This is a genomic window from Gordonia sp. NB41Y, assembly GCF_030718915.1.
Lineage (GTDB): Bacteria > Actinomycetota > Actinomycetes > Mycobacteriales > Mycobacteriaceae > Gordonia > Gordonia desulfuricans.
Genome location: NZ_CP132196.1, coordinates 4,781,220 through 4,838,344, shown reverse-complemented (window position 1 = coordinate 4,838,344; position 57,125 = coordinate 4,781,220). Strand labels below are relative to the sequence as shown.

General features: G+C 66.6%; 56 protein-coding genes, 1 tRNA gene and 1 pseudogene (2 of these 58 cut by a window edge). 29 read left to right on the top strand and 29 right to left on the bottom strand.

The window, feature by feature from the left end:
- From Q9K23_RS20945 to Q9K23_RS20920, 6 genes and pseudogenes are all read right to left on the bottom strand, one after another.
- Positions 1 to 379, bottom strand: a pseudogene (locus Q9K23_RS20945) (IS256 family transposase); its annotated part reaches 770 nt to the left of the window's first position; the annotation flags it as partial.
- Positions 380 to 903: 524 nt separating this feature from the next.
- On the bottom strand, positions 904 to 1,455 hold the full coding sequence (locus Q9K23_RS20940) for a putative immunity protein (RefSeq protein WP_053778733.1): 552 nt from the start codon (positions 1,453 to 1,455) through the stop codon (positions 904 to 906).
- A gap of 47 nt (positions 1,456 to 1,502) precedes the next feature.
- Positions 1,503 to 1,757: a HigA family addiction module antitoxin gene (locus tag Q9K23_RS20935; protein ID WP_053778734.1), complete on the bottom strand. Its 255-nt coding sequence runs from the start codon at positions 1,755 to 1,757 to the stop codon at positions 1,503 to 1,505.
- A gap of 191 nt (positions 1,758 to 1,948) precedes the next feature.
- Positions 1,949 to 3,028: a redox-regulated ATPase YchF gene (ychF, locus tag Q9K23_RS20930; protein WP_053778706.1), complete on the bottom strand. Its 1,080-nt coding sequence runs from the start codon at positions 3,026 to 3,028 to the stop codon at positions 1,949 to 1,951.
- A gap of 22 nt (positions 3,029 to 3,050) precedes the next feature.
- The gene (locus tag Q9K23_RS20925) at positions 3,051 to 4,295 is read right to left on the bottom strand and encodes an AI-2E family transporter (RefSeq protein WP_082366124.1); all 1,245 of its coding nucleotides are present in this window, start codon (positions 4,293 to 4,295) and stop codon (positions 3,051 to 3,053) included.
- 102 nt (positions 4,296 to 4,397) lie between these two features.
- Positions 4,398 to 4,652 carry a hypothetical protein gene (locus Q9K23_RS20920; protein ID WP_053778707.1) on the bottom strand — a complete coding sequence of 85 codons (255 nt, stop codon included), beginning with the start codon at positions 4,650 to 4,652 and terminating at the stop codon, positions 4,398 to 4,400.
- 167 nt (positions 4,653 to 4,819) lie between these two features.
- Between Q9K23_RS20920 and Q9K23_RS20915 the strand changes: the two genes are divergently transcribed.
- From Q9K23_RS20915 to Q9K23_RS20900, 4 genes are all read left to right on the top strand, one after another.
- On the top strand, positions 4,820 to 6,331 hold the full coding sequence (locus Q9K23_RS20915) for an Ada metal-binding domain-containing protein (RefSeq protein WP_053778708.1): 1,512 nt from the start codon (positions 4,820 to 4,822) through the stop codon (positions 6,329 to 6,331).
- Entirely contained in the window at positions 6,328 to 6,864 is a 537-nt protein-coding gene (locus tag Q9K23_RS20910) for a methylated-DNA--[protein]-cysteine S-methyltransferase (protein WP_059037035.1), read from the top strand. The genes Q9K23_RS20915 and Q9K23_RS20910 overlap by 4 nt, the downstream gene beginning before the upstream one ends.
- An 845-nt stretch (positions 6,865 to 7,709) precedes the next feature.
- The gene (locus tag Q9K23_RS20905; RefSeq protein ID WP_053778735.1) at positions 7,710 to 8,858 is read left to right on the top strand and encodes a DNA recombination protein RmuC; all 1,149 of its coding nucleotides are present in this window, start codon (positions 7,710 to 7,712) and stop codon (positions 8,856 to 8,858) included.
- 106 nt (positions 8,859 to 8,964) lie between these two features.
- The gene (locus Q9K23_RS20900; RefSeq protein WP_053778710.1) at positions 8,965 to 9,984 is read left to right on the top strand and encodes a DUF6542 domain-containing protein; all 1,020 of its coding nucleotides are present in this window, start codon (positions 8,965 to 8,967) and stop codon (positions 9,982 to 9,984) included.
- 76 nt (positions 9,985 to 10,060) lie between these two features.
- Here the strand turns inward: Q9K23_RS20900 and Q9K23_RS20895 are convergent, their stop codons facing one another.
- From Q9K23_RS20895 to Q9K23_RS20865, 7 genes are all read right to left on the bottom strand, one after another.
- Positions 10,061 to 10,648, bottom strand: coding sequence for a nucleosidase (locus Q9K23_RS20895; RefSeq protein ID WP_261978116.1), 588 nt, complete (start codon positions 10,646 to 10,648; stop codon positions 10,061 to 10,063).
- A 24-nt stretch (positions 10,649 to 10,672) separates the two neighbouring features.
- Positions 10,673 to 11,452, bottom strand: a complete 780-nt coding sequence (locus Q9K23_RS20890) for a fructosamine kinase family protein (protein WP_053778711.1) — start codon at positions 11,450 to 11,452, stop codon at positions 10,673 to 10,675.
- The gene (locus Q9K23_RS20885; protein ID WP_053778712.1) at positions 11,449 to 12,384 is read right to left on the bottom strand and encodes an SDR family oxidoreductase; all 936 of its coding nucleotides are present in this window, start codon (positions 12,382 to 12,384) and stop codon (positions 11,449 to 11,451) included. The genes Q9K23_RS20890 and Q9K23_RS20885 overlap by 4 nt, the downstream gene beginning before the upstream one ends.
- Before the next feature lie 88 nt (positions 12,385 to 12,472).
- Positions 12,473 to 13,504, bottom strand: coding sequence for an N-acetylmuramoyl-L-alanine amidase (locus tag Q9K23_RS20880; RefSeq protein WP_261978117.1), 1,032 nt, complete (start codon positions 13,502 to 13,504; stop codon positions 12,473 to 12,475).
- 213 nt (positions 13,505 to 13,717) lie between these two features.
- Entirely contained in the window at positions 13,718 to 14,806 is a 1,089-nt protein-coding gene (locus tag Q9K23_RS20875; protein ID WP_053778737.1) for a GTP-binding protein, read from the bottom strand.
- A complete protein-coding gene (locus tag Q9K23_RS20870; RefSeq protein ID WP_053778714.1) occupies positions 14,803 to 15,660 on the bottom strand; it encodes a rhodanese-related sulfurtransferase in 858 nt (285 codons plus the stop codon). Before Q9K23_RS20870 ends, Q9K23_RS20875 begins: the two co-directional genes overlap by 4 nt.
- A 348-nt stretch (positions 15,661 to 16,008) precedes the next feature.
- Positions 16,009 to 16,137, bottom strand: a complete 129-nt coding sequence (locus tag Q9K23_RS20865) for a hypothetical protein (protein ID WP_261978118.1) — start codon at positions 16,135 to 16,137, stop codon at positions 16,009 to 16,011.
- A gap of 16 nt (positions 16,138 to 16,153) precedes the next feature.
- Here Q9K23_RS20865 and Q9K23_RS20860 point away from each other — a divergent pair, with 16 nt between their 5' ends.
- The 3 genes from Q9K23_RS20860 (at position 16,154) to Q9K23_RS20850 (ending at position 19,758) form a co-directional block, all read left to right on the top strand.
- Positions 16,154 to 16,474, top strand: coding sequence for a hypothetical protein (locus Q9K23_RS20860; protein WP_187343597.1), 321 nt, complete (start codon positions 16,154 to 16,156; stop codon positions 16,472 to 16,474).
- Positions 16,475 to 16,602: 128 nt separating this feature from the next.
- A complete protein-coding gene (locus Q9K23_RS20855) occupies positions 16,603 to 16,944 on the top strand; it encodes an Lsr2 family protein (RefSeq protein WP_020793321.1) in 342 nt (113 codons plus the stop codon).
- Between the two features lie 255 nt (positions 16,945 to 17,199).
- The gene (locus Q9K23_RS20850) at positions 17,200 to 19,758 is read left to right on the top strand and encodes a patatin-like protein (protein WP_053778716.1); all 2,559 of its coding nucleotides are present in this window, start codon (positions 17,200 to 17,202) and stop codon (positions 19,756 to 19,758) included.
- Between the two features lie 52 nt (positions 19,759 to 19,810).
- Here Q9K23_RS20850 and Q9K23_RS20845 read toward each other — a convergent pair whose 3' ends face one another.
- Positions 19,811 to 21,526 (bottom strand): NAD(P)-binding domain-containing protein, encoded by a 1,716-nt coding sequence (locus tag Q9K23_RS20845; RefSeq protein ID WP_053778717.1) that lies wholly within the window; start codon positions 21,524 to 21,526, stop codon positions 19,811 to 19,813.
- A gap of 555 nt (positions 21,527 to 22,081) precedes the next feature.
- Here Q9K23_RS20845 and Q9K23_RS20840 point away from each other — a divergent pair.
- Both Q9K23_RS20840 and Q9K23_RS20835 read left to right on the top strand, forming a co-directional pair.
- The gene (locus Q9K23_RS20840; protein ID WP_020789471.1) at positions 22,082 to 22,753 is read left to right on the top strand and encodes a thioredoxin domain-containing protein; all 672 of its coding nucleotides are present in this window, start codon (positions 22,082 to 22,084) and stop codon (positions 22,751 to 22,753) included.
- 124 nt (positions 22,754 to 22,877) lie between these two features.
- Positions 22,878 to 22,950 (top strand) — tRNA-Ala (locus Q9K23_RS20835).
- A gap of 112 nt (positions 22,951 to 23,062) precedes the next feature.
- On the opposite strand, the gene Q9K23_RS20830 is transcribed toward Q9K23_RS20835, so the two are convergent.
- Genes Q9K23_RS20830 through Q9K23_RS20810 form a run of 5 tightly spaced genes read right to left on the bottom strand, consistent with a single transcriptional unit; the run spans position 23,063 to position 27,074 of the window.
- Complete coding sequence (locus Q9K23_RS20830) at positions 23,063 to 23,677, bottom strand: hypothetical protein (protein ID WP_152972926.1); 615 nt, start codon at positions 23,675 to 23,677, stop codon at positions 23,063 to 23,065.
- A gap of 29 nt (positions 23,678 to 23,706) precedes the next feature.
- Entirely contained in the window at positions 23,707 to 24,441 is a 735-nt protein-coding gene (locus tag Q9K23_RS20825) for a hypothetical protein (protein WP_020789473.1), read from the bottom strand.
- Positions 24,438 to 24,977: a hypothetical protein gene (locus Q9K23_RS20820; protein WP_152972927.1), complete on the bottom strand. Its 540-nt coding sequence runs from the start codon at positions 24,975 to 24,977 to the stop codon at positions 24,438 to 24,440. Before Q9K23_RS20820 ends, Q9K23_RS20825 begins: the two co-directional genes overlap by 4 nt.
- A 7-nt stretch (positions 24,978 to 24,984) precedes the next feature.
- Entirely contained in the window at positions 24,985 to 25,779 is a 795-nt protein-coding gene (locus Q9K23_RS20815; protein WP_082366126.1) for a hypothetical protein, read from the bottom strand.
- 20 nt (positions 25,780 to 25,799) lie between these two features.
- Positions 25,800 to 27,074 (bottom strand): tyrosine-type recombinase/integrase, encoded by a 1,275-nt coding sequence (locus Q9K23_RS20810; RefSeq protein WP_020789475.1) that lies wholly within the window; start codon positions 27,072 to 27,074, stop codon positions 25,800 to 25,802.
- A 614-nt stretch (positions 27,075 to 27,688) separates the two neighbouring features.
- Between Q9K23_RS20810 and Q9K23_RS20805 the strand changes: the two genes are divergently transcribed.
- The 6 genes from Q9K23_RS20805 (at position 27,689) to Q9K23_RS20780 (ending at position 31,728) form a co-directional block, all read left to right on the top strand.
- Positions 27,689 to 27,967, top strand: a complete 279-nt coding sequence (locus Q9K23_RS20805; RefSeq protein WP_082366127.1) for a helix-turn-helix domain-containing protein — start codon at positions 27,689 to 27,691, stop codon at positions 27,965 to 27,967.
- A complete protein-coding gene (locus tag Q9K23_RS20800) occupies positions 27,964 to 28,293 on the top strand; it encodes a helix-turn-helix domain-containing protein (protein ID WP_152972928.1) in 330 nt (109 codons plus the stop codon). Before Q9K23_RS20805 ends, Q9K23_RS20800 begins: the two co-directional genes overlap by 4 nt.
- Before the next feature lie 34 nt (positions 28,294 to 28,327).
- Positions 28,328 to 28,891 carry an NUMOD4 motif-containing HNH endonuclease gene (locus Q9K23_RS20795; protein ID WP_160319640.1) on the top strand — a complete coding sequence of 188 codons (564 nt, stop codon included), beginning with the start codon at positions 28,328 to 28,330 and terminating at the stop codon, positions 28,889 to 28,891.
- Positions 28,888 to 30,429 carry a hypothetical protein gene (locus Q9K23_RS20790; protein WP_020789933.1) on the top strand — a complete coding sequence of 514 codons (1,542 nt, stop codon included), beginning with the start codon at positions 28,888 to 28,890 and terminating at the stop codon, positions 30,427 to 30,429. Before Q9K23_RS20795 ends, Q9K23_RS20790 begins: the two co-directional genes overlap by 4 nt.
- A 480-nt stretch (positions 30,430 to 30,909) precedes the next feature.
- Complete coding sequence (locus tag Q9K23_RS20785; RefSeq protein ID WP_020789932.1) at positions 30,910 to 31,260, top strand: hypothetical protein; 351 nt, start codon at positions 30,910 to 30,912, stop codon at positions 31,258 to 31,260.
- Between the two features lie 33 nt (positions 31,261 to 31,293).
- Positions 31,294 to 31,728 (top strand): hypothetical protein, encoded by a 435-nt coding sequence (locus tag Q9K23_RS20780; protein ID WP_020789929.1) that lies wholly within the window; start codon positions 31,294 to 31,296, stop codon positions 31,726 to 31,728.
- A 786-nt stretch (positions 31,729 to 32,514) separates the two neighbouring features.
- Here Q9K23_RS20780 and Q9K23_RS20775 read toward each other — a convergent pair.
- The 4 genes from Q9K23_RS20775 to Q9K23_RS20760 all read right to left on the bottom strand — a co-directional run bounded on the left by Q9K23_RS20775 (position 32,515) and on the right by Q9K23_RS20760 (position 37,078).
- A complete protein-coding gene (locus tag Q9K23_RS20775) occupies positions 32,515 to 33,246 on the bottom strand; it encodes a hypothetical protein (protein WP_020793493.1) in 732 nt (243 codons plus the stop codon).
- 646 nt (positions 33,247 to 33,892) lie between these two features.
- Positions 33,893 to 35,056: a phosphotransferase family protein gene (locus Q9K23_RS20770; protein ID WP_020789601.1), complete on the bottom strand. Its 1,164-nt coding sequence runs from the start codon at positions 35,054 to 35,056 to the stop codon at positions 33,893 to 33,895.
- Positions 35,053 to 36,309, bottom strand: coding sequence for an acyl-CoA dehydrogenase family protein (locus Q9K23_RS20765; protein ID WP_053778722.1), 1,257 nt, complete (start codon positions 36,307 to 36,309; stop codon positions 35,053 to 35,055). Before Q9K23_RS20765 ends, Q9K23_RS20770 begins: the two co-directional genes overlap by 4 nt.
- A 13-nt stretch (positions 36,310 to 36,322) precedes the next feature.
- Positions 36,323 to 37,078 carry an SDR family oxidoreductase gene (locus tag Q9K23_RS20760; RefSeq protein WP_053778723.1) on the bottom strand — a complete coding sequence of 252 codons (756 nt, stop codon included), beginning with the start codon at positions 37,076 to 37,078 and terminating at the stop codon, positions 36,323 to 36,325.
- Between the two features lie 82 nt (positions 37,079 to 37,160).
- On the opposite strand from Q9K23_RS20760, the gene Q9K23_RS20755 reads away from it, so the two are divergent.
- Positions 37,161 to 37,775: a TetR/AcrR family transcriptional regulator gene (locus Q9K23_RS20755; RefSeq protein ID WP_020789606.1), complete on the top strand. Its 615-nt coding sequence runs from the start codon at positions 37,161 to 37,163 to the stop codon at positions 37,773 to 37,775.
- Positions 37,776 to 38,275: 500 nt separating this feature from the next.
- Here Q9K23_RS20755 and Q9K23_RS20750 read toward each other — a convergent pair whose 3' ends face one another.
- Entirely contained in the window at positions 38,276 to 38,974 is a 699-nt protein-coding gene (locus Q9K23_RS20750; RefSeq protein WP_020789599.1) for a TetR/AcrR family transcriptional regulator, read from the bottom strand.
- A 130-nt stretch (positions 38,975 to 39,104) separates the two neighbouring features.
- Between Q9K23_RS20750 and Q9K23_RS20745 the strand changes: the two genes are divergently transcribed.
- The 10 genes from Q9K23_RS20745 to Q9K23_RS20695 all read left to right on the top strand — a co-directional run bounded on the left by Q9K23_RS20745 (position 39,105) and on the right by Q9K23_RS20695 (position 49,666).
- On the top strand, positions 39,105 to 40,736 hold the full coding sequence (locus Q9K23_RS20745) for an NAD(P)/FAD-dependent oxidoreductase (protein WP_020789608.1): 1,632 nt from the start codon (positions 39,105 to 39,107) through the stop codon (positions 40,734 to 40,736).
- Positions 40,733 to 41,674 (top strand): carbon-nitrogen hydrolase family protein, encoded by a 942-nt coding sequence (locus tag Q9K23_RS20740; protein WP_020789612.1) that lies wholly within the window; start codon positions 40,733 to 40,735, stop codon positions 41,672 to 41,674. The genes Q9K23_RS20745 and Q9K23_RS20740 overlap by 4 nt, the downstream gene beginning before the upstream one ends.
- A 20-nt stretch (positions 41,675 to 41,694) precedes the next feature.
- Positions 41,695 to 41,883: a ferredoxin gene (locus tag Q9K23_RS20735; protein ID WP_053778724.1), complete on the top strand. Its 189-nt coding sequence runs from the start codon at positions 41,695 to 41,697 to the stop codon at positions 41,881 to 41,883.
- Entirely contained in the window at positions 41,883 to 43,199 is a 1,317-nt protein-coding gene (locus Q9K23_RS20730; protein WP_082366130.1) for an FAD-dependent oxidoreductase, read from the top strand. The genes Q9K23_RS20735 and Q9K23_RS20730 overlap by 1 nt, the downstream gene beginning before the upstream one ends.
- Positions 43,196 to 44,365 carry a DJ-1/PfpI family protein gene (locus Q9K23_RS25205; protein WP_348533949.1) on the top strand — a complete coding sequence of 390 codons (1,170 nt, stop codon included), beginning with the start codon at positions 43,196 to 43,198 and terminating at the stop codon, positions 44,363 to 44,365. Before Q9K23_RS20730 ends, Q9K23_RS25205 begins: the two co-directional genes overlap by 4 nt.
- 343 nt (positions 44,366 to 44,708) lie before the next feature.
- Complete coding sequence (locus Q9K23_RS20715) at positions 44,709 to 45,125, top strand: DUF6764 family protein (RefSeq protein WP_020789605.1); 417 nt, start codon at positions 44,709 to 44,711, stop codon at positions 45,123 to 45,125.
- A gap of 125 nt (positions 45,126 to 45,250) precedes the next feature.
- Positions 45,251 to 46,624 carry an MFS transporter gene (locus Q9K23_RS20710; protein ID WP_020789611.1) on the top strand — a complete coding sequence of 458 codons (1,374 nt, stop codon included), beginning with the start codon at positions 45,251 to 45,253 and terminating at the stop codon, positions 46,622 to 46,624.
- Between the two features lie 19 nt (positions 46,625 to 46,643).
- Positions 46,644 to 47,300: a response regulator transcription factor gene (locus Q9K23_RS20705; protein WP_020789604.1), complete on the top strand. Its 657-nt coding sequence runs from the start codon at positions 46,644 to 46,646 to the stop codon at positions 47,298 to 47,300.
- A complete protein-coding gene (locus Q9K23_RS20700; protein ID WP_053778726.1) occupies positions 47,301 to 48,731 on the top strand; it encodes a HAMP domain-containing sensor histidine kinase in 1,431 nt (476 codons plus the stop codon). It begins immediately after the preceding gene.
- Positions 48,728 to 49,666, top strand: a complete 939-nt coding sequence (locus Q9K23_RS20695; protein ID WP_053778727.1) for a TAXI family TRAP transporter solute-binding subunit — start codon at positions 48,728 to 48,730, stop codon at positions 49,664 to 49,666. Before Q9K23_RS20700 ends, Q9K23_RS20695 begins: the two co-directional genes overlap by 4 nt.
- A gap of 85 nt (positions 49,667 to 49,751) precedes the next feature.
- Here Q9K23_RS20695 and Q9K23_RS20690 read toward each other — a convergent pair whose 3' ends face one another.
- Positions 49,752 to 50,465: a TetR/AcrR family transcriptional regulator C-terminal domain-containing protein gene (locus Q9K23_RS20690; RefSeq protein WP_053778740.1), complete on the bottom strand. Its 714-nt coding sequence runs from the start codon at positions 50,463 to 50,465 to the stop codon at positions 49,752 to 49,754.
- Between the two features lie 98 nt (positions 50,466 to 50,563).
- Between Q9K23_RS20690 and Q9K23_RS20685 the strand changes: the two genes are divergently transcribed.
- Both Q9K23_RS20685 and Q9K23_RS20680 read left to right on the top strand, forming a co-directional pair.
- On the top strand, positions 50,564 to 52,018 hold the full coding sequence (locus Q9K23_RS20685) for an MFS transporter (protein ID WP_053778728.1): 1,455 nt from the start codon (positions 50,564 to 50,566) through the stop codon (positions 52,016 to 52,018).
- Between the two features lie 119 nt (positions 52,019 to 52,137).
- Complete coding sequence (locus tag Q9K23_RS20680; RefSeq protein ID WP_152972929.1) at positions 52,138 to 52,641, top strand: hypothetical protein; 504 nt, start codon at positions 52,138 to 52,140, stop codon at positions 52,639 to 52,641.
- On the opposite strand, the gene Q9K23_RS20675 is transcribed toward Q9K23_RS20680, so the two are convergent.
- The gene (locus tag Q9K23_RS20675) at positions 52,638 to 53,813 is read right to left on the bottom strand and encodes an MFS transporter (protein ID WP_020793119.1); all 1,176 of its coding nucleotides are present in this window, start codon (positions 53,811 to 53,813) and stop codon (positions 52,638 to 52,640) included. The two genes, Q9K23_RS20680 and Q9K23_RS20675, sit on opposite strands and share 4 nt — an antisense overlap.
- A gap of 55 nt (positions 53,814 to 53,868) precedes the next feature.
- Here Q9K23_RS20675 and Q9K23_RS20670 point away from each other — a divergent pair, with 55 nt between their 5' ends.
- The gene (locus Q9K23_RS20670; RefSeq protein ID WP_053778731.1) at positions 53,869 to 54,639 is read left to right on the top strand and encodes a helix-turn-helix transcriptional regulator; all 771 of its coding nucleotides are present in this window, start codon (positions 53,869 to 53,871) and stop codon (positions 54,637 to 54,639) included.
- Positions 54,640 to 54,665: 26 nt separating this feature from the next.
- On the opposite strand, the gene Q9K23_RS20665 is transcribed toward Q9K23_RS20670, so the two are convergent.
- The 3 genes from Q9K23_RS20665 to sigJ form a co-directional block, all read right to left on the bottom strand.
- Positions 54,666 to 55,037, bottom strand: a complete 372-nt coding sequence (locus Q9K23_RS20665; protein ID WP_053778732.1) for a VOC family protein — start codon at positions 55,035 to 55,037, stop codon at positions 54,666 to 54,668.
- A 408-nt stretch (positions 55,038 to 55,445) separates the two neighbouring features.
- On the bottom strand, positions 55,446 to 56,753 hold the full coding sequence (locus Q9K23_RS20660; RefSeq protein ID WP_020790570.1) for a DUF1254 domain-containing protein: 1,308 nt from the start codon (positions 56,751 to 56,753) through the stop codon (positions 55,446 to 55,448).
- A gap of 182 nt (positions 56,754 to 56,935) precedes the next feature.
- A protein-coding gene (sigJ, locus tag Q9K23_RS20655) for an RNA polymerase sigma factor SigJ (RefSeq protein ID WP_053777776.1) crosses the window boundary here: on the bottom strand, positions 56,936 to 57,125 show its 3' portion. It continues 692 nt past the right edge of the window; 190 of the gene's 882 nt are visible here — the last part of the coding sequence; its start codon lies beyond the right edge, outside the window; its stop codon occupies positions 56,936 to 56,938.

Here is a 57,125-nt window from a genome sequence, read left to right as displayed (position 1 = left end):
AGTACGGGAACGACGCATGTGAGAGCGTGCGTTCGCGGAACTCTTTGACGTGCTCATCGAGCCCGTGGCAGATCCGGGAGACCTCTGATATGGAGATCCCTGAATCGCCACCGAGCGCTTTGACCAGACCATCGACGTTGCGGGTCGACGCACCATGGACGTAGGCCTCCATGATCACCGCATGCAACGCCTGATCGAACCGCCGGCGGCGTTCGAGGAGCTACGGGAAGAACGAGTCCTCCCACAGCTTGGGGATCTTCACCTGCACGTCTCCGGCAGTGGTGGTGATCGTCTTGTCCCGGTGCCCATTACGGTGGGTTGTACGGCCTTGTGAACGCTCGTAACGGCTGGCGCCGATCACCGCCGAGAGTTCGTCAATTCGGCCAGCAACGAAGAATCGTCCTGGGTCATCGCGTACGTGTCCTTCTCTTGAGTCACTTTGGTCGGTAACTCATAGAGCACTACGCGATGCCCACCCCGGTCACCGGAGCGACACGCACCCTTGCTCCCGGAGCTCAGACCCAGCCCCGAAACCCCACCACCCCAAGGGACCTACCCACCCGGTCCACAAGAGTCACCAAGCCAGCGCTGACGGACCGGGTCACGGACCGCGGTGAAACACCAGAGGCTCAAACGCGCGCCGGCGCCTCACAGATCTAGAACGATCGCGAAACGCGGGCGCTTGCCTCAGATACCGATGATCGCGAAACGCGGGTGTTTGTCTTGTCGGGTTGACGGGGCGCGCTGAGACGGCGAGTCGTCCGCCCAGTGTGCTCACGCATGCCCCGGAAACTGCCAGATCTAGAGCAAGAACCGGAACTCCACCGAGTTCCGGCACGGAGAACCATCTGCCAGACGAAGACTCACCGGGCCCGGTGAGCATGAACAGCGTGTGCGCGAGGTTCAGCGTGCTCTCGAGTGGGCCGCGCGAAGCGAAGCATCCAGTGCGGCTTGGAGCTGGGAGACTCGGGTCTTGGTGGCCGGCGCAACCGGGTACCGGCTGAGGACATCGATCAGGGTCGGCGTAGCGCGTCGACAGGCCTCCTCGATTGCTCGAGTTCCGCATGCAGGGTCGCCGTCCGCCTGGAGTTCTGCAATGCGCGCGGCGCTCGCGGCGGCACGCAGGATGTGCCCGACCTGGCTGGCTTGCGCGATCGGGTGCAGGTACGCGGCGGCAGCTGCATCACCGGCAGAACGAGCGGCGAGGCGAGCGATCTCGGTGGACGATTCCTTGGCCGCGCGGCGTGCGTCGAGCGAAGCCATGCGCTGGAGCTTGGTGCGGGGTGCGCCGTTCACAAACGTCCATGCGGAGTCCACGGCAACACGTGGTCGCGGATCATCTGGATGCATTTCTTCAAACGCCGGAAGGATGCGCTGAGCAGTCTCAGCGACGAAGCGCGCAACCACACGCAGCTCATCCATGGTCAGTTCGAAGTCACCCGACACGGTCGTCACGAACTCAACTCCCTGCACGTACGACGGCCCCTGCGACTCCGGCACTGTCAGGCGGTCCCGAGCGGCTCGATACCGTCAACCCGGTCGCCCAGGGCACGCCGCTCGATCCGCAGTTCATAGTGGGACTGCAGGTTCATCCAGAACTCTTCGGAGGTTCCGAAGTACCGCGCCAGCCGAATCGCCGTGTCTGCGGCAATCCTTCGCTTGCCGTGCACGATCTCGTCGATTCGGCGCGGCGGCACACCGATCGAAACGGCCAGCTTGTTCTGCGTGATCCCGAAGCCCTCGATGAAGTCCTCCAGCCGGTTCCCGGCGGGACCCGGAGGTCTTCGACATCCTTCGCCGCATGGATCAGCTCGAGCTTCCGCAGGGTCGTCCGCTGTACCGTCCGATCGACGCGCCTGACCTACTGCTGGTGCCAGATGCGCTCGGTGTCCTTGCTGCCGAACGACCTGATCACGCGGACAACCCATAACGCAGGGCGTCAACAACGCTAGACGTTAAACCGGAATTCCACCACGTCACCGTCCTGCATGACGTAGTCCTTGCCTTCCATCCGCACCTTGCCCGCAGCCTTGGCTGCGGCCATGGAGCCGGCGGCGTCGAGGTCGTCGAAGGACACGATCTCGGCCTTGATGAAGCCCTTCTCGAAGTCGGTGTGGATGACGCCGGCAGCCTGCGGGGCGGTGTCGCCCTTGTGGATGGTCCAGGCGCGCGACTCCTTGGGACCGGCGGTCAGGTAGGTCTGCAGGCCGAGGGTGTGGAAGCCGGCGCGGGCCAGCGACCGCAGGCCGGGCTCGTCCTGGCCGATCGAGTCGAGCAGTTCCTGGGCGTCGGCCTCGTCGAGCTCGAGCAGTTCGCTCTCCACCTTGGCGTCGAGGAACACCGCGTCGGCGGGTGCGATCGAGGCCTTGAGCTCGGCCTTGCGCGCGTCGTCGGTGAGCACCGACTCGTCGGCGTTGAACACGTAGAGGAACGGCTTGGCCGTCATCAGGTGCAGTTCGCGCACCAGCGAGGTGTCGAAGGAGTCCTTCGCGGCGAACAGGGTGCTGCCCGAGGTCAGGATCTCTTCGGCCTTCTTGGTGGCCTCGAGCACCTCGAGGAGGTCCTTGTTCTTGCGTGCATCCTTCTCCAGGCGCGGGATGGCCTTCTCGATGGTCTGCAGGTCGGCGAGGATCAGCTCGGTCTCGATCACGGAGATGTCGGCGAGCGGATCGACCCGGCCGTCGACGTGCACGACGTCGTCGTCGGCGAAGACGCGGACCACCTGGCAGATGGCGTCGGCTTCACGGATGTTGGCCAGGAACTGGTTGCCCATGCCCTCGCCCTCGGAGGCGCCCTTGACGATGCCGGCGATGTCGACGAACGACACGGTGGCGGGCAGAATCCGCTCGCTGCCGAAGATCTCGGCGAGCCGGACGAGCCGGGTGTCGGGCAGTTCGACCACGCCGATGTTGGGCTCGATGGTGGCGAACGGGTAGTTCGCGGCGAGCACGTCGTTGCGGGTCAGCGCGTTGAACAGGGTGGACTTGCCGACGTTGGGCAGCCCGACGATACCGAGGGTGAGACTCACGGGCGCACAGTCTATCGGCCGGTCACGCCGGGTCGGGCGAGGCCTCCCCGTCGGGCACCGGATCGTCGACGGCAGGAGGTTCTCGGCCGGGCGGTGTCTCGCCGACGCGGATCGCGATCTGCTCGTTGAGGTAGCGCAGGATCACCGCGATCACCGCTGCGGCGGGCACGGCGAGGAAGGCTCCGGTGATACCGAACAGGCTGCCGCCGAGGGTCACCGCGAGCAGCACGATCACCGCGTGCAGGTCCATCGACTTGGCCTGCAGCCACGGCTGCAGCACGTTGCCCTCCAACTGCTGCACCACCAGGATGATCGCGAGCACGATCAGCGCGGTGGTCAGCCCGTTGGAGACCAGCGCGATCAACACTGCGAGAGACCCGGCGACAAAGGCACCGACGATCGGGATGAACCCGCCGAGGAAGGTGATCACCACCAGCACTCCGGCCAGCGGGACCTGCAGGATGAACAGCCCGAGGCCGATGAAGAAGGCGTCGATGAAGCTGACGATCGCCTGGGTGCGGATGAAGCCGCCCAGGGTGTTCCACATCCGGGTCAGGACCTCGCCGAGGTGGGTGCCGACCGACGCGCCCACGGTGCGGTCGAGCCACGGCACGAACCGCGGACCGTCCTTGAGGAAGAAGAACACCAGGATCAGCGTGGTGAACAACGTGACCAGCAACGACGTGGCGGTGCCGACACCGCTGAACACCCCGGAGGCGATCGTCGACGCACTCGACTGCAGCTTCCCGGTGATCGCGTGGACGGCGTTGTCGAGTTGCTCGTCGCGGATGTTGAGCGGCGGCCCCTGCACCCAGTCCTGCAACTCGTGCACACCCTGGATGGCACGCGAGGCGAGGTCCGGGGCCTGGTCGATGATCGACGGCACGATCAGCCCGATCACCCCGCCGAGGACACCGACGCCGATCAGCATCATCAGCAGCGACGCCGCGGCCGGGGGTACCCGGCGGTTACGCAGCCACCGCACCGGCGGCCACAGCAGCGTGCACACGATGATCGCGAACAGCACCGGCAGCAGGATCACCCAGATCCGGCCGACCACCCACATCAGGACGGCGAATGCGGCGACACACAGGATGAACTGGGCGCCGACCATCGCGCTGGATCGCAGACCTCCGAGGAAGACCTGGGTACGGGTCGGATACTGGTCGGGTTTCACGGCCTCGACGGATCCGTCGGGTTCGGGAGCGCTGTCGGAATCGTGCGCTGCGGCGTCGGTCACGCGTCGATCCTCACATAACGACCGCATCGCGGCGCGCAGGCACGGCCCGGACGTCAGCGGGCAGGGATCGATGTCACCGCGGCCGGTGTCGGTGAACCCGGCGGCAGCGGCTTCCGGATGCCTGTCGGGTCAGTGCACGCGGGTGCGACGACGATGCGCGGCCACCCTGCGGCGCACAAAAGACACCACCAGCTCGCCGACCGCGTCGAGTGCCTCGAGCTCGGCCTGCAGCGGGGAGAGCGGCGGAACCGGCTCGCAGTGCACCGGTCTGCGACGCCGTCCGCGGGCGCACTCGGCTTCGACGGCATCACAGCCGTACAGTCCCCGCATGATGTCGAGTCCCCACTCCGGATAGTCCGCGAGCTGCATCTCCCCTGTGCTCATGGTGACATCGTGACACGAACTATGATCTACGTCACCCGGTTGTCCCATTGCACTCCACCGGCATCCCGAGGTGGTGTGCAGACCCCCGCACGCCCCCTCACCGGCCGTTCCGCCGCCGTGGCCGATTTCCGCCAGCCCGAACGCCGGATCGATGTCAGGGTGGAGAGGTGACCACCACCGTCGACCTCGATTTCGACCGTTGCTACCGAGCGCTGCAGGCCCGCGACACCCGGTTCGACGGACAGTTCTTCGTGGCCGTACGCACCACCGGCATCTATTGCCGGCCGTCGTGTCCATCCCGCACACCGCTGCCCCGCAACGTCGACTTCGTCGTCACCGCGGCCACCGCCCAGGCCCGCGGCTTCCGGGCATGTCTGCGGTGTCTGCCCGACGCGGTCCCCGGCTCACCCCGCTGGAATCTGGGTGCCGACCTGTCCGCGCGGGCGATGCGCCTGATCTCCGACGGCACCGTCGAACGTGACGGCGTCGGCGGACTGGCCCGGCGCCTGGGCTACTCGCAGCGTCATCTGACCCGGGTGCTCACCGCGGAACTGGGTGCCGGGCCGCTCGCCCTGGCCCGCGCACACCGGGCCACCAACGCCCGCATCCTGACCCAGTGCACCGAACTACCGATGGGTGAGGTGGCCTTTGCCTCGGGATTCGCCAGCATCCGGCAGTTCAACGACACCATCCGTGAGGTGTTCGGGGTGACACCGACGCAATTGCGGGCCCGCCGACGCACGCCGACGCCGGCCGTCGGCGCAGATGCCTCATCCGACGACTCCCCGGTGATCGTCCTGCGCCTGGCGCATCGTCGTCCCTTCGACGCCGCCTGGCTGGGTCATCGGCTGGCCGCGCACGCGGTCGCGGGCGTGGAGGAACTCGTCCCCGATCCGGAGGGCGGCTGGTCGTATCGTCGCGTTCTCGACCTCGCCCACGGTCCCGCGCTTGCGGTGATCTCACCCGCCGACGGCTATCTGCTCACCCGCCTCGAGCACCTCGACCTGCGGGATCTGGGTGCGGCCGTCAACCGGCTGCGCCGCCTGTTCGACCTCGATGCCGACACCGCGGCGGTCGGAGAGGCGTTGTCGGCGGATGCGGTGCTCGCCCCGGTGGTGGCGGCTGCCCCGGGAGTACGGCTACCCGGCTCGGTGGACGGTGCCGAGACCGTCATCCGCACGATGATCGGTCAGCAGATCAGTGTTGCCGCGGCCCGCACCCACATCGCCGCGCTGGTCGCCCGGCTCGGCGAACCGACCGGCTGGCCGGGAGGGTGGCGCCGGTTTCCCACCGCGGCGACCATCGCGGCGTCCGGTGCCGCGGTCCTGACCGGGCCACAACGGCGAATCCGGGCGATCGTCGAGACCGCTTCGGCGATTGCCGGCGATTCGGTGGAACTACACGCGGGGGTCGCTGCGTCCGATCTACATGCACAGTTGCTCGCACTACCCGGGATCGGGCCGTGGACCGCCGATCAGGTCGCCCTGCAGATCACCGGCGATCCCGACATCCTGCTGCATCACGACCTGGTGGTGCGGCACGCCGCCGCCGACCTCGGACTCGACCTCGCCGACACCGCCCACTGGTCACCATGGCGTTCCTATGCATCCATGCATCTGTGGCGTCACCGCCTGTTCACCCCGACTCTCGCAACCCCGTCCCCTGAGGAGCACCCATGACCGATCCGCACACCACCGACGCCACCGATGTGGCCGTCTGGGCCACCGTCGTCACCCCGGACGGCGCGTTCACCGTGATCGCCGACGATGCCGCGACGGTGCTCGCATCCGGCTGGACCGACGAGCCCGAGTACCTACTCGCTCTGGTCAATCGCGCGTTGCGGCCGTCGGACCTCCGGCGCTCCGACTCCCTCGGCCCGATCGTCGCCGCCGTCGAGGCCTACTACGACGGCGACTTCGACGCCCCTGCGGCGATCCCGGTCACCCAGAAGTCCGGCCCGGTGTTGGAGAAGAACTGGGCGGCGCTGCGAACCGTGCCGGCGGGTGCGCCCATCACGTACACCGCCCTGGCCGAGCTGGCCGGCGAACCCCAGGCCATCCGGGCCGCGGCGAGCTCCTGCTCCCGCAACGCGGCCGCACTGTTCGTCCCGTGCCACCGCGTGCAACGGTTCGACGGGTCGCTGGGCGGATTCCGATACGGCCTACCGATCAAGCAGTCGCTACTGGCCCGGGAGTCCGTCCGGGCGAAGTGAGTGGGCTGTCGTCGTTCGACGCTGCTGCTCGACAAGCGCCTTGATCCGCTGATCGATCCGACGAGGAGCGCAGTGACAAGACGTGTCGAAATCTCCGCCGGCCAACACGGCAACGCCACCACCACCTTCGAGGTGGTCACCAACACCCTCGACTCACCGGGTTTCGACACGGGTCCTCGCGATGCTCGGTCCCGGCTCAACCATCCACCGTGGTCGCACCCCACATCCGCCCACACAGGCCTCGACAGCCGGCCGACGTCAGATGGCAACCATCCACCGTGATCAACGCACCCCTAATCCGCTGATCGATCCGACGAGGAGCGCAGCGACAAGACGTGTCGAAATCTCCGCCGGCCAACCCCGCAACGCCACCACCACCTTCGAGGTGGTCACCAACACCCTCGACTCACCGGGTTTCGACACGGGTCCTCGCGATGCTCGGTCCCGGCTCAACCATCCACCGTGGTCGCACCCCCACATCCGCCCACACAGGCCTCGACAGCCGGCCGACGTCAGATGGCAACCATCCACCGTGATCAACGCACCCCTAATCCGCTGATCGATCCGACGAGGAGCGCAGCGACAAGGCGTGTCGAAATCTCCGCCGGCCAACCCCGCAACGCCACCACCACCTTCGAGGTGGTCACCAACACCCTCGACTCACCGGGTTTCGACACGGGGCCTCGCGATGCTCGGTCCCGCCTCAACAATCCAAAGTGGTCACGCGCCACATCCGCCGACAGCCGGCCGACGTCAGCTGGCGACCATCCAGGGTGGTGGCCGACGAGACCACCACCGACGAAGCCCGCTCATTTCTGTCGGAGGTCTCCGGCATCATCTCGGCCATGACCCTTGCCCTCATCGCGTTCGTCGTCGGCGTCCTGGCCGGCGTGGCCATCGGATGGTTCGCGGCCACCGGCCGGGCGGCGTCGGCGGTGGCCACCGCCCGCGCCGAGACCGAGGCCGTCCGCGAGTCCCAGGAGCTGGTCGGGCGGTCGTTGTCGGCGGCGTCCGAGGATGCGGCGCGACGGCAGTCCACTGCGATCGGCGCGCAGATGACCCACATCGTCGATCCGCTGCGCGCGCTCGTCGGGCAACTCGCCGAGGAACTGCGTCGGGTCGAGCAGAACCGGGTGGGCGCCTATGCCGGACTCACCGAGCAGGTCCGCGGGGTGCATGCGGCCTCCACCCGTCTCGGCGACCAGACCCGCGCACTCACCAACGCGCTGCACACCCCGCACCTGCGGGGACGCTGGGGCGAGATGCAACTCGAGCGGGTGGTGGAGCTGGCCGGTATGACGCGGCACTGCGACTTCGACACCCAGGTCACCATCGGCACCGACGAGGCCAAACGCCCGGACATGATCGTGCGTCTCGCCGGGGGACGCAGCATCGTCGTCGACGCCAAGGTGCCGCTGCACTCCTATCTCGACGCTGCCGAATGCGACGACCCGGCGCTACGTGAGGAACTCCTCGCCTCCCATGCGCAGGCCGTGCGCGCGCACATCAAGACACTCTCGTCCAAGGCCTACTGGGCGGCGCTGCCCAACAGTCCGGAGATGGTGGTCCTGTTCGTCCCGGGGGATGCCGTCCTGGAGTGGGCGGTGCGCAGCGACCCCGGACTGATCGACTTCGGCTTCGCCAAGAACGTGGTGCTGACCACACCGTCGAGTCTGGTGGCGCTGCTGCGGACGGTTGCCTTGGGGTGGCGGCACGACGCGATGGCCCGCGACGCCGCGGTGATCCACGAACTGGGTGTGGAACTGCACCATCGGCTCGAGACCGTGCTGGGCCATGTCGACCGGGTCGGGGTGTCACTGCGGCGTGCGGTGGAGGCCTACAACTCGACGGTCGGTGCCCTCGACAGCCGGGTGGGGGTCACCGCCCGCAAGCTGGCATCGTTGGAGGCACTGGGCAATCTGGACGAACCGACCAGTCCTCGCGTGATCCATGACACGATCCGTGATGCCGGCGGCGTACACGCAGACACCTGACCTCGGTCGGAATGACCAACATGACCCGGCGGTTCACGGGAAATCGCGTCGCAACCGGTACCGTCTACTTGTGCCTTTCCCGCAGTCAAGCTCCTCGACGGTGCCCGTGGACCAGCAGTCGGTCCTGCCGAGTGTGCGCGGGGTCCCCTGGTGGGGAGCGATCCTCATCGCGACGGTCATCACCGCGATCGGTGCGATCATCGACACCTCGGCGAACAGCACCATCGGTGGTGCCTTCAACTTCTGCCAGTTGGTCGGCTGCGTCCTCGCCGCCCTCGCGGTCCGCCGCCGCGCGCTGTTCACCGCCGCCGCGCAGCCGCCACTGATCTCGTTCGTCATCGCACTCATCGCGCTTTACGCATCCGCCGATCAGGCGTCGGAACTGAAGTCGCTGATCCTCAAGGTGCTGCTGCCGATCGCCGGCAACTTCCCGTGGATGGCGATCACCTTCCTGGTGACCCTCGTCGTGGTGGTGGGCCGGTGGTACCTGACCCGGCCCGGCTCCGACTCGCCGTTCACACGCACGTCGGCCGCCACCAAGAACCCGACCGCGACGAGCTCGTCGGCCGCTGCCGCCAAGAAGCCTGCCGCCGGCAAGAACCCCACATCCCGGCGGGCCGACCCCGGCACCCCTCGCGCCGGACAGCACGAACGGAGCGAGCGCGGGTCCGCCAGGGCCGTCGCCGCCGAGGGTCGCACCCGCAAGGCCGACGCCGCCCGGACCCGGAAGCCGCGGCCCGACGCCACCGCGCAGGCGGCGAGCACGAACGGCACCACCGCACGCACCGACGCAACCACCAGGGCAGCCGAGGAGCCCCGCCGGGCCCAGTCCGGTGCCCGCCGTCAGTCCGGTGAACGCACCGCGGCGGGCGAGCGAGCCCAGCACGCCGAACGTGCCACGTCCGGTGAGCGAAGCCAGCAGGAGGCCCGGGCGCGACGTCGTCGGGCGGCCGAGGAGAACGCCCGCGAGGCGGCCACGACCGGTGCTGCGGGCACCGGAGCGGCAGCCGCGGGTACTCCGCGGCCCCGTCCCCGCTCCGCCGCGGCCGACCTCGACCGCTACGAGTCCGCAGCCGGCCAGACCGCCGCGGCGCCCCGTCCGGCACGGACCCGCCGACAGCACTGACGGCCCCGGCTCGGGTCCCAATCCCTGCGGCCGACCCGACGACCAGACTGGCGGCTCCAGACCACCCGCCCGGTCGTCACCGCCCGGTGAGCCAGTCCCCCAGCCGTCGGGCCGCATCGTCGACCAGCGCAGGCCAGTCCATCGCGGTCTCGTCGGCGGGGTCGCTGACGATCTTGATCAGCCGGCATTCCACCTCGAACGCCGCACACACGTGGGCGATCGCACCGCCCTCCATGTCGACGAGGTCGGCCCGCTCGGCCAGTTCGGCGCGGCGCAGGCTGTCGGCGACGAAGGTGTCGCCGGTAGCGAGCACGGTGCCGTCGCCGTCGGGCAGGTTCCAGCGGTCCACCACCGGATAGCCCATCGCGACGAGTTCGGCACTGCTGATGTCGTGCTCGATCACCTGCGACGGCACGAACAGCCCCGAGTGGTGGTCGTGGAGGGCACCGGCGGTGCCGATGTTGATCACCTGCCGGGTCTGCGGGCGCGCCGACAGTTCGCGGGTCAGCGCCATCGACGCCGCCACCTTGCCGATCCCGGTGATCAGCAACCGGGTTCCCTTCGGGATGTACCGGGCCTCCGAGCGGGTGGCCGACACCACCAGCACCGACGGGTCGAGCAGATCGAAGGGACGGGCGTCACGGGACGTGGGATCGACGGTCACCCGACGATTATCGCGGGGCCGGGGTCACGTCGCGTCGCCGGCCGACCGGAGAGTGGCCCGGGCGGCTCGGCCCAGTGCCTGACCGTAGGCCGGTCCGTGACCGGCGGCGTGCACCGCCAGTGGATGCAGCTGATGTAGCGGTACCCGCTCACGCCACCCCGGCCGCAGCCGATGCGCGGTGAGATAGCCGTCGAGGACGGCCTCCAGATGCGGGCAGCCGAACAGCATCAGCATCGCGAGATCGGTCTCGCGGTGCCCGCCGTGTGCGGCCGGGTCGATCATCACCACACCGTCGGGTGTCCACATCACGTTGCCGCTCCACAGGTCGCCGTGCAGGCGGGCGGGCGGATCGGCGTCGTCGAAGGCCCCGGACGCGATCAGCGTGCAGGCCGCCCGGGTGGCCTCGGCGTCGGCGGTGTCGAGAAAACCGGCCTCGATCGCGGGCGCGAGGTAGGGCTCGACACGTTCGGCGGCGTAGAACTCGCCCCAGCTGTCGTGGATGACAGAGCTCAACGGCCGTTCACCGATGAACTGGCATCCGGTGTAGCCGGCCGGCGGCGCCCCGAAGGCGTCGGCACCCGCGTCGTGCATGCGGGCCAGTGCCACCCCGAAGGCGGTGGCGGCCTCCGGCGTCGGCCGGACCGTGGTCAGTCGGCGCAGCGTGATCCCGGTGGGAGACACCGACTCCACCTCGACCACCGGGGCACCGGCCGCGGCCAGCCACCCCAGACCGGCGGCCTCGGCGGCGAAGAAATCCGGGTCGACGTCGCGGCGGACCTTGCGGAAGGCGGCGTCGGGGTTCACCCGTGGTTGGACTCGACGTCGGAGCCGGTGACCGCCGAGTCCCCTTGTGCCACACGACTGATCTGCGCGAGTCGGTCGAATCGGTCGTTGGCGATGCGCATCACGACCTCGTACGGCAGCGCGAACTTGCGGGCCCACCAGTAGCCGAAGCGGATGTCGAAGGAGGTGTAGACCAGGAAGCGGTTCTTGCGAATCCCGGCCAGGATGGCCGCTGCCGCTTTCTCCGGACTCACCGCCACCTTGTGGAAGTTGTTGATCTGCTTGATGACCCGCGGGTCCTCGCGGTCGACGCCGACGATCTCGACGGTGTTCACCAAGGGAGTGTCCACACCTCCCGGGCACACCAGCGACACCCCGATGTGGTGGCGCCGCAGGTCGAAACGCAAGACCTCCGACACCCCGCGGATACCGAACTTGCTGGCGCTGTAGGCGGCATGCCACGGCAGTGCGATCAGCCCGGCCGCCGACGACACGTTGACCAGCTGTCCACCGTGTCCGCGTCGGACCATCTGGGGTACAAAGCATTCGATCACGTGGATCGGGCCCATCAGGTTGACGTCGACCATCGTCCTCCAGTGACGGTGTTCGAGGTTCTCCACGGTCCCCCAGGCCGAGACACCGGCGATGTTCATCACCACGTCCATCACGCCGACCTCGGCGTCGACCTCCCCGGCGAAGCCGTGCACCCAGTCGTAGTCGGAGACGTCCCCGGCGGCATGGAACAGCACCGTCCCGCCGGCGTCGATGATCGCGGCGACCGCGGTGTCGAGGGCATCGGCGTGCAGATCGGTGAGCACCAGCTCGGCGCCGGCCCGGGCTGCGGCCTGCGCGGTGGCCAGCCCGATCCCACTCGCGGCACCGGTGATCAGGACCTTGCGGCCCCGCAGCGTCAGCACCGGCGGATCCATCCGGATCAGATCTCGAAGCGACATGCCTCGACCCTAGCCACCGATTCTGTGACGCTCAGCAGAACCGGGACAACTCGGCTCACCCACGATGCCCCTGCCGGACCGGCGGACCTCAGCCGATCGGGAGTTTGCCGTCGAACAATCCGTACAACACCACCAGCATCGCGTTGAGCACCTGCGCCGACGCATCCTGCCCGTCGGTCAGCAGCAGCTGGCCCATCTCGGCGGGATCGCTTGTGCCGAGCAGCTTCTGGACGAACGGCAGTACCGCCGACAGCTCGCCGTCACCCGCCTGCGGGGTGGCCTCCGGCGCGGGCGCGGCACCGAGGTTCTGCGGGCTCGGCGTCGTCGACGCGGCCGCGGCACCCTTGGCGTAGTTGACGATGCCCTCGGTGATGGCCATCGAGTACTTCAGCTGACCGTCTTTGCCGGTCAGCGCGGCGGCATCATCCGGATTCGACAGGTTGCCCATCTCGATGAACACCGCGGGCACCTTGGTCAGGTTGACCGCGGCGATGTCGGAGCGGGTCTGGATGCCGTCGACGACGCCGGCGTAGTTGGCGGTGGGGAATCCCGCGCGCACAAAGGCGTCACGCATGACCGTCGACGCCTTGCGGCCCTCGCCGGACTGCACGGCGTTGACCGTGGCATCCGGGATGGGCAGGGTCGGCACGATCATGTGGAAGCCCTTCTTGGTGGCATCCGTGCCGGTGGTGGTGGAGTCGGCGTGCAGGCTCACCGCGATCGCGGCACCCGAACGGCTCGCCGCGGCGGCGCGCTCGTCGACGCAGCCGCCCCATCCGGTGTCGTCGGGACGGCTGAGCACCACTCGCGCCCCCTGGCTCTCCAGGCCGGCCTTCACCAACTGGGCGACCTCCCAGTTGATGGTGTGCTCGGGAGTCCCGTTGACGGCCGTGGCGCCGGTGGTCTGACAGTCCTTCTTGCCCCCACGACCGTCCACGACCTGCTGGGAGAGGTTGTGGCCGGCAGCACTGCCCTGGTGCCCGGGGTCGAGGAAGACGGTCTTGCCTGCCAGCGAGGTGCCGGCGGCAGGGGCCGCCGACGCCGGGGCGGTCGTCACAGCGCTGAGCACCGCGGCACCGGTCGCCACGGCAACCGCGGCGGCGGTGATCGACATCCTCATTCGCGAGAAGCGTGTCTGGGTCATCGCGGTACGGACACGGGTGCACCGGATCGGCCCCCGCGCCTCACTCCTTCCATCCAGCAACATGGGCCACAATAGTCACAGGTTTAACAGAGTCAACCCGAGGTCGACATTCAGCGACGAAGCCGCCTGGTCCGATCGGTTTCGTTAGGCACCTGTGACGTTGCAGGTATCCACCCGAGACGTGGCCGCTCAGGCCGGCGGCAGGAATCGGGTGATGTGCAGGATGCCGTGCTCGTCATCGGCGGTCGCCGTGGTCGCCGACGCCGCCGCCAGTTGCGCGCACACCTCGTCGCGATCGATCCCGGTACCGATCGCCACGAGTGCGGTCTGGCGGTCCTGCCCGTGCCAGGAGTCGCGGGACACGTCGACGAACCCGCCGACGGCGTGCACGACGTGACGCTGCCGGTGGCCGGGAAGGTCGAACCAGACCACTCCCTTGATCCGGTAGATCCCGGCCGGCGGACGGGTCAGAAAGCTCGCGAGTGCCCGCGGGTCCATCGCTTCCGGCGAGCAGAACTCCACCGACTCGAACGCATCGTGCAGGTGGGCGCGCCCCAGCTCCCCCACATGCCCCAGCTCCCCCACATGCCCCGAGTCCCCCGCGTGCGTGTCGTCGGCCTCCCGCAGCAGTGCGTCGAGCGAGAGCTGGATCGGACGGTCGCCGCCGTCGTCGGGCGCGCGGGTCGGGATGTCGAAGAGCAGTGCCGGGTCGATCCGCCCGCCGGTGACGCAAAGCTGTGGTGCACTCGGGTTGAGCGCGGTGAGTTCGGTGCGGGTGGCCGTCAGGGCGTCGACGTCGACGAGGTCGGTCTTGTTGAGGACGACGAGGTCGGCCACCGCGACATGACCGTCGATCTCCGGATGGGCCCGCCGCGCGGTCTCGAACAGCGCCGCGTCCACCAGGTAGACGAGGCCGCCGTAGCGCATCCGCGGATCGGCCATCGCGGTGATCATCCGGATCAGCGACTTCGGTTCGGCGATCCCGCTGGCCTCGATCACGATGGCATCGAGTTGCGCGGCAGGACGTACCAGCACCGAGAGCGCATCGTCGAGGCCGGCACGGTCGACCGCACAACACATGCAGCCGTTGGTCAGACCGACGACGTCGCCGACCTGTCCCGCAACCAGCATGGCGTCGATGTTGACCGCGCCGAAGTCGTTGACCAGCACGCCGATTCGTGCACCGGACCCACCCCGCAGAAGGTGGTTGAGCAGGGTGGTCTTACCCGCACCGAGAAACCCGGCGACCACGATCACCGGGATGGGTTCGCGTGTCACGACGGCCCCGGGCCGGCGCATTCGGTACACAGGACGGCCAGGTCGCGGCCGAGCCGGTCGGGATGATTGGCGACATTCGAGGTGGGGGTGCCGCACTCGACGCAGGTGGCGAGGACCGCCGGGTGATCGGAGAAGTCCACCGACATGCGCTTGTCGAAGACGTAGAGCGATCCTTCCCAGAGCCCGTCGTCGCCGAACTGTTCGCCGTATCGGACGATGCCGCCGTCGAGCTGATAGACCTCACCGAAGCCGCGATTGCGCATCAGCGCGGTGAGCACCTCGCAGCGCACTCCGCCGGTGCAGTAGGTGACGACCGGACGGTCCTTGAGGTGATCGAAGGCCCCGGACTCGATCAGCGGGACGAAGTCGCGAGTGGTCTCGACGTCGGGGGTGATCGCCCCGGCGAACCGCCCGATCTGCGATTCGATGCGATTGCGACCGTCGAAGAACACCACGTCGTCGCCGCGCTCGTCGATGAGCCGGTGCAGCTCGTGTGGGTCCAGGTGCCTGCCTCCACCCACCACACCGGAATCGTCCACCTGCAGTTCGTCCGGAGCCCCGAAGGTGACGATCTCCGGCCGTACCCGCACCGACAAACGGGGAAAATCATCTCCCGTTCCCTCGGCCCATTTGATATCGGCATCGCCGAATGCGCGATATCCACGAGTGGCGCGGACATATCGCTTCACATCGGCGAGTTCGCCACCGACGGTGCCATTGATCCCATGACGTGACACGATGATCCTGCCGCGAAGCCCGAGCGACTCGCATATCGCCTCTTGCCAGAGCCGAATCGCATCGGGATCGGGCAACGGGGTGAACACGTAGAACAGGACGATCTTGGGGGTCGACACAATGCAAGGGTACGGATCACGGGGTGAGTACCGATCGCGGTGGGGGCGGGTTGCCTTTCTCGCGCTCGCAGCCATCGCCGTGATCGGCTCCGGTGCCGCGGTGACCGCTTGTTCGTTTTCCGCCGATACCACACCGTCACCGATCGTCCTGCCCCCGACCGATGAATTGACCACCGAATCAGAACTCTCGAGTTCGAGCCGGACCACACCCCCGGATTCCGACACCCCGACGGAATTGCCGAATTGGAGCATGGGTCGTGTGATCGCGCTCGCACCGCGCGCCGACAATTCTCGATATCACCAGGGGTCCACCGGGCCGCAAACACCACTCGAGGACACCTCGGACTATCACTTCTCCACCCCGGACCGGTCGGTCAATTGTTCCACCTTCTCCACCGGGACCCCGACGCTCGCGTGCCGGATCACCGACGACTCGTCGAATTCGCGCCGAACATCGTCGACGGCGGCGGGCTGCAAGTGGGCTTCTGACCTGGTGATCCTCGATGCCTCCGGTCCGCAGCACGGGGCGTGTGCCGAAGAGTTCCCGGTTCTTTATCGCAGCGCGATTGTCGACTATGGGACGACCATCGCGGTGGGCAGATTCTCGTGCCTGGTCGAAAGCTCCGGCATCTATTGCCTCGAATCCCGTTCGAAGACCGGATTCTCCAGTACCGCAAAGGGTTACCAGAAGATCTACGCCAACGAAAGAGCTCCTGGCGCATTGCTGGGCACCATCGATTCCGAGTCGACGACCACCCGGACCGATAGTGCCGACGACGAGGATGTGACCACCACTACTTCACCCACGCGGTGAATTCACAGCTTTCCCACCACGCCGACCTGCGACACCCAGGAATTTCTCATTTTCCTATGCCTATAATCAACGGCGAGATTGATCGGCGTCCACCGATCACCCCATAGAGGAAAGCCCCGGGAGGCCAGATGGCAAAGGTCCAGACCGTCCAGGTCATCGACGACATCGACGGTAAGGTACTCGACAAGTACGAAACCGTTCGTTGGGCCGTCGATGGCAAAGAGTACGAATTCGACACCTCGGTGAAGCACGCCCAGCAGTTCCGTGACTCCCTGTCGAAATACCTCGAGGTCTCCCGGACCGCGGGTACCGCTCGTAGTTCTGCGGCGAAGCGTCGTACGGCAGATGCTTCGCGAAGCAAAGAGCAGACCCAGGCCATCCGGAAATGGGCGACCAAGAACGGGTACGAGGTGAGCTCGCGCGGCCGCATTCCGGCGCACGTTCTCGAGGCCTTCGAAGCCGCTCACTGAGTCGACGACCAGAGAGGTCGCCGAGCCGAAGACCAGAGGCTTCACCGGCCGGTGCCGGGAGGGACAACCCTCCCGGCACCGGCCGTTTTCGCTGTCCGGTTGTGCCGATATGCCGGTCGTGCCGGAACCCCGGCGGCGGGGTGCGCGCCGGAGGTGGTCCGAGTAGCCGACTCGGGACTCCCGTTCGGCGCCGGATCGGGGCAGAATTCGATCCACACGCGCCGATGCCGACGAATCAACCCGAGTGGAGACCCGATGCCCGAGTCCGCCAGTCATCCCGACCCCGAGACCGTCGAACTCCGGCTGGCCCTCGTCTGCTACGGCGGGGTGTCCCTGGCGGTCTACATGCACGGTGTGACCAAGGAACTACACAAGCTCGTCGTGGCGTCCCGGGCGCTCGATGCCGCCCGGGTCGCCGGGGCCACGGCCAACCCGTTCCGCTCGGCCACCGATCCGACGCAGATCCTCGACGGTTTCGACTCCGAGGCCCTCTACTTCGATGCGCTGCGTCGGCTCGAGGATGCGGGCCGGCCGTTGTCGGTGGCCATCGACATCATCGGTGGCACCTCCGCCGGTGGCATCAACGGCGTGGTGCTGGCGAAGGCTCTCGCGATCAACGCGTCCCAGGATGCGCTGCGGAGTCTGTGGATCAACGAGGGCGACCTCCGCAAGTTGCTCCGTGGCCCGCGGTTCGCGGGTCTGGCCGTCCAGGCGGCCACCGCGGCGGTGTGGGCGGTGGCCAATGCGTGGCGGCCGACGTCGCTACTGCGCTCGGATGTGATGTCGCAGAACCTGGTCCACGCGCTGGCCACCATGGATTCGAGCACTCGGCCCAATGCCGTGGTGCAGTCGTCGTCGTTGATCCCGCGGCTGCGTCGGCTCCAACTGTTCGTGACCACCACCGACCAGTCCGGATTCGATGTGGTCGTGCCCTCGGGTGCGGGCGGGATCGGGCAACGCGACCGGGCCTACGCGCAGGTGATGGAGTTCCGCAGCAGCAATCCCGATCCGCGGGTGCAACCGTCCGGCTTCGGCTCCGACGACACCCCTGCGCTCGCCTTCGCGGCGCGCGCGACGTCGGCGTTCCCGGCGGCGTTCGCCCCGGTCACCCGCAGCGGCTTCCTCAAGGAGGTCAAGAACGCGATCTCCTTGGACCCCAAGCGGTTCGGGGAGATGTTCCTGTTCCGGTATCACAGCACCGACACCGACACGTCGAGCCAACAGAAGCGGCCGTGGTGGGCGCGACTGCTCCCCCGGGGCAGCACCGTCGAGGACTCCGAGCGTCACTTCATCGACGGCGGGCTCCTCGACAACGCACCGTTCGACCTCGTCGTCGATGCGATCGCCCGGGAACCGGCACAGCACGAGGTGATCCGACGCCTGGTGTACATCGAACCCGACCCGGGTAAGTCGCTGACCGCGGCCGTCGAGGAGTACCAGCGGCGCTCACACAGCTTCGCCGACGACCTGATGGCGATCAAGGCGCCGCTGACCAGCCACTCCTACCTGGGCGATCTGCTGCACCTGCGGGACATGAACGGGCGGATCGCCGAGATCGGCCGCATCGCCGAGCTCCAGCGCGCCGAGGTGGAGGCGGTGATCAGTCAGCGGGTCCGGGACGCCGCACAGCAGGTGGTGGAAGCCGACGCGGCGAGTTCTCCTGGCGTCGAGGCGACTCCGCCCGCCTCCTTCCTCGAACAGTTGCTGACGCTGGCGTCGGCGCAGCAGGTCTCCGACAGCTTCTATCGGGACGCCGAGACCGACCTGTCCGAGACGTGGCGGACCTACCAGCGGATGAAGGCACTGGCGATCGCCGACCGCGTGGCCGATGCGATCATCGACGTCGAGCAGCTGCCACCGGAATCGTTGACCGCCAGCGCGATTCGTGACGCGTTATCGTCGTATATGCGCGCCACCGCCGAATGGCGTGACGGTGGACAGGGACTGGCGGAGAGGTTCCTCAAACCCGCCGACACCCCCTATCGGGTCCGGCGGTACATGTTCATCATCGACGGCATCAACAAGCTCTACGGTGACGGCGGACCCGACCGCGCCGCGGTGGACAAGCTCAAGGCCGCGGTCTGGGATGAACTGACCAAACTGCACGACGCGCCGGAGAAGATCGTCACGACCATCGGTACGCGTGGCATCACGAATGCTGCGGTCGCCTATGCCGAGACCCCACGACCGGTCGGGACCGACGAGTTGCCTGCGGAGTTCACCGCGTTGCTCGACGACCTCTTCACCCGGTATGCGGCTCTGGTCGACGTCCGCATCGGCAACGACAACGACACCATCTGGTCGACGTTCCAGAAGACCGCACAGTCTGCGGTGTCGGCCGCGTCCCACGACGCGGCCGGCACACTTCGCCTCGGCGACGGCTGGACCGACGAGCACTTCCGGTTGCTGGCATCGCGCTACCTCGGTTTCCCGAAGTGGGACGGTGCCCTGTTCCCGATCACGGCGCTGTCGCGGATTCCGCAGCTGACGCCGATCCCGGTGAGCCAGTTCAGTCCGCGCCAGGCCGCCACCCTGTCCGGCCACCCCACCGCGCGTCCGGAGCTGTACGGCGCCAAGCTCGCCCACTTCGCGGCATTCCTCGAGCCCGGATACCGCGAGAGCGACTACCTCAACGGACGTCTCGACGGCGCGGACCTGATCATCCGGTTGCTCGCCGAGACCACCGGTGACGACGCCCTCGTCGCCCAGCTCGCGCGCCCTGTCCTCGACACGATCTACCGCGCCGAGATCGGCGGTCTCACCCACATCCCGGCCGAATCCCGACAGTGGCTGCAAGGGTTCTTCGGCGACTGACACCCGCCCGGCCGACGACGAGCCGCTCGGCTCGCCGTCAGCCGGTGTGGGCTCACATCATGTGCTCGGGGTGCACATGCGACGGCATCAGCTGCAGCAGCGACATCCGCAATGCCATCTCGCGTCGGTTGTCGACGAGCTCGGAGTACAGGTCGTCGACGGCCGATCGGCCGAGGGCATGCGGTCCGACGATTCGGTAGCCGGCCTGGTTGAACGGGCCGAACCAGAGTTGGATGAAGAGTTTGGGGTTCAGGATCATCCGCCACATCGGCACCAGACAACCGATTTCTCGTGCGAGCGAATCGAGGTAGACGATGTTCGACGGGATCGACTCGGTGTGTCGGGGACTCAGCGCGGTCCAGTGCTCCTCCCATTTCTTCTCGCGGTCGATCACCTCGTCGATGTTCCGCGGAACCCTCAGCGTCCCACTGCACACCTGCGCGAAGTAGCGGGCCTGCATTTCCGCACAGATCGGGATGCCACCGGAGAAGGGCCGGACGAAGCCGATGAATGCGACGGTGCCCTGGTGGTCGGGGTGCAGGAAATGCTTGTACAGGTTGCGGACATTGCCGTCCCGGACCCGCAGTTCACCGATCGAGATCTCGTCGGTGCTGAATCCGGTACACAACACGATGGTGTCGAATTCGGCGGCCGTTCCGTCCTGGAACCGCACCGTGGTGCCGTCCGCATCGGCGATTCCCGAGTCGTTCAACAAGACCTTGCCGCTGGTGATGCTCGGGACGAAGCTGACGTTCTTGCTGAAGATGCTGCGTTGGGCCCAGCTGCCGTCGGGATGCGATTTCCGGTTCCAGGTCCGGATGAAGTCCCAGTTCTCGTCGGTGTGTGGGGTGTCGATGTCGAGCTGGGGCGGGTGTGCGGGTTGTCCGAACGGGTTGACGGTGGGCGCGGCCGGACGCCGGCCGGGAACCATCTTCTCCGTGAGGACCCGAAGCGCGCCGAGCGCGGTCGTGGCGATCCCGTAGATGATCGACACCACGGTGAAGACCACCTCGGCAATCGTGGTGCGGCCCCAGAACGATTCGTAGGCGAATGGGTAATCGGTTGCCCGACGGAGCATCTCGTGGTGATGGGACCGGATGGTGCCGTGGTCGGTGGTCCTGGTGCTGTTGAACACCCGCGGCAGCAGATAGGCCCGCGACCGGATGGACAACGTGGCGGTGTCGGCGACGTCTCCGATCTCCCGGACGATGTCGGCTCCGGACTCGGCGAGTCCGACGATCAGCACCTTTTTACCCTGGAATCGCTTGTTGTTCCGGTATTCCGAGGAATGGACGATCTCGCCGGTGAAGCCCTCGATCTCGGGGATCGCGCGGTTCGGTGTCTTGAACGGTCCGGAGCAGACAGCCACCGCGTCGAAGGTCTCCTGCGATTCGACGCCGACGTGACGCACGGTCACCGCCCACCCGCCGGAGTCCCGTCGGACGTCGGTGACCTGGCTGCCGAATCGGATCGCCGGACGGAGCCCGAAGCGGTCGGCGTATTCGGCGAGGTACCGGAAATACTGTTTGCGCGTGTAGAAGACCCGGTCGCCGGAGAACGGATGGTCGGAGTAGGCCATCAGCTTCATCGAGATGGTGAGGTGAAGGTTGTCGTATGCCTTCATCTGTTCGTCGTCGCCGTTGTGCCTCAGCCACAGACCGCCGACATCCGCATTCTTGTCGAAGCAGACCACCTCATGCCCTTCGTCGAGCAGCTGTTTGATGGTCGTCAGGCCGCACGGGCCCGCTCCGACGACACACACCTTCATGAATTCCTCCGAACATGAACAAGCCCAAGTGGTGAGTGCCCGCCCGCTCGGTTGTCGGCGGCGTCGTCGAAGGCGTCGCACCGGCATCGGATAGCGGGTCGGTCAGCGGCCCGAGATCGCTCGAACCGGCGAGTGGTAAGGGTAGGCATACCAAACGTATATGTCTACTTCTGTATCGCGTAAATCAGACAAAACACACGTAATTCAAGTCCGCTCGCCGCCCGACCTCGGATTCCCGGAAATGCGTCCGGTTCCGATCCATTAGGTCCGACTAACTTTTGTCGGGTCACTTTTGTTCAGCACATTGGCAGCAACTCCACAGATTCGCTGCGAACAGCGGCCCCGAATGCACGGCCGCGATGACCGGCCCGGCGCCACTCCCCGACCGCAGACGTTCGCCTTCGCCGGCTCTCCCACGCACCGCCCGGTGGGCACTCCGCCCGCCGACCATCCACGCGGCCGACACACATTAGAGTCGAGCGGGTGACTGACCGGCGGAAATCATCGGGCGCGTCGCGCCACCAACCACGTGCGACGTCCAGCAGGGCGACATATGTGCTCATCGGCGCAGCTGTCGTGATCGTGGCGGCACTCGTGATCGGCGGCTTCGTGTGGAACGCGAACAAGCCCGATCGGGGCGAGGTCAGCGAGAAGGTGCTCAACGAGAACGCTGCACTCATCGTCGGTGAGCCGGCCGCGCCGACCACGATCGACGTGTTCGAGGACTTCATGTGCCCCGCCTGCAAGGAATTCGAATCCAAGTCCGGGCAGGCGATCGTCGACGCCGTGAACGCGGGCACCCTGCGTGTCCGATATCACATGCTGACCTTCCTCAACCGCATGTCCTCGTCGGGCGACTACTCGTCCCGAGCCGCCGGCGCACTGCAATGCGTGGGCGCCGCCAAGGACCCCGCGGTGTTCTTCCGCTTCCACACCGCGCTGTTCGACGACCAGCCGGAGGAGAACGGTTCCTCCGACCACTCCAACGCCCAGCTGGCCCAGATCGCCGCAGCCCAGGGCGCCACCCCGGCCACCCAGCAGTGCATCTCGACCGGCGCGATGGTCGCCGAAGCCGACGAGGCCGCAGAGATCTCCCGCAATCAGCTCACCAAGGCACTCGAGGGCCCTGCCGCGACCCCCACGGTCCTGCTGAACGGCGAGCCGGTTCCCGGCATCCTGGACGGCCCGGGCTGGCTGACCGAGATCCTCACCAAGGAGACCAAGTGATCGCGGCGCAACCGTGCAGCGACCGTTTTCGGCTGCAGCCCCCTGACCAGGCGATTTGGTACCCGTAACGACGGTGGTGTAACTTTTCTCTTGCCCGCAGAGAGGGCAAACAAGAAGTTAACAAGGGGCTATGGCGCAGCTGGTAGCGCACCACACTGGCAGTGTGGGGGTCAGGGGTTCGAGTCCCCTTAGCTCCACAACACAAAGGGCAGGTCAGACATTATTTCTGGTCTGCCCTTTGTCGTGCCGAAACCCCGCAGTGTGCCGAGAATGTGCCACCGCACGGTGAGCGTGCCGCGCTCGAACTCGTCAGATCACGCTGTCGATGGCCGTTACGAACGTCTCTAGCCAATTGACGTCATCCGCGACAGCCGCGGCGTCGACCGGTTCGCACTTCACGCTCTGGGGTCGAGAAAGCCGCTTCAGGTCACCCTCGTGAACGATGCGGTTGCGATGGTCGGCGATGCGCTGCAAGCGGGACTTGACGTCTTTCGGGGCCGGTGTGCCGGGCATAGCTGCAGCGGCCTGTCGCCAGAAGTCCACAGCACCGAGGAACCCAACTGCGTCGTCAACTCCCCTGGGCGACTGGAAGGTGCGCTTCAAGAGCTCACGATTGAGCACGGTTCGCGCCCTCGTGTCGGGACGATCTTTGACGTTCGACTTTCTCGCGTCCACCGACCTGCGTCCGCTCGCCACCATGTCATCGAAGGTGATCGGTAACCGCTTGAGTGAATTCGTCAGTTGGGCGAGCGGGACACGCCGCACCTTCCAGTGCAGGTACGTGTCGAGAGCTGCGACGCCGAGAACCAGACTGTGCCGCAACAGATCAGCGTCGACGTTAGCATCGCCCGTGGGCGTGAGCCCTGCGACAGCTTTCGCGCGCGCAAACACGTTGGTAGCGGCGTCGATGGGTTGAGCGGGCATCTGTTGGTTCCTCCATGTTGGACTCGTGGTCAGCGGTCGATGGTCGGTGTCATCGTGGCGTTCGTCTTGGTCGGGTAGCGAGTCGTCCACGGCACGATCGGCAAATCCTGCACCGGCCACTCGAAGTAGCTCGCCGTCGACAGCACCTCGTGAGCGAACACCCGCATCAGGACCAGATGGACATTCCGCGCGTACTGAGTCACCGACGTGTCGAAAGGTGCCGGACCGTTCCATTCGAGATCGGAGCCGTTCAGCCCTAGCCCCTCGGTGTGCTCGATCAGCCGGCGGTAGAACTGCTGCAACCGGTCGTCGACGTGCGCCCCACCATCGCGGTTGGCGATCGCGAGGACCACAGACCGGCGTGTGTAGCTGCCGGTGTCGTAGGTGAACAGCGTCTCGCCGTCCCACCACTGGGAAACAGGCTGCGCCGTGAACTGCGTCGTGGCGCAGAGCGGCAGCGCGCGCATGGGTTCCGCGCTGGCGAGCTCGATCCGCACCCCCGCGAAATCACGCCACCAGCCCCCGTCGGTGTGCTGCCTCGGCGTCCCCATCATCAGCGAGCCCGTTGGCGTCTTCATCCCGAGGTGAGTCAGCAGCGACGTAGACGCGTCAGTGTCGTGGAACAACACCCGCAGGGACGTCGCGATCCGCAGTGCCTCGTCCTCGTGGCCCTGGTCGAACAGCCAGCACGACCGCTTTAGGAACCCGACGTGACTCGACAGCAGCCGTCGGAAGCGGTCGACGGCGTCCCCGGCGTCTGTCATGCCACTTGCTCGGTCGGGCTCGCTGGGCCAATCTCGATGACCGTCTGACGGAACGCTTCCCGCATCGCGTCGAGCGCATCGAACGCTGGGCCGAAGTCGGGGTAAGGCCCGGCATATGCCTCTACCTCGCCCCAAATGCTGCGCATAGTGTCGAGGTATCTGCGGAAAGCCTCACGCGCGGGTTCGAGCCCCATGACGTCAAGCCGCATCTCGGCCATCTCGCAGTCCTCGAACGACGCCACCAGTGCTTCCGAGGTCCACGGACCTGGGTTGTCGACACCCAGAAGTTCGGCGTGAGCCGAACCAACGAGATTGAACGCACGCATCGCGGACTCGCTGGCTGAGACAAGTTCGCGAACGGCTTCGTCTCGTCGGCGAACATCTGCGACGACACGCTCGTCGTTGTCCCGAGCAACCTTCTCCGCGTCGAGACGTTCCTTGTGTTGCCTCTCGTTGGCGCGGAGCGTGAGAAGCACACCAGTCAATGTAAGTCCCGCGGCCACGACCGCGATAAGGGCAGCGATCACGGTTGCCACGGCTGGCTCATTCGCTGGTCTCCGCTCGACGAGCATTCTTCGGTGGCGGCTGATATGCGTTCGCTGGGTCGTCGATCACGCGCTCGGGCATCAGCACCTCGGTGATCCACATGACGCCGTTAGCGTCGTGGCGGAACGCCTCAACGCGGCGCACTGGTCCGTCGGCTTCCGGATCGTGGTCATCGAGCGGTTGGTAGTCGTCGCTGAACGGGTCGAGTTCTTCGCGGTAGGGCACCTTGCGAGCGATAACGGTCAGGTACTCGCGATTGGTGTTCACGATCGGCCCAATGCCGGCGTTCGCCGCTCGGGTCTCGTCGACGTTCTCCCAGAACGGTTTCCGTTCGCTCACGCACACATCGAGATATACGACCTCGTCGTCATCCGCAGGTGCCGCAAATCGTGAGTGAATCGTCGCCGACGCCGTTGCCTCTGGCATCGGTGCCGATGGCGTGCCCTCGACGAACATCGCGGGCCGATACATGAACCGCAGGACGTGGCGGACTCCCGGCACAACCTCACGACCGGTGAACCATTGCGGTAGGTAGCCGCTGACGTCGATGATTCGTGAACCCTGTTCGGCTGCCCTCCCAAGGTTTTCGCGCACGACGTCGAGCTTGAACCCTGGCTCGCTCGTGTGCGGCCTGTCGTCGGCACCGTGCAAGCTGAGCTTGAGCGGCGTCGCGCCAACGCCGAGCGGCGACAGGTAGAACGACGTGCGGTGAGACCGGATATTCCATGCCGCACTGAGAATGCCCGTCACGTTGCTCTGCACGACGAACACGATGCCGATCTCACCGTTCATGCTCGTCGGCTCTGACTCACTCATTCGCTCGCCGCCTGTCCGAACAGCGATGCACCAGCCCGCGCCAACGCATCACCGTCGACGTGCCCGTACACCCGCAGCGTCATTGCCGGGTCGTGCCCGTGCCACTTCGCGACGTCGAGCACCGGGACACCACGCGCCATCATCAGCGACACCGACGTGTGCCGCACATCGTGCAACCGAATCCTCGGCAGTCCAGCCACTTTCACCATGCGGCGGAACTCCGCCGAGTACGTCTCGGGCCGAATCGGCGACCCGTCCGCGTTGACCGCCACCAGTCCCGTATCGGTCCACCCCGAGCCCATCACGAGACGTTCGGCTGCCTGTGCCGCCTTGAACGACCGCAGCGCCGCGATCACGTCACTAGGCATCGGCAGCACCCGACGCGAGCGCGCCGACTTCGGGTCACCCTCGACCGTGCCACCAGGAACCACGACTCGACCCGCCACGATGGCGACCGTGCCCGCGTCGAAGTCGATCGCATTCCACCGCAGCCCCAGCACCTCCGAACGCCGCAGCCCGTACAGGGTGAGCAGCCACAGCGCGTAGCGGCGTTCGTTCTCGACGTGCACGCGGAACGCCTCGGCCTGGTCCTGCGCCCATGCCGCCATCTCACGCGTCTCAGCCTTCGGTCGCTCAACGTATTCGGCGACGTTGCGCACGACAATGCCCTGCGCCTCGGGTTCGTCGTCGGCGACTCGTGCCGCCACATATCGACCTCGCGATGGACGGGTGACGTGGCCGCTGGCGCGCAGCCTGTCGAGGAACTTGCCCGCGTTGGCCCCGCACTCGGATTCGACCTGCGAATAGGTGACGCCGTCGGGATGCGTTGCGACATAGCCGAGTACCCGAACGGCTCGGTCACTCAGACGTGCCGCTGTCGTCGATCGGCCCGACTCCATCCGCCACGTCACGAGTTCGTCGATGTGGGCTTTCGTCAACTGCTGCAACCCGATTCCTCCGAGGCATTCGACGACGGGGCGTAGCGCCTGACGGTAGTTCGCGAGGGTTCCTGCTCGAATGTCGCGTCGCCCATCGAGCCACCCGGTCAGGTACTCGGCGACGGTCACCGAGTGCCTGCCGACGTACTTGCCCGACTCGACTTCCGTTGCGATCCGGCGGTATTCACGGCGCGCCTCTGCCACCGTGCGGTAGGTGAAGCGCTGCCGCAGCCGACCGCCGTCGGGCTTGGTGCCGACGTCGATCTGGAACGTGTAGCTGACAGTCCCGTTCTTCGCGGTCCGCTTCGTGATCGGTTCTGCCCGTCGGCTCATCGCTTGCCACCTCTACTCGCGGGGTGCGCTTGGAGTAGTCCACGCGCGCGGGCGGCGCGCATCCATCTATCGGCGTTCGGCTCAGAGGTATGAAAGCGTTTGGCGATAGCTGCACGAGCCGAGCTCCCCTCAGCGCGCGCTCGTCGTGCTTCCTCGGCGACGGCCTTGTAATGCGCGTCGTCGTAGAGCACCGGACGGCCACGCCTGCCGGACGTCTCGCGCTGCGGTTGGTCCGGTCGGGCGTAGTTCTCGAAGTCGGGACCGTCTAGCTGCCCACCCACCAAGTCATCTCTCGGGAACACGACCAATTTCGCCGCCGCGGCCGCCAAGCGTTTCGCTGGCAGCCGTTGGAGGGATTGCGAGGTGATGACGTGCCCGTCATCTGGCCGAATCTCAAGGCCCAGCAACACGGGGCCGTCGGGTGTCCGGCCAGCCCGCACGAGATAGTCGAACGGGTGTCCGCGAAGTCGAACCCGAACCGGCAGCGGCCCCGACCGAACCGTGACGAAAACGACCTCGCCGTTCTTATCGGAACTCATATATCGCCGCACCTCCTGAAATACTGCATAACCAACACAGTAGACGCCTATCGGTAATTCGGCGACATTGGATGCGTGGCAACGAACATTCAAGCGCACCAAGGGGACAAGATGTCGGACCTCGAAACACTCGACCTTGACTGGCTACGCACGTCATCGCTCGCAGCAATCACCATTACGCAGGCGGCACAGGTCCTCGGAGTCGACAAACGCACTGCGAGCCACGCCATCCGTGAAGGCACCCTCCCTTCTATCAGCGTCGGACGGCGCATCGTGGTTCCACGGCTGCTACTCCTGGCCATGCTGGGAGCATCCCCTGTCGATACCGACCCGCATCCGCAGGGCGGCGCATGAGAACCAGGAACTACGCATCGGATCTCGCTTTGGCCCTCGACGCACTCAATGCATTGCCGCGCGGCAGCCTCGACCAACCCGCAATAGCAGCACTCGACACCGCAGAACGCGCGATCAAAGCGTTGGGTGACATCGCCTCTGCCGAGTGGGCTGTTTGTAATCAGCCAACGATCTCGGTTCCGCAGTACGCAATGCTCATCGGCATTGACCGCATCACTGCCTACGAACATGTCAAGACTGGCGACGTTCCGTCGATCAAGATCGGTCGCCGCGTGCGCATCCCAGCTGCGGTCGCCCGCCGACAGCTCGGTATCGAGGACAAGTGATCGGATGCATAGAACTAACGAAGGCCGGCAACATGTGCCGGCCCTCGCCCCGCCTCTCCAACAAGGCACCGCTGATTCTATCGGCTCGGTGACCTGCGAGGAATGGCGCGCAATCCCCGGCTACGTCGGACTCTACGAGGTGAGCGACCTCGGTCGAATCCGATCACTCGACCGCACGATGGTCAGCGCGATCGGACACACGACACACCGAACCGGACAACCGATCTCGCCCGCCCGAGACAGCAAAGGCTTCCCGATCGTCAGCCTCTACGGGCGCGACCACACGAAGCGCAACGCACGCGTTCACAGGCTGGTCCTGGCCGCGTTCGTCGGCCCCTGCCCGCCTGGTCACGAGGCGCTGCACCGCAATTCGCGGCTCGACGACAACCGTCTCGCCAACCTCAAGTGGGGCACGCCCGCCGAACTCGGCAGGGTTACCGTCGAGAACGGTCGGCACCCCAACACCCGACGGACGCACTGCCGGCCCGCCGGGCACCCCTTCACCCCCGAGAACACTCGAATAGTCCAGCGCTCCAACGGTCGCACTGCCCGCGTCTGCCGCGCCTGCCGAATCCGCGACAGGAGTCCCCAGTCATGAGCCAACGCGCAGCGAAACGCCAGCGCGGCAACCAACGGCACCGACGCCGCGACGAGCACCGCAGCAACGTCGCCGACGAAATGCGTCGAGCCGAACATCGCAACGTCCACGCCCACCAAGGCCAGCAGGTCAACGAGGCCAGACAGGCCCTCGAACGTCGCCTAGCCGAACGAGCGACCACCAACGGCACCGTCGCAACACCCGAGGTCGACCCCGGCCCCGAGGCGATGCCGCTGCCCGACGAACCAATCGAACCCGAACCGGACCAGGCCACAGTGCCCGACTTTGACGAAGCGTTCTGGTCGTCCCGTGAGTCCCTGGCCCACATCCGCGACTACGCCCTCGCGTGCATGGTCTCGGCATGGGGATTCCTCGGCGTGCTCATCGTCTACGCACTCGATTCGGTGCCCTATTCGACCGCGCTGCCCGGAATCGCAGACGACCCAGCACCGGGCAGCCTCAACACGATCGTCGGCCTCGTCGCAGAATCCGGCGGCAACAAATCCCGAATCCTGCGCACCGTGCGTGCCTACATCGATCGCAGCGACCTCGACATCCCCATCGGCTCGGGTGAGGGAATCGCCAAGGCATATGTGCGCCGCCCCCAACAGAATCGCCGACCAACAGGCTCCGCTGACGACGCCAACACGTTCCGCCACGGCACCGAGCTCTACGAGTGGCAGCGCCGCAACGCCGTGTTCACCGCGTCCGAGGTCGACACCCTGGCCGCCCTCATGAAACGGTCAAGCGCGACCCTAGCCGGCGCGCTCCGCCAAGCGTTCTCGGGCGAAACACTCGGATTCGCGTATGCCGACGAGACGAAACGCGCGCTCGTCCCCGACGGCGGCTATCGATTCGGCCTCATCGTCGGCATCCAACCGAGGCGATCCGCGGCACTGCTCGACGACGCCGACGGCGGCACCCCGCAGCGCGTCCTGTGGATGCCCGTCGCCGATCCTCGCTGTCGACGAGACAACCGGCCACCTCTGCCCGCGCCGTACACGCCTGCATGCATCGACCTCTGGCCCAACCGCATCAGCCTGCCGCCCGTAGCCACCGAAGCGATCGAGATCGCCGCCGAGGAACGCGCCCAAGGCGACGGCAACCCACTCGACGGCCATCACCTGTTCGTGCGCGCAAAGGTCGCCGCAGCGCTCGCTGTCATCGACGGACGAACCGCAGTGACCACCGAGGACTGGCAGCTATCCGCGACCGTCATGCGCGTATCGGACTCGACACGCTCCCGATGCATCGCCGCTCTGCGCACCGCCAACGAGCAAGCCAACCGGGCGCGCGCCGAGGCTGAGGGAATCCGCACCGACATCACCGAGGAAACCCGCCAGCGGCTGACCGTCGAGCGCGTCGAGCGCGTCGCGCAGACCATCGTCCGCGCCGTCACGACGCACGGAACCATGACGCGTAGCGACGCCCGAAAACGGGTCAGCGGACGCGACCGCGTCCTGTACGACGACGCGATCGAGTGGGCAGTCGACGCCGGGCTATTGGAAGCGGACGACGAGGGAGTGAGGCTCCCGTGAACTGTCGAATCGTGGACAGGGTGGACACCGTGGACACGTGGACACGTTTCCGCGCGACTCCGCCACGAAACATGAAACCGCAGGTAAAACACACAAATTGTCTATCCGCGGGTAGTACCCGATTTCGGGTCGTTCAGAGAGTGTCCACGGTGTCCACGTGTCTACCCCTGCGAAGCGACGGTTTCGACGGGCTACTGGTCGCGTTTCTGCTCCGCTCGTACCTCGCTGCGTTCCGCCCCGAATCGCTCCGCTGGCGCTCCACGATCCACGCCGGCATGACGACGACAGCAACGTCGAAGCAGCCTGCCGCGCCACCCATTCGGCACGAGGCAAGAGGTTCGCGGAGGGAGGAACGACCGGAGCGGTTCTCGCGGCAGCGGAGCGAAGCGGAGAAGAGAACCCGACCACCCACCAAGGCGAGACGCCGACGACGACCAGACACCCACGAACTCGGCGACCACCCACAGACAGGAACCCACGATGAGTGACCACACCTCCGACGACGACCGCTGGAAACTGCTCGACCCAGCCACCCGCATCGACCTCACCGCCGTGGGTCTGCCCTGCCACGAACTCGCCGAGAGCGTCGACGCCGACGGCCACCGCGAATACTGGCTCATCCTCACCGTCGGTCTCGACGTGGACGGCACCGACCACGGAGCGACCCAGCCACCCCGCCACGAGGGAACCAAGTCGCTACCCCACGACCTCCGCGAGCACTTCGCCCACCAATGCGGACGACCACGCACCAACGGCAAACCCTGCCAGCAGATCGTCAGCCGCCGCGGCGACATCTGCCCACAGCATCAGCGGCAAACCGCCGACCGATAGACCCGCGCCCCCTCCAACGAGACAGGAACCCACGTGACGATGAGCCCCGGCGGATACCCGCCACCCGACGACGAGGACGACGACGAGGTCGCCCGCCAGTTCCTCGACGACCTCCGCGTCCGCCTCGACAACGCCGGCGAATACGGATCGATCCCGTGGCGCACCGAACGCGACGCCCAGATTCACCGACTAGCATCCCTCGGCTGGACCGAACACGACCTCGCCGCCCACTACCAACTCGGACGCCCCGCAGTCCGCGCAGCACTCGCCCGCCACACAACGAACTCGACACACGACCGGGAGCCAACCGACCACCGGCACAGCTATCGGGTCAGCCTCCCCGCCTATGCGATCGACCTAACCGTCGACTACGACACCGCCCAACAACTGCACGCCCTCGCCGCCGATCACGGACTCACCGAGCACATCACCCGCAGCGACCCGAGCGCGGCCCTCACAACGCCGTAGACGCCCCGACACGACCTCGACGCACCGAGCCGAGACGACCCCGACCAACGGCCACACGGACCGCGACAGCCCCTCTCCAACCGAACGGCACACCGATGAAAACGGACCACCCTAATAACCGGACAACAAGCAGCGTCGACGACGACCTCGACCCCCTCGACACGCACGTCCGAATCTGGCTCGCCGAACACCACCAACGCATCGCCCGCCGAGGCCGGCATCTCGTCCACCGATCCGGCCGCGGACCGTGGCAGCCACTCGCCCCGAGCGACCTCGCCGCAGCGATCACCGCACCCCGAATCGACCCGCCCAACGTCATTGACCTCGGTAGCACCGTGCGCATACTCACCGCTCGATCACCACGTAACGGATAACGCACCAGGAACGGACAACCACAAAAACCGGACCACCCGCCAGCAGGCATGCCACCGCTCCCAGCCCCACGCATTGCGAGTACCGCTGAAAGCTCACGCGACGCTGCAGCCCGCATGCGGTTCGGACGCCTGCGAGTAACGATGTCAGTCGCCGCCAGCCTCGACCTCGGCGCGTGCCTGTCTACGCCGCTGAGCCTCCCGCGCCGCGAACTCGGCACGTCGCACCTCGGTCGCCTCCCGGTACCCGCGCCACCACACGACGCCCAGCACGCGGTGACCGGCAAACAGATTCGCCGACCCAACCCGCGCAGTCTGCCCAGCCCGGCACGCCTCGACCGCTTGGGCTGGCGTCGGCATCGGCCGCGCCCGGCGCGCACCCTCCCGACGAGTCACCACCAGCAATCCCGCCGGATCAAAGCCGTAGCCGCCGATTGCGGGAACGCGACCGGCGCGTGATTTTCTCCGGTTCGTAGTTGTCGCTGACCAGCCACACACGGCCATTTGAGTCTGTGACCGTGTACTGGAGCCCTACGACTGTCCGTCGACGGTGGCGCTTTTGGTCCTCGTCCGCAGCCCATTGCAGTTCCCATTTCTCACCTGGACCGATCCGGGACGTCCACGCCAGCGCTCCCGCCGCGAGCACCTGCTCGCCGATCCTGACGAAGTCGATAGGCCGCATCCATACTCCACCCTTGCCAGGCTCGACCTCGGCGCGGAATGCCTCTACGCGGAGGTCGTAAATGCTCTCGTCGCTTCGGTTCTCGATATCCACCCACCGCGTGAACTTGCCTTCGTGTTTCGGCCCCGGAGGGTGACTTACCCGCAACAACCGCACCTGACACGCCTGGTCCTCGACTTCTGAGCGCCGCTGCCTCCGATACGTCGACACCGCGACCACGACGCCGACGAGCGTCGCCACCGTGCCCGTCGCCGAAACCCACGCGGGCACCGTCCCGAGGTCTGCCCGGTCGTCCGTGCACACCCGCCACAGCACCCAGCCGACAACAGCCGCCACGAGCAACGCCGCCGGAACCGCCCACCACCGGCGCAGATACATCAACCCGAGCCGGAACCACCGCACGCCAGCAGCCCACACGATGCCCGGCAGCCGCTTCACCCAGCTCCAACACGATCGCCAGCTCATGCCGGAACCTTAGCGATGCTGTCGCCAACGCGACACCCGATCCCCGCAGTGTGCCGACAGTGTGCCAAGAACCGCACGACCGGGCAGATACGGAACCGAACCGAACTCGTCATCTGCGCTGTTCAGAACCGATTGAACCGACCAGGCCCGAACCCGCCCAGACACTGCGAATCGCACTGGCAGTGTGGGGGTCAGGGGTTCGAGTCCCCTTAGCTCCACTCAACAAAGGGTCGGGTCAGACATCATGTCTGACCCGACCCTTTGTCGTACCTAATGCCCGAAGTGCGCCGACACTGTGCCAACGCGCGGTGAGAACCGACCACCACCATCACGTGAGAGCCCCTTGCCCACTGGGCCACCACCGCCGTCAGCATGACCGCAGAGATCACCTCCACAGCGAGCGAACCTGACCACGACCACAGGTCGGATCGGGAAACGCGTGCCATGAGTGGCCCGATGGCCTCGACCTGGTCCAGAGGAGCGAATCCGCTTCCGATGCACAGCCGGTGATGGCCCTACACGCAGTCCCTCGCACCAGATCTATTTGATCCAGAGTGGGTTCTGCACAAAATAGGGTGACAGCTTTCGCGAGTCTGTTCTGCAGTGGTTTGCCGTGTGCGAGTGAAGGGATCGAAGATGTCGGGCATCAGCGTGCGCCACGCACGACGGGAAGCAGTCGGGTGATGGGAACGGCTAGCGCCGTCAGCGGAGCGAGTCGTCCGGTGGCGATGAGTTGGGTGCAGCGCCATTCCAGAGCGATGACCACCAGCCGGAGCTGTTTGTACGCCTGGTTGGTGGTTTGTTTGTGGAAGTAGCGGTAGTAGACCTGCTGTGCGATTACGGCGAGCCGGAACAGACCGAACACTTCATAGAATCGCCACTGGTCGGAGGTGACGGTTTGTCCGGTTCGGCTGGCGTAGTAGTCGACGATCTCGGCGCGGGTGAGCATGCCCGGGACGTTGCTGGGTTGGCGGCGAAACATACGAAAAACGGGGTTGTCTCCGGCTTCGACCCAGTAGGCCAGGGCAGATCCGAGGTCCATCAGTGGGTCGCCGACAGTGGCCATCTCCCAGTCGAGGATTCCGACGACGTTGAGCGGGTCTTGGGGATCTAGCACGAGGTTGTCGAGACGGTAGTCGTTGTGGATGAATCCGAGTGGACGGTCTGCCGGCTGGTTGGCCTTCAGCCAGGTGATGATGTTCTCGAAGGAGCCGACGTTGGGTGTGCGGGACTTGACGTAGCGGTTACTCCAACCGTTGACCTGACGGTCGACGTATCCGCCACCCCGGCTGAAGCGGTCGAGTCCGCTTGCAGCGAGGTCGATCTGATGGAGGTCGACGAGCCGGTCGACAAAGGTACGAGTGAGCTCACGAGCCTGGTCTGGTCTCAGGTGCAGATCGGCGGGGAGGTCGCGACGCATGATGCGGCCCTTCAACCGCTCCATGACGTAGAAGTCTGATCCGAGTATCGTCTCGTCGTCGCAGAAGGCGATCATTTCTGGCACGTAGTCGAAGACGGGCTTGAGTAGGCTCTGTACGTCGTATTCGCGCCGCATGTCGTGGGCGCTCTTGGCCTTGCTGCCGATGGGTGGGCGACGCAGGATGAGATCTCTCGTCGGGTAGCGAAGTAGATACGTCAGGTTGGACACCCCGCCGGTGAACTGCTGGATTTCGGGCACGGTGTCCAGATCGGCTGGGTCGTTCATATGCTGGCGAAGCCATGTGGCGACGGCCTCGATGTCGAAGGCATCCTCGCCTCGAACCGTGCGCGCGGGGTCGAGTTCGGAGCCGGTGGCGGGTGTGGTGTTCATGAGGATGCCTCCCTGTATTTAGCCAGCTCGGTACGCGCGACGACGCCCCGGTGGACGGCGTCGGGTCCGTCGGCGAATCTGATCGCGCGGGCTTGAAGCCAGGCGGCCGCGAGAGGTAGATCCTCGGACAGCGCCACGCCGCCGTGTAACTGCATCGCCATGTCGATGACGCTTTGGGCCATAGTGGGTACCGCGACCTTGATTTCACTGACGGCGCTGCGGGCGGCCGGGTCGCCGGCGTCCAGTAGCCATGCGGCGTGCAGGACGTGCAGCCGCGCCTGGTTGATGGCGATCCGGGCGTCGGCGATGCGTTCGCGATTCCCACCCAGATTCGCTAGCGGCTTTCCGAATGCGACGCGTGAGAGTGCTCGTCTACAGGCCATCTCCAGCGACTGCTCAGCGAGGCCGATCAGTCGCATGCAATGGTGAATTCGGCCGGGGCCGAGCCGCCCCTGGGCGATCTCAAAGGCGCGACCGGGGCCGGCGATGATGTTGGACAGCGGTACGCGGACGTCGGTGAGGCAGATCTCGCCGTGGCCGTGCGGTTCGTCGTACCAGCCCATTGTCGGCAGCATTCGGACCACCTCGACGCCCGGTGCCGAACGAGGAACGATCACCATCGAGTGCTGAAGGTAGCGGTGTGCGCCTGGATCGGTCAGACCCATGAAGATGAGGAGCTCGCATTCACTGTGACCGATGCCCGTCGACCACCACTTGGTGCCATTGATGATCACCTCGTCGCCATCGACGACAGCAGTGGCTTCCATGGTGGTGGCATCCGATGATGCCACCCCTGGCTCGGTCATCAAGAACGCACTGCGGATCTTGGCCTCAAGCAACGGCTCCAGCCATTCCTGTTGTTGGGCAGGACTGCCATAACGAAGGAGTACCTCAGCATTGCCGGTGTCTGGAGCATTGCAATTGAAGACGTACGGGGCGATCAGCGATCGGCCCATCAGCTCCGCGATAGGCGCGTAGTCGACATTGGACAGCCCGGAACCGCCCTGGGTCCCGAACCGCGCCGCGTATGCGTCGCCATGACCGGCCGGAAGGAACAGGTTCCACAGGCCCGCATCCCGCGCCGTAGCCTGCAACTGCTTCATTCGCGGTAGCGGTGCCCATGCATTTCCGGTGCATCGGGCCTCGGCCAACTCAGCGTGGTAGTCCGCTTCGATCGGCGTGACCTCTGTGTCGATGAAAGCGCGAACGCGCTCGGCAAGTTCCGCACCACGAGGAGAGGGGGATAACAGCATGATCTCAGATCCTTCAGGTCAACTTGTTGACAATGGGCAGCGGGAGATGGCGCATTGCGGCGCCTATCGGAGCCCACGGCCACGCCGGAACCACAGCGGAGTCCGGCTCCTTTTCGATCGCCTTTGCGAGCGCGCGGCAGCCGGTCGCCGCGTCAACCATGAACGGCGCGTCGACATTCTCGTTGAGTTCGGTTTGGATGTACCCCGGGTAGATCGTGGAGACCTTGATGTCCCCGGCCCGGCCATTCACCAGTTCGGCGCGCAGCCCCTCGGCGAGCATCGCCAGTCCCGCCTTGCTGGCGGCGTAGGTCGTCATTGCACGGCGTAGTCCTCGGAATGCGCTCACTGAGGACATCACGACCAGGTGCCCTTCTTGCTGCTCCCGAAAGATCGCCATGGCTGCCTCGATCTGGGCGAGACCAGCCACGAGGTTGGTCTCCAGCGTTGCGAGATTGTCCTCGAACCCACCGGTTCCCAACGCTTCGCCCTTGCCGATCCCCGCGTTGACCACCACCCGGTCGAGACCGCCCAGCTCGGTCGACAGGTCGTTGAACGTGGTGAACACGGCGCCGTGATCGTTGACGTCGAGCGTCCTGGTCACCACCCGTGTCTGGGGGTTCGATGCGACAAGATCCTCGGCGAGTCGGTCGAGTCGGTCGGTGCGGCGCGCGCAGAGCGCGAGTGTGGCACCCCGGCTGGCGAATTCGTGCGCCAATCCCATCCCGAGCCCGGAACTTGCCCCTGTGATGAGCACCCTCGTCCGCGTCATCGTGTCTCCCCTCCATGTCAGTTGAGCATTGCTCAACACCGTAGATCATTGAGCAATGCTCAACAAGTGGTAGTGTCTTGCCATGGAGATGGCAGCAAGACCGGCCGGCCGTGCGCCCGCGTCGTCTGCGCGGCGAAAGAGTGCGACAGACCGGCGCGCCGAACTGATCGGGATCGGGTTACGACTCCTGGTCGATACGCCGATTCACGAGTTGTCGATCGACCAGGTGGCGGAGCAGGCAGGCATTTCGCGTGGTTTGCTTTTCCACTACTTCGACACCAAGGCCGACTACTACGTCGCAGTGATCGATGCTGCGGCTCGCAGAATGCTCGATCAGGCCAAGGATTCTGGCGTGGGAACGAGCCGCGAGCGCTTGCGTGAGATCGCGATGGGGTTGACTGCATTCATTCGACGGCGAACCCGCAACTACGTTGCCCTGGTGCGTGGCGCCACAGGCGGCGACGAGCGTGTCGCCGAGGTCGTGCGTGCGGCACGCTCCGAATTGTCGGTTCGGCTTCTTCACGCCGCGGGTGTCGTGACACCGACTGCGTGGCAACAACTGACAGCTCGGGGCTGGTTGGCGATGGTGGAGGAAATCGCCATCGAGGGTGACGCCCATGACTTCCCGACCGAAACGTTGGTAGATCGACTACTCGACAACCTCGTGCACTCCTTGGAGGCGCCCGGTCCGGGGTGAGTGGTGGCCGCTTTGATCAGACCTCCTGTCCCCTGTCCTGGAATCGGATGAGGCCCTGACCAGCAGGACCGGCCGCGCGTCGGCACCGCATCAGAAGTGCCGGCCTGCTGGACTTGTGTGAGCAGAAGAAAGGTGACCGAATGTCCACAACGCGGCCACCGGAACCGTGGGGCGACTCCGGGCCAAGCCGGCCGAGGATCGCAGCACCAACGTCATCGGTGTCGCTCATCGCAGGAATCTGTGAGTGATTTTGCCGCAGAATGCATTACACGCTTCGGCACCGCCGATACCGCGGGCCGGCGTGACCGGGTTCGCGCACCGACCGGCAGATACCCACACCGGGGGCCATCGATGGCACGATCACACTCTCAGTCGATGCCGTCTACCGGTTCGGCGAGGTACGCGACACCGTCGCCGCCAACCCATCGCCCGGCCGTGCCGGAAAGATCCTCCTGCGCCCGTGAGCGCCCCACTTCACCAGGCCTTCGGGCCAGGTGTGGCTAGCGGACGGGTGGGGTGAGGTGAGCCTGTGAGCGCCCCTCGCTGGTGCGGTGATTGGGGCTGGCAAGTCCTTCATTGACGAGCCTGCGCCCCGTTTCCAGACAATCAAGCAACTCGGCGTCGGTAAGTGCGAGGTCATCCCGTCTGAGGCCGAGCGTGATCACCCCATTCCACGCGCCCCAGAGGAACCGCGCGGTGCTGGCCGCGTCGTAGGCACCATCCATCTCGTCTGCTTGGATCGCAGCTTGGATCGCAGCTTCGAAGCGGTCGAGTACGGACTGGATCAGCCCGGTCACATGAGATCGCGCGTCAGAGCCCTCGACCACCTCGGTCCCGAGGACAACCACCCGGAACACCTCCCGATGGCGCAGATAGAAACGTACATACCGGTCTGCCACAGCCATGACCTGCTCGATCGCCGAGAGCTGCGGATCAAAAGCCTCGTCCAACTCGGCGCCGAACTCGTCAAAGGCGCGTTCGGCCAGGCCGAGCAGCACCCCTTCTTTGCTGCCGAAGTGTGTGTAGATGGCACCGACTGACACGTCTGCCCCATCGGCGAGCTGTTCGACCTTGACGCTGGAGAACCCGTCGACGAACAGACCCTCGGCGACATCGAGGATCTGTTCGCGGGTACGCGCACGCCGGCGATCTACGCGCGTGCCCTTCCGGCTCGTGGCTGCGCCTGCCGCCTGGGTCATGACCGACCTCCTGATATGTGGTCCTCACGCCGAATCCTATCCCGATTCATTCTTAGAATCGAGTTCAGTTTATGAATCCTGTTGCAAACATGAATATGATTCATTACGCTCTGCCAGCAGGAGGTTTCACATGGACGAATACCGCGACGTCGTGGTCATCGGCGCCCGATTGGCCGGCGCCAGCGCTGCATCTCATCTGGCGAGAGCAGGAGTGGATGTGGTGGTCCTGGACCGCTCCTCGTTCCCGTCTGACCAGCTCTCAACCCATCTGCTCTTCCCTGATGGGTTGAACGAGGTCCGTAAGATGGGTGCGCTGGACGGAATCCTCGCCCACCAGCCGACGAAGTCACCATGGCTGAAGGTGACGATGGACGCCGGCACACCGGATGAGTTCACGATCACCGAGCGATGGCGTCACGCCGGCCCGATCGACTATTGCCTCTGTGTTCCGCGCATCTTGCAGGACGTTGAGCTCGTCAAGGCTGCACGAGCCGCCGGTGCCGATGTCCGCGAGCGGCACAAACTGGTCGAAGTGCTGTGGAAGGGCGGGCGAGCTGTCGGCGTGCGATATGCCGACCCCAACGGCAACCAGCACAACATCTACGCCCGGGTCGTGCTGGGTGCCGACGGCCGCCGCTCCTCGGTCGCCAGTCAAGTGGGTGCATTTGAGCCGTACCGTGCCTCGAAAAACGGTCGCGGACTGGTGTTTCGGTACGCCGACGACCCACGGTTCGGCACGCGGGACGGGGAGACGATCTTTCAGTGGCGAGACCAGGAATCCTATGCGTTCCTGTTTCCCTCGGTCCCGGCGCCAAAGATGCTGGTGCTGTTCATGGGTGCCGCGGAGGAGGCCAGAGTGGCACTCGAAGATGGCGAGGACTACTGGCAACGCAAACTGCGGCAGCACCCTGGTGTGGCCGAACGACTCAACGGCGCAACAGGTTTCACCGCAATCCGCGCGACCGGGGACACCACGTCCTACTTTCGGGCATCCAGCGGTCCAGGCTGGGCACTGATCGGCGACGCCGGACATTTCAAGGACCCTGTCATCGGCCAGGGGCAGCGTGACGCCCTGTGGTCAGGACGCCGGATCGCAGAAGTGATTGCCGAGGCTCTACACGACCCCGCCACCCTCGACCGCGCATTGCAGGAGTGGGAACACGAGCGCGATGCCGAGTGCTTGCATGCCTACCACTTCGGCAACATCGAGACCGCAGTCGAGCCGATCTCACCGGTCGTGGTGAATTTGTTCCGCCGCAACGCCCGTACCGATGATGTCACGCCCGACGCGGGTGACCTGTTCGGTCGAGCACGAACGATGCCCGAGGTACTCACCTTGTCACGCTTGAGCTCCGGCGCCCTCGAGGCAGCACAGTCGCGCGGCCGAGATCTGGCCACCCCAGAGTCTCGGCGACGCTTGCTGCGCGATTTCCGGGTTCAGCTGCAGGTCCGTGCCGAACTCGCGGGCAAGCGATTCCGCTCCACAACTCTGATCCCCGGATCGGATCACCCCGATCCTGAACCGCCCAAACCCGTCCGCCAGCCGTCCCGAGTCAAGTCGTCAACGCGTGAGCAACCGGCGGAGGGTCCGACGCAGTTCGACGTCGTGCCCAACACCGACGTCGGCTCGAAGCCGCGTCCTCGGCCACGTCCGGGACAGCGCCGCACACCGCTGTCCCCAACTGCCGACAAGCCATCCGGCTCCACTGACAACCCGGCCACATCCCCCAACACAGTCCCAGTCCCCACGGAGGCATCGTGAACCAACCGATCAGGATCGCCGTCGTCCAGCCGGCGCTGACCGGGCGGACGGTCGAGTCGAATCTGGAGCGCGTCGAGGCGCTGGCTCGTGACGCTGCCACCGAATCCAGGGCCCAACTGCTCGTCCTTCCCGAGGCGATCGGAGGTATTCACGTCCGCGACGCTGTCCGTCCGGTCGACGGCGCCGCACTTCACCTGCTGCGCCAGCTCGCCCGAGAGCTCGGCATTGTGATCGCAGGCGGCTTCCTCGCACGCCGCGGCCGTCACGCCCGATCGGTCTACGGGATCATTCAGCCCGATGGCACCACCCGGCTCATCAACAGCGCCCGCCCCACTCCCGGCAGTGTGGGATTGCTTGGTGGCGCGGGGGCCGCTATTGCCGACGTCGCCGACCTCGGCCACATCACCGTGGGATTGGTTGCCGGGGGCGATTGGATCTCTCCCGACATGGTCAACCGACTCCACGGCAGCGTCCAACTGATCGTCGGTGGAACCGCGATGACCGCCAACTCTGTGCACCAGCGTGAGGCACCCCGACAACTCGCCCGACTCCTCGCAGTGCCACTGGTTCTGGCCACACCGGCTGGGCAATCGCCGGGGGGACGCGGATCGGTGATCATCGACCGCAGCGGCGCGATCCTCGCCGACCAGAGCGGAAAGGGCGAGGGATACTGCAGCGCCGAGGTTTCCCTCGACCACGTGGGACAAGACGCTGTCGACGCCACGCTCGCCGGGCACTGGATCAGTCCCAGAGGGGCCCTGGGCCGCGCAACCGTACGACGCGCGGACAGTATCAGCGCCGCAACGCTGTATCGGGCCCGCACGCTGCTGCGGCAGCACGACTGGCGAGACTGGGCCGGCTCCGACATCCCAGACGTCCTGACCGCAGACGAGGCACACCGCCTGTCGACCACCCCAGCCCGGCCACGACAACTCTGAACAACCTCTTGGAGACACCGATGAGAATCATCCTGGACACCGACAAATGCGACGGACTCGGAATGTGCGAAGCCGCTGCCCCCGATGTCTTCGAGGTCGGCACCGACGGAATCGTCGTCATCCTCGACGACACGCCCAGTGAGAACCAGCGCGAGGACGTCGTCGAGGCGATCGAATCCTGCCCGGTACTGGCATTGAGGCTCACCTGATGACCAGCGATACCGCTGCGGACTCACCTTCGCATCTCGTGATCGTTGGCGCCTCACTGGCCGGTCTTCGTGCTACGGAGACGGCCCGCAAACTCGGCTTCGCCGGTCGAATCACACTGGTCGGCGCCGAAGAGTACTTGCCCTACAACCGGCCGGCGCTCTCGAAATCCTTCCTCGACCTCTCGAGAGCCGGCAACCCCGAACCAGGAATCGAGTACCTCTTCGATTCCGACGATCTTGCCAGGGACCTGGATACCACCGTGGTGGTCGGTGCGCCCGCAACCGCGTTATACCCCGCAGCCCACGAGGTATCGGTTGGCGAGAACGCCATCACGTACGACAAGCTGATCATCGCGACCGGTGCCTATGCACTTCGTTTGCCCCGGTCGATTCCCGGGGCACATGCCCAGGGAATCCACTCCTTGCGGACGATCGACGATGCACGGCAGCTCGCTTCCGCGCTGGATGCAACCGACCACGCCGTGGTCATCGGTGCCGGGTTCGTCGGCTCCGAGGTGGCCTCGGCTGCACGAGCCCGCGGCGCGGCGGCGACCATCATCGAACGGCTCCACACCCCCTTGGTGCGCTCGGTCGGCACCGAAGTCGGGGGCATCGTCACGCGACTACACGAGACACATGGCACCGAGGTGCTCTGCAACACAGCTGTTACCGACATCCTCACCCGCGATGATCATGTCATCGGTGTCCGCCTCGACAACGGTGCAGTAATCGACACCGACACCGTGATCGTGGGTGTGGGTGCACGTCCGGCCACGGAGTGGCTGGAGGGAAGCGGGATCACGTTGCATCCCGATGGTGGGATCGTATGCGGCCCTGACCTCGCCACCAGCATCCCGGACGTGTACGCCGCAGGCGACGTCGCCCATGCGCCGAACACGCTGCTCGACGGTGACCTGATGCGTCCGGAACACTGGACCAACGCCGCGGAGCAAGGGGCCGCCGCGGCACAGCATGCACTCGGCGTTCCCCCCACAAAGGCGACGGCCCCGGTGCCCTATTTCTGGTCAGACCTGTACGGCAGCCGAATCCAGTTCGTAGGCACGCCACGAGCCGAAGAGATCACCACTGTCGGCGGGGACACCGAGCAACCGATCGTGCTCTACCGACGAGATTCCCGCATCGTCGGCGCATTCACCCTCAACCGACCGCGCGACGTCATGAAACTACGGCGCCGCATCTCCCAGCAAGGTGACTTCGTCGAAGCCCTCGACTACGCCCACGAACTCACGAACACGATGACTGCGACCTCTACATCCTCGTCGCTCCCCACCGCTACCGAAGGATCCTCCCGATGACATCCGTTCTCCTGGTCCTCTCCGCCGCCGACCACTGGACCCTGATCGACGAGACAGTCCATCCCACCGGATTCTGGGCCGAGGAGTTCGTCGCCCCGTACGAGGTGTTCGCTGCAGCCGGCTGGGACATCACCGTCGCCACACCCGGCGCGAAGCCCCCAACCGTGGACCGGCTCAGCCTTGGCATCGCAGGCGGGCTGCCCACCAAGACCCGACGTATCGCCGCCAAACTCGATGAACTCACCCATGTACTCGCCGCCCCCGCAGACCTGGCGAGCATTGACGCCGACGACTACGACGTCATCTTCTACCCCGGCGGGCACGGTCCGATGGAGGACCTCGCCGTTGACGAGACGTCAGGGGCCCTGATCACCGACCGACTCCGTTCGGGTAAACCGCTGGCGCTGCTGTGCCATGCCCCAGCCGCAGCATTCGCAGCCCGCAACCCAGACGGCACCTGGCCTCTACAGGGCTATCGCATGACCGCCCTGTCCAACCGCGAAGAGTTGTTCAACACCTTCGCCCGTAAGGCAAAGTGGTTACTCGAAGATCGCCTCAAAGAAGAGGGCGCTCATTTCGAAGCAGGGTTACCGTTGCGACCGCACATCGTGCAGGACCGCAACCTCTACACCGGCCAGAACCCAACATCCTCGGCAGCCCTGGCCCGCAGGCTCGTCACCGACCTCGGTCAGCCGCTGCTGAACATCAGTGTCTCCACGACCATCCCAGCCAGTCCAGCAGTCGTATGGTCGTTGATTCACGACATCACACGAACCGGCGAGTTCAGCCCAGAGAACAACGGCGGCAAATGGATCACGCCTGACAAACGATTCCGGGCACGCAACAAGATCGGTTCTGTCTATCGCTGGTCGATGGCCGCCACCGTGACCGAATCCATTCCAGGCAAGTCGTTCGCATTTCACACCGACTGGCCCTCCGACACCACCTGGCGCTACGACCTGGAACCCACCGAAGAAGGCACGCTCGTGACCGAATCAGCAGTGAAAAAGGCCCGCCAGGCCGCACCGATCCGCAAGATCCAGGACGCCGTCGGGGTCCACGACCGAGCTGCCCACCTCCGCGAAGGAATGCAGACCACCCTGAATCGCATTGCCGAGCACTTCGCCCACGAAGCCATCCGCCAGGCACCCGATATCCAGGGGTAGCCAGCAGAACTCCCGTGCCCGGCCTGCACGCAGTCGACGCCGATCAAGCCGTTTGAGGTTTGAAGAACCCCGGAGTTTCTGTCGGAGTTGGACGGACGTAGGCGTTGGTGGCCGGTGCGAGACCCGAGAGTCGCTTGTCCTCGGCGCGATCATCGTCGCCCGGGCGGGATCGAGGAGCGCGACACGATGGCACACAAGGACTTCGGCAGTCCTGTCCCCCGGTGTCGGGCGCTCGGGCACATCCGTCGAGAATCCGGGACCACTTGCACCCATCCGGGTCGGCATGGCCTCCGAATGGCTGGAGGCGGTAACCCTTACCGCCCCACCGAGCAGGAGAGCCATCATGATCACTGCCAAGCGCACAACCGTCGGATTCTTCATCGCCGCGGCCGGAGCCGGAGCAATCGTCGTCGGCGCCGGCCAGGCCGACGCCGCACCCCAGGTGTGTTCGGGTCTACCCGGACAGACCACCCAGCAGTCCGACTGCTCGGCCCAGTCGAGTCCCGATGGGCTGAGCCTGGCGGTCGCCGACAACGGCGGTGTCGCCCGGTCCACGGCCACCAACCTCGCCGGACCCGCGGCCATCGCCCTCGGACCGGGTGCCTCGGTGCACATGACCGGCATCAGGCCGGGCCTCGCCATCGGGATCGCCGGCCCCGATGCGTCGGTCGTCATCGACGGTAAGAACGCCCCTGTCTGCACCGGCCCCGGTTTCGCCTTCGGCGGAGACTTCCAGACCCTCAAGGGCTGCCGGCACTGAGCACGCGCACCGAACCACGACTTCCCTAAGGGACTGTTAGGAAGCGTCCGGGACTGTTCCCACCCGATGTGGTTACCGACACCCTGAATGTCAGGCGTGATCCAGACCATTGAAGGGAGCCCCACATGGCCAGCACGCGGACCGGTGAACGGCGGGTCGTCAACAACATCTTGAAGGGTTCGATCGGCAATCTGATCGAATGGTACGACTGGTACGTCTACGCGGCGTTCTCGGTGTACTTCGCGCATGCGTTCTTCCCCGCGGGGGATACCACCGCGCAATTGCTGTCCACCGCCGCGGTCTTCGCGGTGGGTTTCCTCATGCGCCCCCTCGGCGGCTGGATGATGGGTGCCTTCGCCGACCGCTACGGCCGCCGCACGGCACTGACCGTCTCGGTGACGGTGATGGCCTGCGGTTCGCTGATCATCGCGCTCACGCCCGGCTACGACACGATCGGCGTCGCGGCACCGATGATGCTGGTGCTGGCCCGACTGCTCCAGGGACTCTCGGTCGGCGGTGAGTATGCGACCAGTGCGACGTACATGTCCGAGGTCGCCACCAAGGGACGTCGCGGCTTCTACTCGAGCTTCCAGTACGTGACGCTGGTGTCAGGCCAGTTGATCGCCCTCGGTATCCAGATCGTGCTGCAGAACGTGTTGTCGGCCGACGCGATGGAAGCGTGGGGCTGGCGCATCCCGTTCGTGATCGGCGCGCTGGGAGCAATCGTGGTGATGTGGCTGCGCCGCGGCATGGACGAGTCCGAGTCGTTCACCAAGCTCGCCGCCTCCGATGCCGTCGACGCCGCCGCGGGTGGCGCGAAGGCACAGAAGGCCCAGCGTGGATCGCTGCGCGTCCTGATGCAGTACAAGCGGGAATGTGCGCTGGTCTTCGCGCTGACCCTCGGCGGCAGCGTGGCCTTCTACACCTATACGACCTACATGCAGAAGTACATGATCAACACCTCCGGCATCGAGAAGTCGACGGTGGCATGGATCAACTTCGTCGCCCTGTTCATCTTCATGGTGGTGCAGCCGCTCGCCGGCGGACTGTCCGACCGCATCGGGCGCCGCAAGCTGCTCATCTACTTCGGTGTCGGCGGCACGGTACTGACGGTGCCGATCCTCACGCTGCTCGGCGGGACCGCCAACCCGTTCGCCGCCTTCGGCCTGATGATGGCCGGTCTGCTCCTGGTCACCGGCTACACCTCGGTGAACGCCATCGTCAAGACCGAACTGTTCCCCGCAAAGGTCCGGGCACTGGGCGTCGGCCTGCCCTACGCGCTGACCCAGGCGATCTTCGGCGGCACCGTCGAGTTCGTCGCACTGGGCCTGAAGAACATCGGGCATGAGAGCCTGTTCTTCTACTATGTGAGCGGTTGCATCGCGATCTCGCTGATCACCTACGTGTTCATGCGGGAGACCTCGGTGCACTCGGCACTCGACGCGGACGGCCGCGACGAGACCGAACCGGCCGACGAGCAGCAGCTCGTCACTCGTTGATCGAACGGAAGGATCGGCCGTGCGGATCGCGGTGGTCGAGGACGACGACGGAGTCGGTGACGCGCTCGTCGACGCCCTGACCGCCTACGGTCACCAGCCCGAGCGGATGCGTCGCGGAGCCGATCTGCTCCTCGGGCACCGCACCGCCGACCTGGTCCTGCTCGATCTGGGCCTCCCCGACGCAGACGGCCTGCAGGTGCTTCGGCAGCTGCGGGCCGTCAGCGACGTTCCGGTGGTGGTGCTCACCGCACGCAACGACGAACGCTCGATCGTCCGGGGGCTACGCGGCGGCGCCGACGACTATCTGGTCAAACCGGCCCGGATGCCCGAGCTGCTCGCACGGATCGACGTCGTGTCCCGCCGCCGACGGCCCGACCAGCAAGCCGTGCGGGTGGTCCGGGAAGGCGACGTCGTGGTCGATCTCGATGCGCGCACCGTGGAGGTCGGTGGCGAGCCGGTGTCGTTGACCGCCAAGGAATTCGAACTCCTCGCCGCCCTCGCCGAACGGCCCGGCACGGCGGTGAGCCGCCAGCACCTGATGGATGCGGTGTGGGGTGATGCCTATGTCGCCATCTCCCGCTCCCTGGACGTGCACATGACCGGCCTGCGCGCGAAACTCGGTCGGCCCGGACTGATCTCGACCATCCGGGGCTTCGGCTACCGGTGGGGTAGCTGAATGCGGCGCCGGATTCTGGCGGTGCTGCTGTGCTTCTCGGCGTTCGCGATCGTCGCGTTCGCCCTGCCGTTGGCGTCGGCCACGTCGGCGGCCCGCACCCGCGACCTCGGACTGGCCCGCAGCGCCGACGCGTCGTATTTCGCGGCGGTCGCCGGCCGCGAGCCCGGTTCCGGCTCCCCGCTGCAAAGTGAACTCGACCGCTACCGAGAGTTGTACGGCGAGGGTGTACTCGTTGTCGACTCCCGCGGCGAGATCCGGGCATCATCGGGCCTGGACCCCACCGATCCCTCTGTCGCCGAGGCGATCTCATCCGCTCTACGCAATCAGCGGCGCAGTGTGGGAGGCCGGCTCACACCGGTGTCGGACGAGTATCAGCTGATCGCGACGCCGGTGGGCAGCGGCACCCAGGTCGACGGGGCGGTCGTCTTGCAGGTGTCCACCGCCGCGGCGCGACGTGACATCCGCAACGACTGGATCGTCATCGCGGCGGGCGCCGTCGTCGCACTGCTCGTGGTGGCCGCGCTCGCCGCCGCGCTGTCGCGGTGGATCGCCCGGCCACTCGAACGTCTCACCCTGCGGGTCGGCGAGCTCACCGACCAGGTCCCCACCACACCGGGGGCGGTTCTTGTCCGGCCGGCCGCGGCCGACCACCACGGCCCACCGGAGGTCCGGGCCCTGTCCCGCGCCTTCGACACCATGTCGTCGGCGGTCCGCTCCTCGGTCGACGCGCAACGGCAGCTGGTCGCCGACACCGCGCACAAACTCCGTAATCCGCTGGCCGCCCTGCAGATCCGGCTCGACACCCTGGGTCCGTCGGTGCCCGAGTCCGCCCGCGAGACCCACCGCCGCGCCACCGCCGAGGTCGATCGCCTCGGAGAGATCCTCGACGGTCTGCTGTCCCTGGCCACCGCCGAGGTCCCGGCGCACGGCGACGGGGACGAGGCGGAAGCGGTGTGTACGCCCGCCACCGTCGTCGCCGACCGCGCCGACGCCTGGTCGGCCGCGCTGGCCGACAACGAGATGGTCCTCGTCGTCGGCGAGGGGCTCGACGTGCCGGTGCAGATGTCCGGCGACCGGCTCGGTCAGGTCCTCGACGTCCTGCTGAGCAACTCGCTTCGGTATGCCGGGCAGGCGGCGACGATCAGCGTGGACGCCGACGTGCAGGGAACCGCGGGCGCCGAGGTCCGGGTGTCCTATCGCGACGACGGCGTGGGCGTGCCCGCCGCCGACCTCGAGCGGCTCACCGAGCGGTTCTATCGCGGCACCACGGCCGAGGGCTCGGGCACCGGGCTCGGACTGTCCATCGCGGCGACGCTCGTGCGGACCATCGGCGGTCGACTCGAACTGCACGCCGGTGACCCGACGGGCCTCGTCGTCGACCTGATCCTGCCCGTCGCACGCTACGACGACCCACCGGAGAACCAACGATGATCGATCGACGCGGATTCCTCGGGCTCGCCGCGGGCGCCGTCTGCGCTGTCGCGGTGGGCGCCACCACCGCGGGCTGCTCCACCGCGGACACGGTCACCCTGCGGATGGCCACCGGTGAGCCCGGCGGATTCTTCGCCGAGTTCGGCTCGCTGCTCGCGCAGGCGGCCGCACAGACCGGCTCGGTGCGGGTCGCCCCGAACGAGACCGGCGGCTCGGCGGCCAACCTGCAACTGCTCCGGAACGGGAACGCCGATCTCGCATTGTCCTTGTCCGACACGGTGATCGGCGACCACGCCGCCGGTGTCCGCTACGCCGCGGTGGGTCGGGTCTACGAGAACTACATGCAGCTCGCGGTCCGCACCGACTCCCCGATCCGGACCGTCGACGATCTGCGGGGCACCCGGATCAGTGTGGGCGCACCGGGATCGGGGTCCACCCTCACCTCCGATCGCATCCTCGCGGCCGCCGGCCTGGGCGGACCCGGTGCGGTCGAGCGGGTCCAGTTGCCGATCCAGGAAGCCGCGCGTCGGCTCGCCACCGGCGACGTCGACGCGGTGCTGTGGGCCGGCGGCATCCCCACCCCGACGTTCGTCGATCCGCCCGTGCCCATCCGGCTGATCGACCTGTCCGAGACCGTGGACCGTCTGCAACGGACATACGGACCGGTCTACGAGCGGGTGCCGATCCGGGCGAACACCTACGGCGAGCACCCGGGGGTCGCCACCGTGGGACTGGCCAACCTGCTGCTGGCGGCCGACACCGTGTCCGACGACGCGGTGGGTGGCATCGTCGACCTGCTGATCGACCGCGCCGCCGAGCTGGTGCCCGCCCAGGCGATCGGCAGCCAGTTCCTCGACCGCCAATCGCTGATCGTCACCGGTTCGGTACCGCTGCACGCCGGGGCGGTCGCGGCGTATCGCCGTCGCCACGGCTGAGACACGCTGCGCTCGAACCGATATCAGACAGGACGAGACGCAATCCCCTGCCGCTCCGGCCATCCCAAAGTCGCCGTGACACCGGTCATCGACCGGCCTCCAGTCGCAGCCCGGCCAGCAGCATGTCCAGCCCCGCGCGGAACTGTGCGGCGTCGTCGTGCGTGGCGAAGCGGTCGGCGACGAAGTGCAGGAACGGGAACTGCTCCGGGTCGCTGGCCCGCCACCGGTCGGCGTAGCGGGCCAGGAACTCCTCCCGGCTGACCGATCCGTCGACCACCTCCTGCGGCGGCGGTTGCTGGCCGAGATCGGCAGCGGTGCCGATGACGAAGCTCAAGATGGCCGAGGCCGCGTGGAAGGTCTCCGTCGGCCCCATCCCCAGACGCATGACCTGGGCGCCGATCCGCTCGAAGAGCGCCACCCCGTTCGGCCGCGAATCGGCGTCGGCGGCCAGGTAGGCACCCAGCCACGGCCGGTCGGCGACGGCGTCGAAGAGCGTGTGTCCGATCGACCGTAGGTTCTCGATCGGATCGGCGGCGTCGCCGGTGAAGGCCTCGGTGTCGGCGACGACCCCGGCGAGCACGTGGTCGGTGGCCCGGTCGAGCAGTTCTTCTTTGTTCGCGACATACCAATAGATGCTGGCCACGCCCCCGCCGAGGCGCTGGGCGAGCGATCGGAAGGTCAACGCCGACTCGCCGGCCTCGTCGAGCATGTCGACGGCGGTGGAGATGACCGCCTCCATCGAATGCGAGGCACGGCGCCTCGTCCGGGCCGGCCGCGCGGTGTCGTCGGTCTTCGTCATGGCTTCCATCATGCCCCCTTGCGCAATCATCGAACACCGTTCTATTCTCGTACAGTGTTCGATTACCGAACAACGTTCGATAGAAAGGGAGGTGGACCATGACGACACTCGAGAACTCCGCGACCACGCGCACCTACACGTCGCTGCGGGCCGCATGGATACCGATGACCGCGCTCTGCCTGGCCTTCTTCGTCGAGATGGTCGACAACACCCTGCTGAGCATCGCGCTGCCGACCATCGGCCGCGATCTCGGCGGCGGGACCCTGGCCCTGCAATGGGTGACCGGCGTGTACTCGCTGACCTTCGGCGGATTGCTGCTGACGGCCGGCTCGGCCGCCGACCGCCTCGGCCGGCGCCGGGTGCTGCTGTGGGGGCTGGCCGCGTTCGGCCTGATCAGCATCGGCGTGATCTGGGTGCACTCGACCGGCGAGCTCATCGCCCTGCGTGCCGCGCTCGGTGTGGCCGCCGCGGCGATGGCGCCGGTGACCAACTCGCTGGTGTTCCGGCTCTTCGACACCGACACCCTGCGGATGCGGGCGATCACGGTGATGATCGTCGTCGGCATGAGCGGTTTCATCCTGGGCCCGCTGCTCGGCGGCACCGCCCTGGCGCACGTCGGGTGGGAATGGCTGCTGCTGGTCAACGCACCGATCGCCTTGCTCGCCTGGTTCGGTGTCCGCAAGGGCGTGGCGCCCGACGATCCGGCGGACCTCACCGACGATCGGCTGGACCTGCCCGGCGCACTGCTGTCGATCCTCGGTATCGGCTTCGCCTGCTACACCCTGACCGCCGGTGTCCAACAGGGCTGGACGTCGCCGGCCGCCCTCGGCTCGCTGGCCGCGGCGATCGTCGCGGTCGCACTGTTCATCTGGCACGAACGCCGAACCGACCAGCCCATGCTGGACCTGTCGGTCTTCCGCAACGGCACCGTGCGCGGGGCGGCGATCGCCCAGATCGGGACGTCGATCGCGATGGCGGGCGTGATGTTCGGTCTGATCCTGCACTTCCAGTACGCCTACGGGTGGAGTCCGATGAAGGCCGGACTCGCGAATCTGCCGCTGATCATCACCATGGTCGTGGCCACCCCGCTCTCGGAGTGGATGGGCAAGCGGTTCGGTCACCGCGTCGCCTGCCTGATCTCGGCGGTGCTGCTCGGTGGTTCCCTGGCCGGTATCGGCTGGTCGACCGATCACGGCTACCTGCCGATCGCGGTGTTCATGGTGACCTTCACCATCGGGCTGCGCACGGTGATGACCATCGGTGCGGTCGCCCTGATCTCGGGCATGCCGGAGAACCGCACCTCGGTGGGCGCCGCACTCAACGACACCGCGCAGGAGGTCGGCACCAGCGTCGGGACCGCGGTGGTCGGAACCGCCATCGCCGCACTGGTCACCGCGGTGCTGCCGGACGGGGCCTGGGACTCGGATCTGGTGCAGTCGTTCTTCCACGGCGAACGCATCACCTACCTGCTGATGGCGGCACTGATCACCGTCGTGGTCGCCGTCGGCGCGATGACGCTCACCGATTCCCGCGACGTGGAGGAACAGCACTGAGCACTGCGCATCGACCCGGGTACGACGTCGGTGCGCAGCGGCCCCTGGGGTAACGATGTGCCCCCGCTCACACGATGTTCCCGATGAGCACACGACGATCCCGGCGAGAGGAGAAACCCATGACGACCGGCCGATCCCGCCTCTCGCGTGGTGGATGTGTGTCGATACGTGTGGCGGTGCTCGGCGTCGCGCTGGCGCTCGGCAGCGGTGCGGGTGTCGCCGTGGCACAGGCCGATCCGTACGTCCCCGGCGGTCGGGATGCGCGGATCACCGACCTGCCGTCGGTGGCCTACGGTCCCGCCTGCGGCGGTGTGGTGACGGCATTCGCCCACACCACACCGCAACACCCCGACGCGGTCGAGTTCGCCGTCGCCGGCGGGTTCTTCGGGATCTCCGGAACGGGTCGGCCGTGTTCGGTCACCGCCACCATCGGATGGCACAACCTCACGACCGGCGCGCACGGCACGGTGAGCGGCCCGGCGACCGGCAACCTACCGGGCCTGGGTGAGAACCAGAGCGGGTTCGCCCGCACGGTGCGCACCGGACGCGGCACCGTCCGGTTCACCCTCACCACCGACCGGCCGCATCTACCCCGACCGGCCGCCGACATCCGCACCTACTAGGTCGTGTCCGGCGACGGCAGCATCGCGCTGAGCACCACTGCCACGACGGGAATCACGCACAGCACGGTCAGCACCGTCTCCGGTCCCGAGCGGTCGGCGATCGCACCGAGTACCGGGGCGAACAGTCCGCCGACGGTCACGGCGAGTCCGAGGGTGACCCCTGCTGCCGTCCCCGGCCGTGACGGCAGATAGTCCTGCCCGAGCTTCACCAACACACCGAACGGGATGTTGATCGCGATTCCGCACAGTGCGGTGACCACGACGCCCAGCCACGGCTCCGGGACCACCCGCACCAGCACCAGCGCCGGGATCGCCATGATCGAACCCAGTTGCACCACACGCACTTCCCCGATCCGGTCGGCCAGCCGACCACCCAGCATCGTGCCCAGCACGCCGCCCCCGAGGAAGACGGTCAGCGCCACACCGCCCATCGTCGCCGATGCGCCGTGGTGCCGAATCCAGAAGAGCGCCAAGAAGGTGTTCATGCCGAAGAAGATGATCGAGCGCACCACCTCCAGCGAGGTCAGCACCGAGAACGCCACCCAGCGATCCCGGCCGCCCGCGCTCGCCGCGGCGGCGTGCACCACCTCACGCCGCTGCTGATGGCGCATCAGGATGACCGCCATCAGCACCGCGGGCGGGATGAACAGTGCGGTGGCGCCGACACCCAGATGCACCAGGGCCGGGGTGACCAGCGCGGGGGCGAGGAAGAATCCGACGCTGCCACCGGCCGCGAACAGGCTCATGCCCGTCGCACTTCCGGCCGCATCACGTCGGGCGTCGCGACCGGCGGCCGGATGGAATGCGGCCACTCCCAACCCCGACAGCAACAGCAGCAGCCATACGGCGACGTAGGTGGGCATCAGACCGGAGAGCCCGGCGGCGATGCCCGCCACCGCCAGCCCGCCCGGGGCGAGCCAGAGCATCCGACGACGGTCGGCGATCACTCCGATGAACGGCTGCGGCAGCGACGACCCGAGCGTGGCGGCCAGTGCGAGCCCCGACGCCGCGGTGTAACTGTATCCGCGGTCGAGGACGAAAAACGGGATCGAGGCCGGCACCAGGCCCTGATAGAAGTCATCGACCGCATGCGCGATCATCCAGTGCCGCATTCGTTTCCATATTCCGACGCCCTCTCGGTCCAGGGCGGTGCGGATCGTCGTCGAACTCATGGATCACACGCTAGAACCCCATCCCGGGTGTCCACTTCCGATAAAGTGACAACTTATGTCGAATACCCGCCAGGCCGATGCCGCGTCGGACGACGGCACGTTGTCGCCGACGGTGACCGCCGTGGAGCGGCATCCGGGCGGACATCGCATCGCCCGGCACCATCATGCGCGTCATCAGCTGGTGTATCCGGGAAGCGGGCTGGTGGAGGTCACCACCGACGCCGGCACCTGGGTCGCCCCGTCGGATCGGGCCATCTGGGTCCCCGCCCACTCGTGGCATGAGCACCGATTCTTCGGTCGTACCGAGTTCCACTGTGTGGCATTCGATCCCGATGTGAATCCGTTCCCCGACGACGGACCGCAGGTGGTCGCAGTCTCGGCCTTGGTCCGCGAGCTCGTCATCGCGTGCTCACAGGCCGTCGAGCCGCTCGACGACGCGGGGTTGCGCCTGCGCGCCGTCCTCGTCGACCAGTTACGCCCCTGTGGCGAGACCGCGCTGTGGTTGCGCAGCCCCGTCGACGAGCGGTTGAGGCAGGCGTGCGCGATCGTGACCGACGATCTCGCACAGTCATATTCACTCGCCCAACTCGGTCGGCGGGTCGGCGCCGGCGAGCGGACCCTGAGCCGGCTGTTCCGCGACGACCTCGGTCTGACCTATCCGCAGTGGCGCACCCAGGTCCGGCTTCACCGCGCCTTGATCCTGCTCGCCGACGACGTGGCCGTCACCGATGTCGCACACCTCTGCGGCTGGGCCACCCCGAGCGCCTTCATCGACACCTATCACCGCACATTGGGCCACACTCCCGGAGCCCGCCGCGGACGATAGCGTCGGTCAGGTGCGGCCACCTCATATCAGCGCGGCGGATCGTATCTCGGTTCGTAGATCGTGATCTCGCCTGCACCGGGTACCTTGACCCCGATCGTGTAACCCCACGGCTGTTCGGCCGGCGCACCGGTGAACTCGACGCCTTTCGCGGCGAGTTCGCTCATCGTGACGGCAAGGTCGTCACACATGAACGAGACGTCGAACCGCTGGTCGGTACCACCCGACCGTCCTTCGTACTCCCACGAACTCGGGTGCGCGGCCAGCTCACTCGGGCCGGTCGAGAAGATCAGCCACCCGCCACCGGTGTCGACGCCGGGAAAACCCAGGACGTCCCGGAAGAACGCACGCGCGGCTTCCGGATCGTCGCAATAGATCAGCGAATGCAGGCCGGTGATCATGGGGATCAGGGTAGTTCTTCGCGGCCGGGACCACAGCGCGACGGCGAATGTTCTGCCGGTCGCGGCGGTGCGGTGATCACGGCGGTCGTGGTCGCGTTCCGAGTTTCGGCCTGCGGAGATTTCGACACGCCTCGTCGCTACGCTCCTCGTCGGCTCAATCACCGTGACACAACACCCAATTGCCCAGCACCACAGGATAGTTGAGCCCAAACCGGGTTCCACAAAGCTCCACAAACCACCAATTACCCAGCAACCCACGCACCAATTACCCAGCACCCCACGATGGTTGAGCCGGGACCGAGCCCGAAGGGCGAGGACCCGAGTCGAAACCTCCCCCACCCGACCACGAAACGCGACCACAACCAGGAGAACACCCGACCCCCGCCGCCACCCACAAACCCCGAATCGCTACGACTTCACGAGTGCGGGCGGCTGCCACCGTCCGTCGAGCGCGGCGGCGTGGGGTGCGTAGAGACGCAGGGTGATGCCCAGTTCTCCGGTTGCCGCCGGAAGCCAGTTGGCCTCACGCCGACCACCGGGATTGGTGCGCTGGATGTAGATGTCCAGCGATCCGTCGTCGTGATAGACGAGGGGGTCGCGGTCGCCGAGGGCGAAGCGGTCGAGCTCGTTGGCGACCTGGAACCCGTCCGCGTCGTACATCGTCACCGACCAGAACGCCGACACCGGCGGGAGCGCGTCGGCGTCGAAGTGCAGCACGTAGTCGGTCTCACCCACGGGTTGGTCGCCGTCGGCATCGACCAGCAGCAGCGGATAGATCGCGTCCTCGGGCGGATTCGCCCCGAGCCCGACCAGCGTGACCATGGCGCGCAGCAGGTAGAAGTTGCCGTAGACCCCCATCCCGCCGGTCAGCATGCCCCATCCGTTCGCGGGTCGGGCGAGCAGGCCGGGAGCGGTGCGCAACGACTGGAGTGCCGCATCCGCACCGGCCTGCAACTGCTCGAGTTCGGCGTCGGCGAACACCGACGCGTCGAAGTCCCGGCCGACACCGATCCCCAGCCGCCCCAGCCTCGCCAGCTGGGAGAAGTCGGTGGCATGTGGCGGGTTCACCGCGAGAAGCCTTGTGGCGTAACCGAAGAAGTCCACCGCCTTCATCGCGTTCACATATCCCAGCGGCTCGGTGTCGGGACCGAGATCGGAATCCACCGAAACGTCTCGGGCACCGCCGATCTCGGTGACCGACAGTCCGTCCTGGAAGGCGTTGACCGCCGCATAGTCGTGGGGCCCGTTGGTCTGGGTGCGGCCGATGATCCAGGCATACGGCGTCGGCGAGGTGACGAGTTCGGCACCGTCGGGGACCTCACCGTCCCACCCGGGTGGGACGACGAGGTAGTCCTGGGCGCCGGTCCCGGTGGTCCGCTTGCCGGGGTTGGCGAAGACGTCGGTCCACATGTCCAGCATCGGCAGCATGAAATACCGGTCGCCGCTGTCGGGAACGTGGATCCGTACCGGCCCGGCGGTGAGGTCCAGCCACGCCGACGAGTAGAGCGTGTCGAAGTTCGGCCGCACCACCGCACGGAAGTCGGCGGTGGGGAATGCACGGATGTGGTGGAAAGTGTTCGGTGGACCGAACGCAGGCCGCGCACCGGCCGGCGTCGCGCACGTCACCCGCCGGGTGACGTCCATCGTCACCAACGGATAGAGATAGACGTAGGCCTCGTGCGCCAGGGTCTGCAGATCGTCGGACAGCGTGCTCATGGGTCTCCTCGGTCAAGGATCAGTTGCCGCAGCCGAACAGAGTCGATTTCACAGGACCCTGTTCTGTGATACGCGCAACACCCTACGCCCGCATGGCGGGTCGACGACCCCGAAACGCCACGTCGTCCTGTGTTCGGACCATGGGCGACGACCGCACCGCCTCGCCCCATTGCACGGCCGGATCAGGGCTCGCGACGACCGATCCGGGTCAGCTTCTCCGGGTTGCGCACAAAGTCGATCGCGGTGACCCGGCCACCGGCGATGCCCAGGGCCACGATGCCGTCCAACTCGTCTCCGACGAACACCAGCAGTGCCGGATTGTGGTTGACGACCGCGGCACGCATCCTCTTGGCCGGACCGCCCTGACCTGCC

Coding starts and splice junctions, on each gene's coding strand:
- Q9K23_RS20815 (WP_082366126.1), bottom strand. CDS start 25,779: ATGAACGGTGAGATCGGCATCGTGTTCGTCGTGCAGAGCAACGTGACG.
- Q9K23_RS20765 (WP_053778722.1), bottom strand. CDS start 36,309: ATGCTGTTATCCCCCTCTCCTCGTGGTGCGGAACTTGCCGAGCGCGTT.
- Q9K23_RS20855 (WP_020793321.1), top strand. CDS start 16,603: ATGGCAAAGGTCCAGACCGTCCAGGTCATCGACGACATCGACGGTAAG.
- Q9K23_RS20770 (WP_020789601.1), bottom strand. CDS start 35,056: ATGAACACCACACCCGCCACCGGCTCCGAACTCGACCCCGCGCGCACG.
- Q9K23_RS20830 (WP_152972926.1), bottom strand. CDS start 23,677: ATGCCCGCTCAACCCATCGACGCCGCTACCAACGTGTTTGCGCGCGCG.
- Q9K23_RS20755 (WP_020789606.1), top strand. CDS start 37,161: ATGGAGATGGCAGCAAGACCGGCCGGCCGTGCGCCCGCGTCGTCTGCG.
- Q9K23_RS20845 (WP_053778717.1), bottom strand. CDS start 21,526: ATGAAGGTGTGTGTCGTCGGAGCGGGCCCGTGCGGCCTGACGACCATC.
- Q9K23_RS20735 (WP_053778724.1), top strand. CDS start 41,695: ATGAGAATCATCCTGGACACCGACAAATGCGACGGACTCGGAATGTGC.
- Q9K23_RS20750 (WP_020789599.1), bottom strand. CDS start 38,974: ATGACCCAGGCGGCAGGCGCAGCCACGAGCCGGAAGGGCACGCGCGTA.
- Q9K23_RS20920 (WP_053778707.1), bottom strand. CDS start 4,652: ATGAGCACAGGGGAGATGCAGCTCGCGGACTATCCGGAGTGGGGACTC.
- Q9K23_RS20800 (WP_152972928.1), top strand. CDS start 27,964: ATGAGAACCAGGAACTACGCATCGGATCTCGCTTTGGCCCTCGACGCA.
- Q9K23_RS20790 (WP_020789933.1), top strand. CDS start 28,888: ATGAGCCAACGCGCAGCGAAACGCCAGCGCGGCAACCAACGGCACCGA.
- Q9K23_RS20745 (WP_020789608.1), top strand. CDS start 39,105: ATGGACGAATACCGCGACGTCGTGGTCATCGGCGCCCGATTGGCCGGC.
- Q9K23_RS20925 (WP_082366124.1), bottom strand. CDS start 4,295: ATGCGGTCGTTATGTGAGGATCGACGCGTGACCGACGCCGCAGCGCAC.
- Q9K23_RS20665 (WP_053778732.1), bottom strand. CDS start 55,037: ATGATCACCGGCCTGCATTCGCTGATCTATTGCGACGATCCGGAAGCC.
- Q9K23_RS20760 (WP_053778723.1), bottom strand. CDS start 37,078: ATGACGCGGACGAGGGTGCTCATCACAGGGGCAAGTTCCGGGCTCGGG.
- Q9K23_RS20775 (WP_020793493.1), bottom strand. CDS start 33,246: ATGAGCTGGCGATCGTGTTGGAGCTGGGTGAAGCGGCTGCCGGGCATC.
- Q9K23_RS20850 (WP_053778716.1), top strand. CDS start 17,200: ATGCCCGAGTCCGCCAGTCATCCCGACCCCGAGACCGTCGAACTCCGG.
- Q9K23_RS20695 (WP_053778727.1), top strand. CDS start 48,728: ATGATCGATCGACGCGGATTCCTCGGGCTCGCCGCGGGCGCCGTCTGC.
- Q9K23_RS20715 (WP_020789605.1), top strand. CDS start 44,709: ATGATCACTGCCAAGCGCACAACCGTCGGATTCTTCATCGCCGCGGCC.
- Q9K23_RS20660 (WP_020790570.1), bottom strand. CDS start 56,753: ATGAGCACGCTGTCCGACGATCTGCAGACCCTGGCGCACGAGGCCTAC.
- Q9K23_RS20905 (WP_053778735.1), top strand. CDS start 7,710: ATGACCCTTGCCCTCATCGCGTTCGTCGTCGGCGTCCTGGCCGGCGTG.
- Q9K23_RS20680 (WP_152972929.1), top strand. CDS start 52,138: ATGACGACCGGCCGATCCCGCCTCTCGCGTGGTGGATGTGTGTCGATA.
- Q9K23_RS20885 (WP_053778712.1), bottom strand. CDS start 12,384: ATGTCGCTTCGAGATCTGATCCGGATGGATCCGCCGGTGCTGACGCTG.
- Q9K23_RS25205 (WP_348533949.1), top strand. CDS start 43,196: ATGACATCCGTTCTCCTGGTCCTCTCCGCCGCCGACCACTGGACCCTG.
- Q9K23_RS20710 (WP_020789611.1), top strand. CDS start 45,251: ATGGCCAGCACGCGGACCGGTGAACGGCGGGTCGTCAACAACATCTTG.
- Q9K23_RS20675 (WP_020793119.1), bottom strand. CDS start 53,813: ATGAGTTCGACGACGATCCGCACCGCCCTGGACCGAGAGGGCGTCGGA.
- Q9K23_RS20690 (WP_053778740.1), bottom strand. CDS start 50,465: ATGACGAAGACCGACGACACCGCGCGGCCGGCCCGGACGAGGCGCCGT.
- Q9K23_RS20825 (WP_020789473.1), bottom strand. CDS start 24,441: ATGACAGACGCCGGGGACGCCGTCGACCGCTTCCGACGGCTGCTGTCG.
- Q9K23_RS20810 (WP_020789475.1), bottom strand. CDS start 27,074: ATGAGCCGACGGGCAGAACCGATCACGAAGCGGACCGCGAAGAACGGG.
- Q9K23_RS20670 (WP_053778731.1), top strand. CDS start 53,869: ATGTCGAATACCCGCCAGGCCGATGCCGCGTCGGACGACGGCACGTTG.
- Q9K23_RS20685 (WP_053778728.1), top strand. CDS start 50,564: ATGACGACACTCGAGAACTCCGCGACCACGCGCACCTACACGTCGCTG.
- Q9K23_RS20730 (WP_082366130.1), top strand. CDS start 41,883: ATGACCAGCGATACCGCTGCGGACTCACCTTCGCATCTCGTGATCGTT.
- Q9K23_RS20785 (WP_020789932.1), top strand. CDS start 30,910: ATGAGTGACCACACCTCCGACGACGACCGCTGGAAACTGCTCGACCCA.
- Q9K23_RS20700 (WP_053778726.1), top strand. CDS start 47,301: ATGCGGCGCCGGATTCTGGCGGTGCTGCTGTGCTTCTCGGCGTTCGCG.
- Q9K23_RS20880 (WP_261978117.1), bottom strand. CDS start 13,504: ATGAGGATGTCGATCACCGCCGCCGCGGTTGCCGTGGCGACCGGTGCC.
- Q9K23_RS20910 (WP_059037035.1), top strand. CDS start 6,328: ATGACCGATCCGCACACCACCGACGCCACCGATGTGGCCGTCTGGGCC.